Genomic DNA, 53,918 nt, shown 5'->3' with positions numbered 1-53,918 from the left:
AACCGGTTGTAGCGATCTACTCGACCTTCTTGCAACGCGCCTACGACCAACTGATCCACGACGTGGCCGTGCAGCATCTCGACGTATTGTTTGCCATCGACCGCGCGGGCTTGGTCGGTGAAGACGGCCCGACCCACGCAGGCAGCTTCGATATCACCTACTTGCGCTGCATCCCCGGCATGCTGGTGATGACCCCGAGTGATGAAAACGAATTACGCCGCATGCTCACCACCGGCCACCTGTTTAATGGTCCAGCCGCAGTGCGCTATCCACGCGGCACTGGCCCCGGCGCGCAGATTGAAGCGGGCCTCGAGCCGCTTGAAATCGGTAAAGGTGTTGTTCGCCGCGAAGGCACCGGCACTGCCGTGCTGGTGTTCGGCGTACAGTTGAGCGAAGCGCTGAAAGCTGCAGAAGAGTTGGATGCGACCGTGGTCGACATGCGCTTCGTAAAACCGATTGATGAGGCGTTGATCCGCCAGCTGGCCGCCAGCCATGAGTTACTGGTGACAGTCGAAGAAAACAGTATCATGGGTGGTGCTGGCAGTGCTGTCAGCGAGTTCCTGGCGCACGAGAATATACTCAAGCCGGTACTTCACCTGGGTCTGCCTGACGTATACGTCGAGCACGCCAAACCATCACAAATGCTTGCCGAGTGCGGTCTTGATGCCAGCGGCATCGAACATGCAATTCGTCAGCGCTTGGCTGTTATTAATAAATAAGTAATCCGCTACCGCAAACTCGGTAGCGGCTTTAACGTGATTGACCGAGGTCGCTGCCAGCCGCAAGGCTCAGCGTGAAAAGGGAAGCAGGTGCGTCTATGACAATGCCTGCGCTGCCCCCGCAACGGTAACCGACAGTGCTGCGCTCAGGCGCAACACAGTGTTTTTCGACAACCACTGGGCTTGCCCGGGAAGGTGAAAAACGCAGTCGGCAGCCCGGAGACCTGCCTCGTTGCAATTTTTGACAGGTGTTGCGGAGGGCATCACCGTCAAGTGCAGGCCTCTGTTTGCCAGTACTTGCTCCTGCCCTCCTCAAAAGCATTGCTCTTTTGAGGTTTTTAAATGAAGTTTTCCCGCGTTTCTCTGGCGCTCGCCCTGGCTCCATGTCTGGCCTCTGCCGCCGAATCGGCCGCGCCTTATCAAGCAAATCCACTGGTCATCACCTCTGGCCGCCAGGCCGAGCCGATCAGCAAGGCCACAGCTGCAATTACTGTATTTGAACGCCAAGACATCGAACGCCTGCAAGCCGGTGACGTTCTGGATTTACTCGCCCGAACCCCGGGCGTCAGCGTCCAGCGCAGCGGTGGCAGCGGCTCACTGAGCGGGATATTTATTCGCGGCACCTCGACTGCGCAAAGCCTGGTCCTGGTTAACGGCCAGCGCATCGCCGGCAGCTCCAGCGGCACCGCCAGTCTTGAGCAACTCAATCTTGATCAGATCGAGCGTATCGAAGTGGTCCGTGGCAGTCGCTCGGCGCTGTATGGCTCAGATGCAATTGGTGGCGTGATTCAGATATTCACCCGTAGCGGTAAAGAAGGCCTGCACCCTCGCCTTAAAGTCGGTTACGGCACTCACGGGACTTGGCAGCGCAGTCTTGGCTTGTCTGGAGGTGATGAACAAACCCGCTTCGATCTGGGCGCCTCACTGGATGAAACCGACGGATTTGAGCGCACTAACCTGATTGGCAGTGAAGACAGCGCCTTTCGCAATAAAGGCCTTAACCTGAGCCTGTCGCATAACTTCAGCGACAGCCTTGAAGCCGGGATCAACCTGCTGCGCCAAACCGGACAAAGCGAATACGACTACAGCTTGTCGCCCGCCCAAGCCGCTGACACTGATTTTGAAGAATCCACTGGCAGCGCTTACCTGCAATCGCAACTGAGCGAAAACTGGACTTCACGCCTGGAATTGGGCCATACCGAGAACCGGCAAAAATCCCATGACCCATACGGTGGCTCGGTATTTAATACCTACCGCGACCAAGCCAGCTGGCTCAATACGGTCAACTTTGCGGAGCACCAGCAATTGTTGCTCGGGCTGGATTGGTATGAAGATCGCCTGAATAGCTCGACGCCATTCAACGAAAACTCTCGCTGGAACAAAGCCGTATTCATTCAGCACCGCTACGACAACGACCAGTTCGGCACAGAGCTGGGTCTACGCAACGATGACAACGAAGCCTTTGGCAACGAGAACAGCTGGAACGCAGCCTTCACCTGGCACCTGAACAACGATAACGACTTGATCGCCTCTTATAGCGAGTCATTTCGCGCACCAACCTTTAATGACCTGTACTACCCGGACGACTGTTTCCCCGGCTTCGGCTGCACGGTCTACAGCAATCCCGACCTCCAGCCGGAGACCGCTCGTAGCTATGAGCTGCAGTGGCGCTCTCGCTTGTCGCCGACCAGCTCGCTGGAAGTATCGGCATACCGCACCCGCATTGAAGACGCCATTGTCACCAACAATGCGCTGGACGGTAACCAATCAAACAGTATCGATGCCTTCCGCCCGGAGAACATTGACCAAGCGACCATCCACGGCCTTGAAATCGCGCTCAAGCAACAACTGTTCGGCTGGCAGACCAGCCTCGGCTACAGCCTGGTCGATGCACGCAATAGCAGTGGCAGCGGCAATGATGGCAAACGCCTGAGTCGTCGTCCAGAAAACACCTTTACCCTGGATGTGGACCGCAGCTTCGGTCAGTTCAATATCGGCGCAGGCTGGCTGGTTGCAAGCCATAGCTACAACGACCTGGCGAACGACCAAGAGATACCGGGCTATGGTGTGCTGGGCCTGCGTGCAGGCTGGAAAGCGCCCAACGACCTGCGCTTTGACCTGAAGCTGGACAACTTGCTCGACCACGATTACTACCAGGCCAACGGCACTGCATTCGACAGCAATACATTCGCCCAGGTGCCCTTCCACTATGAGGAAGCCGGGCGTACCGCACTGGTTTCGATGACCTGGACACCGCAGCTGTAACGGCGTCTGCTGGACACTAAAAAGACCGCACGATGCGGTCTTTTTAGTGTCGTTCAGCGCCTTTGCTCAATGGCTAATTTCAACGCTTCCGTAAGTCTTGCGAGAGTAGCCATAAAGCACAGCGCCCAAAACGGTCCAAACGCCGACTAGCACCCACTCGACAGGCAGCAACGCCGAAGGTGAGACAGGCGTATAAAGCAGCACCAGTCCAAGCGATAACACCAGCGCCACATAGCCCACCCAAGGGCCACGCCCGGCACGGAATGGACGCTCCATATCAGGCTCATTCTTGCGCAACACAATGAACGAAAGCGCCACCATCGCATAGGCAACAACGATACCCAGACCGCCAGCATCAACCAGCCAGACCAGCGCCTGACGCCCGAACAATGGCGCGATGATCGACAACGCACCAATCAGGAGAATCGCATTGACCGGTGTTTTATAGGTGGGATGCAACTTGGCCAGGAACGCCGGGAGCATCTTGGCTTCGGCCATTGCATAGACTGCCCGCGAGCCGCCGATTAGAAACGCATTCCAACTGGTCAAGATACCGCCCAGGCCAGCAAGGACCAATAGCTTACCCGCCCAGCTACCGCCCATCACTGCTGTCGCCGCATCTGCGGTCGCCAGTTTCGAGCCAGCCAGCGCTTGGGCATCCAATGCACGACCTGTGGCGTACATGATCAAGATGTACCAGGCGACAGCCATCAAGACGGAAACGATCAGAATGATGCCGATCTTGCGAAATGGCAGGTCGATCTCTTCAGCAGCTTGCGGAATAACGTCAAAGCCGACGAACAAAAACGGCGTCATGATGATGACTGAAAACACACCACCCATTCCGCCGACAAACAGCGGCTCGGTGTTGGCGCTTGAGCCGTTAAACAGTGAACCTGTGATAAGCATGATGCCAACCGCGATAATCAGTACCGTGATCACCGCTTGAAACAGCGCGCTGGATTTCACGCCACGAATATTCAGCCATGTCATACCGATTGCACCGGCAATGCCAACCAAAGCCCAAGTGAAGTAAACCTCCCATCCCGCGACCGAATACATCAACCCGACCTTGTATCCGGGAATAAGCTCCTCAAGCACTGTGGGCAAGGCAACCGCCTCAAAGGCCACCACCGAGACATACCCGAGAATGATCGCCCAGGTGCAGAAGAACGAGGCTCCTGCACCTAACGCACGGTGAGCGTAAACGTGTTCACCGCCGTTTTGCGGCATGGCAGCAGCCAATTCGGCATAGGCCAGACCGATCATAATCACTGCAGTACCGCCAATTGCAAAAGCCAGCATAGTGCCGCCTGTGCCGGCGTTACTGATCATGGTCCCGGCGAGAACAACCCAGCCCCAGCCGACCATTGCGCCGAAAGCCAGCGCGATTACATCCGTTGTGCCCAATACACGAGCAAATTTTGAGTCGTTGGACATGGTTCCTCCTTGAGCCTAAAACCTGTAGGCAGCCTCAGGAAAACGACTGTACGGACAACCGCTCCTGCAAACTTATGCCACTAAACCGCATGCCAACCCAGTGCCGAAATACTTGTTTCAAGGGGTGTCACACGTCGCTCACGTTAACGACTTTCGACGCAAAGATGCAAGAAAACCCGCACGACCTAAATGATCAGACTGAGACCTGAACTCGTATGCAAGCCTAAAGCCTGAATAGGACTATTGCGCCTTTGCCAAGACCTGACAGAGTTGCTCGGTGGCGTGGAGCATTTGGAAGCTGGGGCGCTCCAGACCTTTATCCGGCACTTGCCAAAGCTGCTTGAGCTTGACTGCAGTGATGTCTGGCCAGCGCTGCCAGGGTTCAAGTTGTGCGCCGCTGCCCGCTAAAATGACTTCAGGATTGCGCTGCAACACTGCTTCAATACTGACCTGCGGTGCTGGCAGGCTTATGTCAGCAAAGACATTCTCAGCGCCGCAGACACGCAATGCATCGCTGATAATTTGCTGGCCGCCCAAGGTGTATAACGGTTTATCCCAGACCTGATAAAACACCGACAACGGTTGTTCACGGTGGTAACGACTGCGCAACGCAGCTAGGCCCTTGTGGAATTGCTCCTGCAACTGCTGGCCCTGTTTAGCCCGACCAATACGTTTACCTATTTCGGCAAACTGATCGGCAAGCGTATTTAGCGTGTGTGGCTCAGCCACAAGCATTGGAATAGCAAAGTCTTGCAACTGCTGACGCTGAGCTCGGCTGATGCTACCGGGCCACAACAGAATCAGATCCGGCTGCAGGGCTAGCAGGGTTTCCAACTCTAATTGTGAGTAGCGCCCAACCGAAGGCAGATTAGCCACAGCCTCAGGTCGCGGACCGCCATCGAGCACACCAACCAACTGCTGCGCGGCGCCAAGTTCAATGACGATTTCAGTTAACGAAGGCGCGAGGCTGACAATACGCTCTGCCGCTAACACTGGCGCAGATGAGCCAATTGCCAGCAGCAGAATCAGCAGCAGGCGGTGCATCAACCGAGCTGGCGAGGGATGCGGTAGAGATAAAGAATGACCATGCTCGACACCGTCAGCAGGATCAATGGTATCGCTTCAAGGCTGGTGAACACTGCAACCGCAGCGATCCAGGCAGGCAAGCTGGCACCGAGAAAGGCTTTGCGCCGCGTTTTGGCGAGTTCCTGCCAAGCCGCAGGCTCGGCATCGCTATCACGCGCCTTCCCCGTAGCAATCACTGCATGCTTGTATGCGTTGAACAACGGCAAACTAACAAACATCGACAACATACCGACGATGAAAAACGGCATCGCCAATACGCCCGGTTGGCGGCTGGACTCGAACAAAATATTGATAGTGATGACCGGCACCAAAACCAGTATCAGTTGCCACCACCATAGAATCGAAAGATGGCGACGTACCTGAGGTCGATTCACACTTTTTCCTCGACCTCGGCCTGATGCATGCTGCCTAGCATGTGCCCGAGCTTACCGGCCTTGGTTGCCAGGTACTTTTTGTTGTGCGGATTATGGTCAATCTGCAGCGGTACCCGGGTTGCCACATTAATGCCCATGTCGCCCAGTGCTTTTACCTTGCGCGGGTTGTTGGTCATCAACTTAAGCTCTGTAATGCCCAAGTGATCGAGCATCGGCTTGCAGATCGCGTAGTCGCGCTGATCGGCACCAAAGCCCAAGCGCTCATTGGCTTCCACAGTATCGGCGCCACCGTCTTGCAACTCATAGGCACGGATTTTATTCAGCAAGCCAATACCGCGTCCTTCTTGACGCAAGTACAGCAACACGCCACGGCCTTCAGCCGCAATCGCGCGGAGCGCGGCTTCAAGCTGAAAACCACAATCGCAGCGCAAACTGAACAGTGCATCACCGGTCAGGCACTCAGAATGCAAACGACCCAACACTGGCGCACCATTGGCAACATCGCCAAAGGTCAGCGCAACATGCTCTTTACCCGTGCTTTGTTCAAGAAAACCATGCATGGTAAAAACGCCAAACGGCGTAGGTAATTGGGAGGCGGCGACGAACACGATTGGCACCGTGTGCTCCTACAGTAATTCAGGGATATTGGCGTGCATTGTAACAGCAGCGAATCGCCACAGGTCAGCTTGAATTACTGATGATAAGTATCAAAGCAAATAACTCGACTTAGCCAGCAGTCACGTCAGTCACGCTGGCTGAGGATAGAAATCAATGCTTTGACTCCAGCACCAACACATCCTGATCGACCTTCCAGCCCACACGCCCGAGGAAACTCATACCCAGTAACGCCTCGCCACCGGTGCCTACATCCATCACTGTGCCCTCGACACCTCGCACTTCTATGGTGCCGACCTTGACGCTGTTGAGCTTGATCCGCCACCCTCGCGCCACACCATTTGCAGTACTGACCCGAATTTCGCGACCCGTTGCCCGGTAGTCGATACCTAACTGGTCAGCCTGAGCCCCGGTCAAGGCGACTGAAGTGGCGCCGGTATCGACCAGAAACTGTATAGGATGGCCATTCACCGAACCGGCAACCCAATAATGTCCATTCTCACCTTTGGCAATGCTGAAAGAGCGCTTCTGCGGCGCAGTCATGCCTTGGCTGTAATCTCGCGTGAGGCTGTAATTGCGCTCGACTCCATCAACCCGCAGAACTGCTCCACGCGCATCCGCACTTATCACCTGAACTCCACCCGGCCCGGTCTGTCCGACTTTTACCAGCTTGCGCTGGCCATCGACATTCAACACCGCCGCACCCGGAAATAATCCGACCACCTGTATTTGCGCAGCGGCCCAAACCGACCCGGCTAAGGTCAAAAGCACACTTAAACAGAGTAATTTCATGTGTGGCATCCAACAGTCCCTGTTATCAGTCAAATGGGTATGGTTGTTTCCAGCGCTTAAAAATTGGCTTCAACGAACCATTTTTAACCAGCTTCTGCATACGCTGATCAAACAAATTAGCCAGCTCATGCCCCCGCGGATTGTCAGCAAAACCTAGATAAATCGGTAATCGGGTTAGCGATGTCATCCGGTAGTGCGCAGGGTCGGCAGCGGTCATGAGCAACTGCTCAATCTCAGTACGCGCGTCGATATAGAAGTCTGCGCGACCAAAATCCAGCATCTCAAGGATACCCTTACGCCGCTGAACTTCGCGGAAGCGCGTCAAATTTGGCAAATATTGTTGATAGGCATAACCACGCACCCAGACCAATCGATACTGGCTAATGGTCTGTATGGTTGGCACCGGCGTATTGAGTGTACTCAGCGCAGTTATCTGGTCGGCATCGTAATACCAGTGCGGATAAAACACGCCCTGCTGAACCTCATTGAGGTATGAGCCAACCCAGGCATCAGCCTCGCCACGCTGAACCAGGCCGATTGAGCGAGTGTACGGCATGGTCTGGATATTCAGCTTAACCCCGACAGGCTCGTAAACCGCACGCAGGATATCCCACGCCAAGCCGCTGCCATCCGCTTGGGTGTATTCCTCCCAGACATCGCTGACCAGATTAATATTTTTTGCTGCAGGCGGTTGCGCAGCCAACTCAGAGCCAAGCAAACACAGCAGAAATATCGCTAAATACCGCGCGATCATAAGCCCTTCAAATCTCTTCGCGAGCAGCACAATTACGCTTAAGCAACACGTCAATCCACTCAAACCAGCACCACTCAAAAACCTAAGTTGGACGCGAATTCACTGGCCCAACCCCAAACGACCAACTGCATCGCAAGCTAGGCGAATACACCGGCCAGCACATCATCGAGCATGATTCCAACACCGCCATGCACATGCCGATCAATCCAGCGGATCGGCCACGGCTTGAAAATGTCGAACCGTCGAACCGTCGAAACATTAGAAAGCCTAGCAGCAACCAGCCCCAACCTTCAGGAACCAGCCAAAGCGGGATAAACGGCACGGCAACCATCGAGCCCCACGTGCCCGGCGCTTTGGGTAACGCCCCGGAACCGAAACCAAAGGCTATAAAGTGCCACGGATTACTCCACACTGAATGCGGGATTTTTCCGTGTCAGTCACCCTCAAAGTGTTGATAGCCGGCCTTGGTCTGAAGACTCCTTTGCCCGCTCTCATCAACCAGCTCAACCCCCTGCCCGGCTTGCACGCTACCAATTACATGCACCGGCCAACCTTGCGCTTGCAGAGGCGCTAGCTTCGCCGCAGGCAAGGTGAATGCCAGCACATAATCATCGCCGCCACTCAGCGCACAATTGCGCGCCGTTTCAGCATCGGCAAACGTTTGCAAAGCTGTAGATACAGGCACTTTAGCCAGTTCAATCTGTAAACGGACCCGCGATGCTGCAGCAATGTGTCCGCAGTCAGCCAGCAATCCGTCTGAAATATCCAAGGCAGCAGTGGCGTTACCGCGCAATGCCTGCCCCAACGAAAGCTGCGGTTGCGGCGACCAGTAATGCTGCAATAAGGCTTTAGCTGCGTCTGAATCGTCACTGCGCTGACCGAGCACCAACGGCAAAGCACCTGCGGCATCGCCCAAACAGCCGCCAACACAGAGCAAGTCCCCCACTTGGGCACCGCTGCGTGTCAGGGCCAGATTCTTTGGCGTACGCCCAAATACCGTCAATGTCAGGCTCAGCGGGCCGCGGGTGGTATCTCCGCCGATCAAGCTTATTGAACAGGCCCGCGCCATCTGATCGAGACCTTGAGCAAAAGCCTGCAACCAGTCTGCATGTGCAGATTCGAGGGTTAACGCCAGAGTAAAACCAATCGGGGTTGCGCCCATTGCCGCCAAATCACTGACCGTTACCGCCAGCGCACGCTGCGCCAGCAGAGAGGGATCAGGATCATGCGGAAAATGTACGCCAGCGACCAACGTGTCTGTGGAGATGGCCAATTGTTCGTCGGCAGGCACCTCAAGCAAGGCGCAGTCGTCACCAATGCCCAACGCCACGCCTTCGCCACCTTGGGCGCAAGCCGCCGAGGCGAAGTAGTGACCAATTAGTTCGAACTCACCCATGACTTTTGAGACCCGGTCAGATAAGCAAAAGCCGCGCTAAGACAGGCGGCTTTTGGCTATGACAGCATTGATTGGTTAGCGCTTGTGGGCGCGAACTTCATCAGCACGCAGGCGTGGCGCCAGCTTGTCGAGTACACCGTTAACGAACTTATGGCCGTCGGTGGCACCGAAAATTTTCGCCAACTCAATACCTTCGTTGATCACCACGCGATACGGGATATCGATACGGTTGCGCAGCTCATACGTCGACAGACGAAGGATAGCCAACTCAACCGGGTCGATTTCATCCAGTGGACGGTCAAGCAACGGCTCGAACGAACTGTCGATTTCAGTCTTCTGGCGCGGGACACCATGCAGAATCTCGTGAAAGTAGGCGCCATCAACTGCAGTGAAATCGTTATCAACGCGGAACTGCGCTTCGATTTCATTGAGCGCCTGGCCCGCTACGTGCCATGAGTACAGCGCCTGCATAGCCAAGGTACGCGCTTCACGGCGCGCCAAGGTTTTAGGGCTCGGGCCTTTCTTGGCCGCGGGCGCCGACTTTGGCGATTGGCTATTACTATCGTTCTGGCTCACTTGGCCTCCAACTGCGCCAGCAGGCTAACCATTTCCAGGGCGGACAAAGCAGCTTCAGCGCCTTTGTTCCCGGCTTTGGTGCCGGAACGCTCGATTGCTTGTTCGATAGAATCTACAGTCAGCACGCCAAATGCAACCGGCACGCCAAACTCCATGGAGACTTGAGCCAAGCCCTTGGTGCACTCGCCTGCCACGTATTCGAAATGCGGAGTACCGCCACGAATAACCGCGCCAAGGGCGATGATTGCGTCGAAATCGCCACGCTGAGCGACTTTCTGCGCAACCAATGGAATCTCAAAAGCACCCGGCGCGCGGATGATTGTAATGTCGCTTTCGCTCACGCCGTGACGAACCAGGGCGTCAACAGCGCCACTTACCAGGCTTTCAACAACAAAGCTGTTGAAGCGGCCAACCACCAGAGCAAAGCGGCCCTTGGGGGCAATAAAAGTACCTTCGATGGTCTTCAGGGTCATAGCCAATCTCATCTATTAAAGAGCCAGGCCGCCGTTAGCGGCCATGAATGAATTATTCAGAGGGCAGATATTCTACTACCTCTAGATCAAATCCGGATATCGCATTGAACTTCATCGGTGAACTCATCAGGCGCATCTTGCGCACTCCGAGGTCACGAAGTATCTGCGAACCGGCACCTACCGTGCTGTAAGTTGCCGGGCTAGAGGCTTTTCCGTCACCACCGAGTTGACGCTCAAGGTGCGCCAGCAAGTCTGGACCGGTCAGCGGATTGCCCAACAGCAACACCACGCCGCTGCCAGCTTTCGCCACCTCGCTCATGGCCGCACGAAGACTCCAGCGACCTTCCTGCTTAACCATGAACAAGTCGCGTAGCGGGTCCATGTTATGCACACGTACCAATGTCGGCTCCTCTGGACAGATTTTGCCCAGCGTCAGCGCCATGTGTACATCACCTTCAACTGAGTCACGGTAGGTGACCAGATTGAAGCTGCCTAACTCGCTGTCGAGCAGTTGTTCGCTGACACGCTCAACCGTGCGCTCGTGAATCAGGCGGTAGTGAATAAGGTCAGCAATGGTGCCGATCTTGATCCCGTGCTGCGCGGCAAACTCTTCAAGCTCGGGACGACGCGACATGGTGCCGTCATCGTTCATGATTTCGCAGATAACGCCGCTCGGCTCAAAGCCGCCCATACGCGCCAGATCGCATGCAGCTTCAGTGTGACCGGCACGCGCCAAGACACCACCCGGCTGAGCCATCAACGGGAAAATATGGCCCGGGCTGACAATGTCGTCGGCCTTGGCGCTTTTCGATGCAGCCGCTTGCACTGTGCGCGCGCGGTCTGCCGCAGAAATACCAGTGGTCACGCCTTCCGCCGCCTCAATCGAGACCGTGAACTTGGTGCCAAAACCTGAACCATTGCGCGGCGCCATCAATGGCAACTTGAGCAACTCACAACGCTCGCGGGTCATCGGCATGCAGATCAGGCCACGGGCAAAGCGTGCCATGAAATTGATGTGCTCGGCGGTGACGCACTCCGAGGCGATGATCAAGTCACCTTCGTTCTCGCGATCTTCGTCATCCATGAGGATGACCATTTTGCCCTGGCGGATATCTTCAACCAGCTCTTCAATACTATTCAGTGCCATGGTGATTTCCTTAACCCTTCAAATAGCCGTGTTCGGCTAAAAAACCTTCGGTAAGACCCGAGGCCTTCGGCTCGGCAGCTTTATCACCCAGCAGCAAGCGCTCCAGATAACGTGCCAGTAAATCAACCTCAAGGTTGACCTTACGTCCCGGGCGGTAATCGACCATGATGGTCTCGGCCAGGGTGTGCGGAACAATGGTCAGCTCGAATTCTGCGCCGTTGACTGCGTTCACCGTAAGGCTGGTGCCATCAACGGTGATTGAGCCTTTGTGGGCGATGTATTTAGCCAACTCGTTCGGCGCACGCACAGTGAACTGCACGGCGCGGGCGTTTTCTTCACGGCCGACAATCTCACCGACGCCATCGACATGACCGCTGACGAGATGTCCACCGAGGCGACTGGTCGGCGTCAGGGCTTTTTCAAGATTGACCCGGCTGCCCGGCTTGAGGTCGACAAAACCGGTGCGCGCCAGGGTTTCGCGGCTGACATCAGCCCAGAAACCATCGCCAGGCAACTCAACTGCGGTCAGGCACACACCGTTGACGGCGATGCTGTCGCCCAGTTTGACATCAGATAAATCCAGCTTGGCAGTCTCAACATAAACCCGTACATCGCCGCCTTTCGGGGTCAACGCACGAATATTGCCGATCGACTCGATTATGCCTGTGAACATGGCGCCTCCACGTCTGCGAGCACGTCGCTGCACTGACCCATCAAGCGGTCAGTCTGGACTGAGTAAATAGAATGTGGCATTTGCGAACTCCTGTTTATAAAAAACAGGGCGTTTCGATCGATAGGGTGCTTGCTAGTACTTAGTCAGCCAAACCGTTCAGCGCACCTGGCATATCAACCTGACCGCAAGAGCGCTGCACTTCGGCAAAGCACATTGCGAGTAAAATCGATAAAGCCTGCGCAACTGGCGACAGCCTGCTGTCTACGCACCATTCAAACAAACCCGCTCTCTCTTTATCCGGACTGTAGAGCTCTGCAAAACACCGCATAAACAGTGTTTGCAAAAGCCTGTAACCGTCGGCCCCGGAATCACACCGGGTCTGCTGACCTTGCCACCCATTGACCTAACAAGGGCACCAAGCGCTCGCGGGCTAGACGCATTGCGCATCATTACCGCCGGTGGGGAATTACACCCCGCCCTGAGAACGTTGCGAGCACCTAGGTTCTCGCGAGTGGCTTTTTACCATATTTGCGCCACAGACGCACCGCAAACCTGTGCAGATATCGGCCTTGGTTCGCGCTGCAGAAACTGCTGGGATAGCCGATTAATGCGCGCTAGACGGCTCCGGCACAGGCACAACTGGCACCGCAATGATTCGCCAATCATCACCAACTGCCCGAATATCAACGATTTTAAGCTGCGGAGCCTCAGCCATCCGGCCAAGCGGCAAGTCGAGTAATGGTCGCGCACTGGAGCCGAGAAACTTGGCGGCGACAAATATCTGATACTCATCAACCAGCCCTTGCCGGGCAAATGCACCCGCCAGGCGCGGCCCCGCCTCGACCAAGACTTCATTCGCGCCACGTGCGGCCAGCTCCACCAGCAGCCTGCGCAAATCGACATGGCCATTGCTTCCAGGCACTGCCAGCAACTCGTGGCCATCGCTCAAATAGCGGTCTCGAGCCGTGGCTGCAGCGCAGGTCGCGACCATTGCCGCACCCGCTTGAAAGAATGTAGCGTCAAGCGGCACCCGCAAACGACCATCAATCAATACGCGCAGTGGTGGACGGGTATCGGCTAACGCGGACAGTTCCGCACTCAAACCAAGCTCATCGTTACGTACGGTCAATCGAGCATCATCAGCCAATACCGTATCGGCGCCGCTGAGCACCACACTTGAGCGGGCACGCAACCGTTGAACCGCCGAGCGCGCAGCGGGCCCGGTAATCCACTGGCTTTCACCACTGGCCATGGCCGTGCGTCCATCCAGGCTCATCGCCAGTTTAACCCGCACGAATGGCAAGCCTTGCTCCATGCGCTTGATGAAGCCGGCATTCAGGGCGCGCGCCTCAGCTTCAAGCACGCCGCTCTGTACCGCAATACCAGCCTGCATCAATCGCAGTAAACCGCTGCCTGAAACTTGCGGATTGGGATCTTGCATAGCCGCCACAACTCTCGCCACGCCTGCATCAATCAATGCTTCGGCGCACGGCGGTGTGCGCCCGTGGTGGCTGCATGGTTCCAGCGTCACATACGCGGTAGCCCCTTTAGCCAGGGTGCCTGCTTGGCGTAATGCATGAACTTCTGCGTGCGGTTCACCCGCGCGGGCATGCCAGCCTTCACCGACAATCTTGCCATCAAGCACAAGCACGCAACCAACACGTGGATTAGGGTGCGTTGAGTACAATCCTTTACGGGCCAACTCCAAAGCACGGGCCATAAAGGCGTTATCAACTGTCATGCTTAATCCTTTGAAGGTTCGCGAGATAAACGGTCAATTTCCTCACGGAACTCATTGAGGTCTTGAAAACGCCGGTACACCGAAGCAAAGCGGATGTAGGCAACTTCATCAAGCTTCTGCAATTCGGTCATGACCAATTCACCGAGCACCAATGATTTCACTTCACGCTCACCGGTGGCGCGCAAGCGATGCTTGATATGAGCGATTGCCGCCTCCACCCGTTCGATGCTCACCGGGCGCTTTTCCAGCGCGCGGAGCATGCCAGCGCGGAGCTTTTCTTCATCGAAAGGCTGGCGGCTACCGTCTTGTTTGATCAACCGCGGCATTACCAGTTCCGCAGTTTCAAAGGTAGTAAAACGCTCACCGCAGGCTAAACACTCGCGACGACGACGAACTTGCTCACCTTCGGCCACCAATCGTGAATCAATCACTTTGGTGTCATTAGCGGCGCAGAATGGACAGTGCATATAATGGCCTGCCTTGGACGGAAAGGCGCCATGGTAGCGTATCTCAGCAGCAAGACAAGCCGCCAACTTTGCGCTATACAGGCGGGCAATCATCCATTGAACGGATACACGACAAAAGGAGCATGCATGTATTTGCGCCACTTGACCTTACTCGGCCTCTTGGGCCTGCTCAGCGCTTGCGCTAGCGAACCTGCTACGCCAGTGGCTGCCCAACCCATCGCCAAAAGCGCTGACGTAGCTGCCACACCGGCGCATATGCGCGAAATCAATGGCAACCTGATCGGTGTGCCCGATGGTGCCACCGCCGAAATCGCACTATTGGTAATCGGCAGTAATGGTCTGCCAGTCCAATTACTGGGCAACATCCAATTGCGCGGCAATGGCTCGACCCTGCCGTTTCGCCTGATATTCAACCCAGAGACATTTGAGCGCGGCATTCGTGTTGAGCTGCGCGGCCGAGCCAACCTTCAAGGGCGCTTGATTCAACAGATGCCTACACAGCTGATCCGCACCGCGCAAAACCAGACGCTCGGTGACATCCGCATGCAACCCGCACCATGAGTTCAACTCGTACGGCGGCCAATCCGCCTGCGCAACTGCTCGATGCACTAAGCCAACTACTTGGCGATGGGCAATTGAGCGTGCAAAGCCTGCCTGATACCGAGATAAAACTGTGGTTGATTGATGCAGATAATATGGACCGCCAGTTCAGCCCGGAGGAAACTCAGCGCATTCTTGACGAGCCGCCTTACTGGTGCTTCTGCTGGGCGAGCGGCTTGGTCCTGGCGCGCTGGCTGGCACAAAACCCCGAATGGGTTCGTAATAAACGTGTGCTCGATTTCGGCACGGGCTCTGGAGTTGCAGCCATTGCTGCCGCCAAAGCAGGCGCCGCCGAAGTCGTGGCCTGCGACCTCGACCCGCTGGCTTTGGCGGCTACAAAAGCCAACGCCGAATTGAATAATGTAAGGCTGGATTACTCAGCGGATTTCTTTGCCGAGGCGGATCGTTTTGATCTGATCATTGTGGCCGACGTCCTTTACGATCGCGCCAATCTGCCGCTGCTGGACCAATTCCTCAGTCGTGGCCAGCAGGCGCTGGTCGCCGACTCACGAGTGCGCGACTTTCAGCACCCGCTCTACCAGCGGCTCGGTATCATGCAGGCCTGCACCTGGCCGGATTTGGCAGAGCCAATGGAGTTTCGCCAAGTCAGCCTGTATCACGCACAGCGCAGTTGACACCGCATTCCAAACCGCCACTTGTTAAACTAGCCAGCAGCCCTTATTAACCTATTCATCAGCCTTTTGATTGTGCGAGACAGACCATGAGCGACACCCCCTATATTTTTGATGTTTCCGGCGCCGCACAGTTTGATCAACTGGTCGTTGAAAACTCGTTTCATAAGCCCGTGCTGGTCGACTTCTGGGCCGAATGGTGTGCGCCGTGTAAAGCGCTGATGCCACTGCTCGCGCAGATTACCGAGGGCTATCAAGGTGAGTTGCTGCTGGCCAAGGTCAACTGCGACATCGAGCAAGACATCGTCGCCCGCTTTGGCATTCGCAGCCTGCCGACCGTGGTGCTATTCAAAGATGGCCAGCCGGTTGATGGCTTTGCCGGTGCCAAGCTTGAGTCGGAAATCCGCGCCATGCTGCAACCTCATGTTGCGGAACCTGCACCAGCACAAGAGAATTTATTCGACAGCGCCAGCGCGCTGTTCGCCGAGGGTCAAGTCGACGCTGCCGAGGCGCAACTCAAGCAATTGCTCAGCGAAGACAACAGCAATGCTCCGGCCTTGATTCTGTATGCTCGCTGCCTGGCTGAGCGCGGCGAACTGACTGAGGCTGAATCGGTGCTTAATGCCGTCACCGGCGACGAACACAAACAGGCGCTGAGCGGTGCTAAAGCACAGCTTACGTTCTTACGCCAAGCCGCAGAGCTGCCCGATGTCGCAGACCTGAAAAGCCGTCTTGGGCAAAATCCTGAAGATGATGAAGCCGCTTATCAGCTTGCAATTCAGCAGCTTGCAAACCAGCAATACGAGCCCGCGCTGGATGCCCTGCTTAAGCTGTTCGTGCGCAACCGTAACTATGCCGACGGTGTGGCGCACAAAACCCTTCTGCAAGTGTTTGAGTTGCTCGGTAACGACCACGCGCTGGTCACTCAATACCGTAGAAAACTCTATCAAGCGATTTATTAATCTTGATCCGAGGTACGCTTTTCGCCCAGCCGTTGTGGCGGAGCACACTCCCGTCATGGGTAGGTTTTCAACCTTGGCCCCACGTTATACCTTGCCAAACAAGCAATATTTTTCTCAAGCCCCACTGTAATTTTCCATAACATTGAAACTCAATCACTCTGTACAGCTGTAAGCTGGCTCGCTTAGATCCAGTCTTACAGCGCCTCTCACCTTTGCAGGGACCTTGGGTAGTTATGACTAATAATCTTTCAAGATTTGGATTTTATGTAGCGCTGTACGGCACAGTGTTCGTTGTGGTGTGGAATGGCTTTTTTAAATTCGAGGCCGAAGAAGCCATGTCCGTCAGCGAACTACTTAAGCATTCGCCTTTTTTTGCCTGGATGTATAACTTTGGCAATGTTCAAGGCGTATCAAATGTAATCGGCGTTGGCGAGCTGTTTACCGCTTTGCTTCTGGCGCTCTATCCATTCAGCAAAAAAGCCTCTCTACTTGGCGGCCTACTTGGCATAGGTTTGTTTTTGACAACCCTGACCTTTTTGTTCTCAACACCTGGGATTCTGAACGAAGACAGCATCTTCCCTTCGCTATTCGGCGCCTTTTTGATCAAGGATTGGGTATTGCTCGGCGTTTCGATTTCGGTAGTCGGTGACTCTTTGACAGCGATCAAGCAGTGACAAACCAACCTGCCAGCCAGCCCCATACCAAGTGTGCTGGCAGGCCTTTGGAATAAAGTACAACGCTCTAGCGGTGACTTAACCTAACCAGTGATAGACCGGCGCATCGGCACCGCTTTCAACCCGCACCTGTGCGCAATGTCGCAACCGCACCAGCAACTGTTTTGCAGCCAACTCCCCGCCAGCCAGCCCCGTAAGCTGCTCCATCAGCAACGGCCCCTCAATACTTCCGGCCTTAGCCAATAAAGACAGCGTGGTTTGCCACAACGCGTCTGTTTTTGGCGCTTCTTGCGGCATCGGTGACGCACTTACCGGCGCCATATTTACTGGCAGGTTAGCGGCCAAATGCGCCCAGTCCTGAGCATCGAGCTCAACTGTCAGATCTACCGGCCAATCGCCGATCTTGCCGCGTATGCGTACCATTTTGCCTCCAGTGCACTGAGCGAGATGCTCCCACGTCGAGGTACACGGTGACAACTCGCTCTAGCAATTCATGGTTTAATTCGTTATAACATTACAACTTATTTCGCCATCCACCCGGAGCTCAACAATGCGTCGCGTACTGCTAGCACTGCCTTTCGCCCTTCTTCCATTTGCAGCAATGGCTGAAGAGGCACACGACCATGACCACGCTGAACATGCCAGTCTTGGCGCCCACGAACACGGTGTTGCCCAACTCAATGTCGCGCTTGATGGCAATACCCTTGAGCTCGAGCTGGAAAGCCCAGCCATGAACTTGGTTGGCTTCGAACACGCGCCAAGCTCTGATGCAGACAAAGCCGCCATCAGCCAAGCCCGCAGCCAACTAGAAAAGCCTCTGGCACTATTTAGCCTCAATACTGGCGAGTGCAGTGTCAGCAGCAGCGAACTGGAAAGCCCGCTGTTTTCAGGTGGCCATGCCGAGCATGATCATAAGCACGAAGCCGACGAGCACGAGCACGAGCACGAGCACAGTGAAATTCACGCGCATTACAGTTTTAACTGCAAGCAGCCACAAGCTCTGCAACAACTTGATCTGGCGCAACTGTTCAAGCAGTTCCCTGCTACGCATAAAATCCAGCTACAACTGATCGGCCCAAATGGTCAGCAAGGTGCGGAACTCACTCCTGAGCAGAGCTCGGCCAAGTTTTAAAGCCAGCTGCTGAACTCTGCGCAGAGGTCCCGACAAGTGTAGGCCGTGGATAACAATTGCTTCGTTTACAGGTCGAAAACCAGTAGGCTCACGGCCAATCGCGGCGTTCAACAGGGACTCCAAATTTGTTCATTCCAATATAGACCGGCCCGGGCAACCGGGCCGTTGCATTCATGACTTCAGCACTGATTAGCCTCACCGACCTCGGCTATGCATGGCCCGGCCAACCTGAGCTGCTTGATATTCCCAGCTTTACCCTGCAACGCGGCGAGACCTTGTTTCTCAAAGGCCCGAGCGGCAGTGGCAAAACCACCTTGCTGGGCTTGCTTGGCGGCGTGCAAAAACCTGACCGAGGCCAGATTAAACTGCTCGACCAAGACCTGAGTGCATTGTCATCTGGGGCGCGAGATCGCTTTCGGGTCAATCATACCGGCTACATTTTTCAGCAATTCAATCTTCTGCCGTTTTTATCGGTGCGTGAAAACGTCGAGCTGCCTTGTCATTTCTCAGACATCCGCAACAATCGCGCCCGTCATCGACATGGCAGCGTTGCCAAAGCCGCTTCAAGCTTGCTTGCCCATCTGGGCTTGACCGACCCCAAACTACTCGATCGCCGTGCGGACTCGCTGTCGATTGGCCAGCAACAAAGAGTTGCAGCCGCTCGCGCCCTGATCGGCCAGCCGGAACTGGTCATCGCCGATGAACCTACTTCGGCGCTCGATGCCGATGCGCGTGAAGCCTTCTTGCAACTGCTATTTGCCGAATGCCGCGAAGCCGGTGCCAGCCTGCTGTTTGTCAGTCACGACCAGAGCCTGGCACCGCTGTTTGATCGTAACCTGTCGCTTGCCGAACTTAACCGCGCCACCCAGCCGCAGGAGATTTGAGGTGTATTTATTTCGTCTGGCACTGGCCAGCCTAAGCAACCGCCGTTTCACTGCCCTGCTCACTGTTTTCGCCATCGCCTTGTCGGTCTGCCTGTTACTCGCCGTTGAACGTGTGCGCACCGAAGCACGCGCCAGCTTTGCCAATACCATCAGCGGTACCGACTTGATCGTCGGCGCCCGCTCCGGCTCAATCAACTTATTGTTGTACTCGGTGTTCCGCATCGGCAATGCGACGAACAACATTCGCTGGGACAGCTTTGAGCAACTGGCGCAGAACCCGCGGGTTAAGTGGGCGATCCCGATTTCGTTGGGTGACTCGCACCGTGGCTACCGGGTGATGGGCACTAACACTGATTACTTCGAGCATTACCGCTACGCTCGCCAACAACCCTTGGAGCTGAGCCAGGGCCGCGAATTTGCTGATGACCCATTTGAGGTCGTACTCGGCGCTGAGGTCGCCGACGCCCTGCATTACAAACTTGGCGATGAGCTGGTTCTGGCCCACGGCGTTGCCACCATCAGTCTGGTCAAGCACGACGACAAACCCTTTCACGTGGTCGGTATTCTCAAACGCACCGGCACCCCGGTCGACCGCACGCTGCATATCTCACTGGCTGGGATGGAAGCACTGCATGTTGACTGGAAAAACGGCATGCCAGCACGAGGCGCAGATAAAATCAGCGCAGATCAAGTGCGCAACATGCATCTACAGCCAACGGCGATAACCGCTGTACTGCTCGGCCTGAAAAGCAAAATCGCCACCTTCAGCTTGCAGCGCGATATCAATGAGTTTCGCGGTGAACCCTTGCTGGCAATTCTGCCCGGGGTTGCCTTGCAAGAGCTTTGGGGCTTAATGGGCACCGCTGAGAAAGCCTTGTTTGTGGTTTCGCTGTTTGTGGTGATCACCGGTTTGATCGGCATGCTCACTGCGATTCTGACCAGCCTCAATGAACGTCGCCGCGAAATGGCTATTCTGCGTTCGGTCGGTGCGCGCCCTTGGCACATAGCCAGCCTGTTGATATTCGAAGCCTTTAGCCTGGCCTTGGCTGGCGTGTTGCTTGGCTTGTTGCTGTTGTATGTGAGCATCGCCGCGGTGCAAAGCTATGTACAAGGTAACTACGGCCTCTATTTGCCACTCAATGCGCCCAGTGGCTATGAGTGGATGCTGCTCGGCGGTATCCTTGGCGCTGCATTGCTGATGGGTTGTGTACCTGCATGGCGTGCATACCGACAGTCTCTGGCTGACGGTCTTTCAATTCGCTTATGAGGTTAACCATGCAGCGCACCGCCCTTGGCGCCCTAATTCTGGCCATTTCCACCTCGCTGTGGGCAGCAGAGCCTCGCGAGCTGACCTGGTCAGAGCTGATCCCGCCGAACGCGCCACCCGTTGTTCAGCAAATGGCGCCCATGCATGACCTGTCGCAGCTGGGTGACACCTTGTCGGAGACTGGCCCGAGCATGAAGCAGCTATCGCCAGCGGCGCCCGTGGTCAAAAGTCTGAATGGTGTCGCGGTGAAGTTGCCGGGCTATATAGTGCCGCTGGATGCGACGGATGAAGGTCGGGTGACCGAGTTCTTGTTGGTGCCGTACTTTGGCGCATGCATCCATGTGCCGCCACCACCGTCCAACCAGATTGTGCATATCACCACTGAGCTTGGGGTCAAGCTTGATACCTTATACCAACCCTTCTGGGTCGAAGGGCCGCTCAAGGTTGAACAAAGCACCAGCGAACTGGCAGACGCTGGCTACCAGATGAGTGCGCAGAAGATCTATCCATACGAATTGCCGGAAGGCGAGTAACCGCACACTCAATCACTTCCGCAAGGCGGACAACGCGAGGCTTGTCCGCCGTGATCCAGTGCCGAAATGCTCAAACATGAGCAAATGGCGTGAATCTATGCAGCCGAAATGGTGGGTAAAAAGCGTCTCCCACCTTAGTGAGTGCTGGCGAGACGGTCATTGGCGCCAGCATTCAACTCATTTTCCGCCCAGTTTCGCCACTCGCGCACCTGACGCCGGTCGGCGCCAGCGCTTTCAGCTTTCTTCAGTGCGGTCAGCCCAGCCTTCCAGCGTGACTGCTCCAACTCCAACTGCGCCACATTCATCCAATGTTTGCCGCTGCCTGAAGCGCTAGCCAACTGGCGATAAACCTCGACCGCATGGGCTCGATCACGTGCTTGCCAGTAGAACAAGCCAAGACGCTCCTGGCGTGTACTGTTGTTCGCCAGCAACCCTTGATCAAGCATGCCTTTGAGTAATTTGGCGCCCTGCCACGGCTGGTCAGCGGCGCTGGCCAACAAGGTCAGATTATCCAGTTCTTTGGCACTGAAGTTCAGGCCTTTGGTACGCGCCGTACGCAAGGTCGCCAAGGCATTTTCATAGCTTCCGGAGAGTTGTTGCAACGCCGCCAACTGGCGCCAGTGTTGTACATCATTCGGGCTACGGGCGAGCAACTGCTGCTGCCACTTTTCAGCTTGTGAATAGCGCTTGAGGTCAGCGTTAACCCCAACCAAAAACTGCAACCAGCGATCTTCAGCACGAGGGTGAGCCTGCACATAGCGCTCAGCCAAAGGTAGTGCTTTAGCAGGTTGACCGGATGCTTGATAAGACTGCACCAGCATCTGCAAAACTTCTTCACTGGCCTTAGCCGGAACGGGGGTAAGCAAGCGGATAACTTCTTTATAGCGCTGCTGCGTCAGGTTCAGCTTCGCCAAGTTGAGCTTTTCATTGGCTTGTGAGGCGTCGTCGAGCTTGCCACTTTTGACGACCTTGTTGAGAAACTCAATCGCCTTGCCGTTGCGTCCTTGTGCCCAAGCAAGGTAGCCATGACTGCGCCACAACAAAGTTTCTTCGAGACTACCCGCCTCACCCTTTACACCATCAAGAGCACGTTCAGCCGCCGCATAGTCACCCTTTTGCTGCGCGACCTGAGCAGTGTTCAACGCCCGCATCACGCTGGGCTCCACCATCTGCCCGGCGGCGAACACTTCACTGACCAGGCTGACATTGACCAGAAAACTCAAAATCAGTGCTAAACGGATCATTTTAGCTATCTCCCTGTAAACGGAAGTACAAAGTTTTTACTGCCTCACGCGCCACAGCTAAACCACCTTCGGTGCGCGGAGCAAAACGCCAACGCACAGCTGCGCGACGGGCTTCACGCTCAAATACATTCTTGGGACTGGCCTCAAGCACACGCACGTTCTCAACCGCGCCCGCACGATTGATTGTGAAAGCCAGTTTTACGTGGCCTTCAATACCCCGCTGTAACGCATAACGCGGATACTGCGGACTCACATCATTGAGCGGCATGACCTCACTTTCTGGCCCGCCGGACTGCGCACCCGCGTCTGCTGCCGGAGCCGGAGCTGGCGCACTCGGCGCAGCAGCGCCAGCCACAAGGCCGGTCAGGTTCGGGGTTGGTGCACTGTTTACCGCCACGCCACTGTTCATGGTTGGCAGGTCGATATCCAGCTTCGGCATGCTCGCATTCGGTGTCGCCGCAACCGGTGTTGGCGGCGTCGGTGGCTGCGGTGTCTGCGGTTGTGGCGGCTGCGGCGCTTGCTGACGCGTGCGCGTCGCCGTGTCGCTGGAACTGGTATCCATACGCACAAAGTTTGCCACCGTCACCGGCTCATCAGACGGCTGACTAGTTGGCGGCGCAACCATGTACAGCATCAACGCAAACAGCAGTACTGCGATCAAGCAGGCACTTACAAACGACCATGCCACACGCATCAAAGCGCTCCCGAGGTGGCAGCCAGCGCGACATCCTGAACTCCTGCCAGACGCGCCTGATCCATCACCTGCACCACCAAGCCGGTGCGAGCATCCTGATCAGCCTGGACCACTACCGCACCTTCGGGCTGGTCGACACGCATGCGTTCAACATTAGCGCGAACACTGCGCACATCAACCACTTTTTTATCCATCCATACCTGCCCATCAGCGGTAATCGCGATGAGGATATTGCCTTTGTCCTGTGGACTGGCGGTTTGCGCTTGCGGGCGCTGAACCTCGACACCAGACTCTTTGATAAATGAGCTGGTGACGATAAAGAAAATCAGCATGATAAAGACCACATCGAGCATCGGCGTCAGGTCGATGCCGGTGTCTTCGTCTTGCTGATGGTGACGGCGCATTCTCATGATTAGCTATCTCAGTCGTGTCGCAGCTGGTCAGCCAGCCGCTCAATTGCCTGACGGGCGTTACGTTCAAGACGCGCCAGGCTGAACAATCCAGTAATCGCCAGCACCATGCCGGCCATGGTTGGCAATGTCGCCTGCCAGACACCTGCGGCCATTCCGCGCGGATTGCCGGTGCCGCTCAATGCCAATACATCAAACACTGCAACCATGCCGCTCACGGTGCCGAGCAAACCCAGCAGCGGATACATCGCCACCAGGGTTTTGCTCAAGCGCAACGGCCCCATCAAATGTTGCCGCGCCTGGGCCAACCAAGCGCTGCGCACGGCACGCTGCCAACTGCCAGAGTCGTCTTGCAGCATTTGCTGCCAAGCGTGGCGATGCTCATCAACCCACACCGGGAAGACCTTGCGCATAAACCAGAAGCGCTCAAGCACCAGCGTCCAGAACACCACACAGAGCCCCGCCAACGCCCACATCACCACACCGCCCGCGCTCATGAAATCAAGCAACGCATAGGCGCTGTCGGTTACACGCAGCCATAAGGCGAATAGATCAGTCACGGCGCGGCGCCCCAGACAGGTGCAGCGCGATCAAGCCGGCGCTTTGCTGCTCAAGTAACTGAATCAGGGCTTTACTGCGACTTGCCAGCAAGCTGTGCAAGAACAGCAGCGGAATCGCCACCACCAAACCAAGTACGGTAGTCACCAATGCTTGCGAGATACCGTCGGCCATCAGTCGCGAGTCGCCACCACCGCCTTGGGTAATCGCCTGGAAGGTGACGATCATGCCGGTTACCGTACCCAGCAGGCCGAGCAACGGCGCAACTGCACTGAGCAACTTGAGCAGACCTTGGCCTTTCTCCAGCGGCGGGGTTTCCTGAAGGATTGCTTCGTCGAGCTTGAGCTCCAAGGTTTCTAGGTCAGACAGTTGCGGATTCGGGCCCAGTACGCCGATTACACGGCCCAACGGGTTGCCATCATCCGGCACGCTGATGTTGTGCAGCTGTGCTTTCACACCGCGATTAACCTTGGCCAGATAAACCATACGCCACAGGGCAAGCAGCAGGCCCAAGGCGCCAAGGGCGACAATCACCCAGCCGACCAGGCCGCCTTGTTGCAGGCGATCCCAGATGCTTGGCTTGCGCTGCAACTGGGCCAGAATCGTACCGCGACTTGGGTCAATCGGCAGTACAGCCAAAGGTTCTTTAGTTGCCAGATAATCACTCACCAGACCTGAACCCGCCGGCTGTCGCGCAGGCACCAGCAACTCATGTGAATCGGCGTCGTAACGCAAGAACTGACCGTCGCCGAAGGCAGAGAAGGCACCTACACGCAATACTGGTTGCTGCTTGCGTGTGCCATCGGCGGCAACCACCGGCAGCTCAACTTGCTCAACTCGGCCACTGGCCGTGAGGTCTTCGAGCAATACCATCCAATAATCTTCAAGGTCTTGAGCCGATGGCAATGCACGATTTTCTGACAAGGCCTGCAAGCGCTTGATGCGCTCCGGGTACTGCGCATTAAGCAGACTGTCTTGCCATTGCCCGGCAACATCACCGGCACTCTGACGCACCACAGCAAACAGCTCACCTAAACTTCCGGAACGCTGCTTGAGCAGGGCTTCTTGCTCAGCCAACTCGGCTTCCTGACGATCGAAATCGGCTTTCAAGCGTTCCGCTTCGGACTTTTGCTCGGCCAAAGCTGCCTGAGCCTTGGCCAGAAGCTGTGCGCGCTCACTGCGCTGCGCGACGAATGCTTGCTCACGCTGCTGCATGGCGCTGACTTCGGCGGCACGCTCACTGCGAATACGTTCTAGCAGTTGGTCTGGGCTCAGCGGTTCAGCCGCGCTGACGACCACTGGCAGCGCACTTAAAACCAGCGCCGCGATCAACCCACGCTTTATCACAAAACTCATTACTGGGCCCCTTGGTTCAAAGTCTTAACCGGCAGTTCGAGCAATGCTGGCGCCTGCTCTTGACGAGCAATGGCGATGGCTTGATGCAGCGGACGACGCGCGCTGTTATCAAGCACCTGCCAGGCCTGCGCCTGCGAATTCCACCAACCGCTCTCATGGCCATCAAGGGTCTGGTAATACATCATTGCGCGGCCTAAACGCAGAAACTCAACACTGCGCACACCCTGCTCGCCATCCAGCTCACCACGCCAGGCTTCAAGCGTGCGACCGTAGTCGCTTTCAACTTGGTAGGCCTCAAGAATACGGCGATATTTTTCAGCCAGACTGACATCCGCACGCGGCAACAAGTCTTGCAGTTGCGCTAGGCGATCTGCGCGTTCTTCCGGCAGAAATGGCACATCGGCACTGATGAACTCACCAAGCACCTCAACCATTTTGCGCATCTGCGGGGTGGCTGCCTGCTGGGTACGCTCAATACCGTCAAGCTGCGCCTGATAACCCGCCAACTCCTTTTGCTGAGCGGCGACCAATTCGCGCAACTGCACGTTATAACCCTTCAATGCCTCAGCTTGCTCCAGCGCACTGCGGTATTCGATGAGCATTTCACGGCTGGCGTCATCGAGTTTTTCAATGCGCGCTTGTGAGGCCTTGGCGTCAGCAGCCAAACCTTGGCTTTCATCCAATGCCGCGCCTAGTGGAGCAGCGCTCACGGTGGCGCTCGAAAACATCAACGCTGCCGCCAATAAGCGGATGGGATACGGGCTCATGCGGTGAAAATCCTCTGCGTCAGACTCGTTAAAGAGAACCATTATCATCTTTATTCGTAAGCAAAGGCAATGAGTGAATGCTCTAAAAAGGCAATCCACCGACTAAATTGAGCTGGATCAATATCAGTTTTCGATAGTTAGCTATGATTTATCCATCAGACAACCCCAATGACTCAACAGGAGTTATCCATGAATAAATACACACTCATAGCTCCACTGCTTGCCCTTGCGATCGCCCCTGGTTTTGCTCACGCATATGAAGCTGGAGACATCATTGTCCGCGCAGGCGCTATTACCGTTGATCCGAATGAAGACAGCTCTGGCGTGAAGAGCCCGCTGGGTGACTTGGGCGGTAGCGCAACGGTTGAAAGCGACACCCAGCTGGGCCTCAACTTTGCCTACATGATGACCGACCACTTGGGGATCGAACTGCTGGCAGCCACCCCATTCACGCATGACGTGGGTGTACATGGCCTGCAAGGCGGCTTAGCGGGCCTGAATGGCGGTCTCGGTGACGTTAAACAGCTGCCTCCGACCCTGAGCCTTATCTACTACCCGCTGGATAAAAACTACGCGTTCCAACCGTACGCAGGCATTGGCATCAACTACACCGCTTTCTATGGCGCCGACACATCAAGCAGCGCCGAAGCCAAAGGCTTCAGTAATCTTGACTTGAGTGACTCGTGGGGCGCGTCCGCACAAATTGGCGCCGACTACATGATCGACGACCACTGGATGGTCAACGGCCAAGTGCGCTATATCGATATCGATACCAACGCTCATGCCGATCTGGCTGGTGTTGGTAAACTCAAGCTCGATGTGGATGTCGATCCATGGGTGTACATGGTCGGTCTGGGCTACAAGTTCTAAAGCTTAATCCCGCCTTGGCAGCAATAAAAAAGCCGGCACTCAATGCCGGCTTTTTGGTATTTGCTGGCAGCGAGGCGCTGCCAGGTAATCCAAGCACATTACTTGGTTATGCCCAGCAACTGACGCAATCCTTCTTTAAGCGGTGTTTCCTGCGGCATGCGATAAGCCTGTTGCAAGCGATCGTTATTGGCCCGCGAATGACGAATATCACCTGCCCGCGGCTCCAGATAAGTAACCGCTGGCAGACCGCCAAACAGCTCGCCAATGGTTTCAAGCAATTGTTTGAGGCTCGTCGCCTGATTCCAACCGACATTGACCGCATCGCTCACCACTTGCTCAGCGAACAAGCCCTGCTGTAACAACTCAATCAAGTCCGCAACAAAAAAGAAATCGCGTGTCTGCTCGCCATCACCGAAAACACTGATCGGCAAGCCCTGCTGTGCGCGCTGGGTGAAAATACTGATCACTCCAGAATACGGCGAGGACGGATCCTGGCGCGGGCCAAAAATATTGAAGAAACGAAAAACAGCAGGCTCAAGACCATGCTGGCGGCGATAGAAATCCAAGTAGTACTCGCTCGACAGCTTATCCGAGGCATAAGGCGTCAGGGGAGACTTGGCGGTATTTTCATCAATCGGCTGACCGGCGCCGTTATTACCGTAAACCGCAGCGCTGGAAGCAAACACCACTCGTTTGACACTGTGCTCGCGCATGGCTTCGCAGATATTCAAGGTGCCTACAAAATTGCTTTGGTGGGTGCTGACTGGGTCATCCACCGATGCCTGCACCGAAGCAACCGCAGCTAAATGAACCACCGCATCACAGCCTTTGACAGCAGCCGAGACACAAGAGGCGTCGGCAACATCTCCTTCAATAAACTGCAACTGCGGATTATCTAGCGGCAAATTGCTGCGATTGCCCATCGATAAGTTATCCAGCACCCGCACGGCATGGCCTTTAGCCAGCAATGCGTCAACCATGTGCGACCCAATAAATCCGGCTCCGCCGGTGACCAGAAATAACTTAGACATGACGATAGTATTGATCCAAGAGGCTCGGCAGCCCCGCACGCCAGGCACGCGGCTTGATACCGTAAGTGTGGAGAATCTTTTTACACGCCAGCACCGCATGCTGCGGCTCTTCCGCCACATCAGGACGCGCGGCATGGGCTTGCGCAGCTATATCATCAACCAGATTACTGCGGAAGTTACGCGCCTCACTCAGCAAGGCCTGTCCCAGCGCCAGCGATGTGGTCGCTTCATGTCCGCCATAATGATAGGTGCCCCACAATGGAGACTCGCAATCGAGTTGCTTGAGTACCGCAAGAATGACCCGGGCTGCATCGTCTACAGGCGTTGGGTTACCGCGGCGGTCGTCCGCCAGATAAAGGGTTTCATCACGCTCAGCACGCGCCAAAAAGCGCCCCATCAAACCTTCCGGCGAGCTGTCGAGCAGCCAGCCAAAGCGCAGCAAAACATGCCGCGAGCACACAGCACGCACACTTTGCTCCAGACGCCACAATGCTTGGCCATGCAGCCCCAGCGGCACGGGCTCTTCTTTTTCGCTATAGGCAGTCGCCCTCGCGCCATCAAATACGCGATAGCTGGACGGCTGGATCAAGCGGATTTCGTGGTGCTTGCACAGCTCGGCAAGGCGCTCAACCGCACGTTCCTGACTGGTAAAGCGCGCCTCACTCACAGTTTCGGCCTGAAACCAGTCGAAGTAATACGCAAGATTAATCAAGGCATCGGGACGGGTGTCATCGAGCAACTGAGTCAGGTTGGCGGCATCCCAGCCAGAATCAGGTGGTCGCGGCGCAAGGAAGTTAATATCTTCCTCAGCTCCGAGACGAATCAGCGCTTGCCCCAAAGCGCTGCCGCCACCTAGCAGCATCAAACGCATTCGCATAATCGATAGCTATCTCAGCAATCAGAAGGGTTATAAACAAGAGAAAGCTATAAAGCTTTTTAAAGTTACTTGCCTTGCATACTACGGCTCCGACGATAAAAAACAAAATAGCGCGCAGCAAAAACAGCAAACCCACTTAAAAAAGCTAAATCATCCAAGCTCTGACTTCCAGCAAGTGCCTTGTTTTGGCGCCGCAAACAGCTGCGGCGCGGCATCTTTCAGACGCGATGCTAGCCCCCTTTGGTAGAAGGCAACAATACTGTGATGATTCCAATCAATGGCAGGAAAGAACACAGCTTGTACACATACTCAATGCCATGAATATCCGCCAAATGCCCCAGCAATGCGGCGCCAATACCACCAAAGCCGAACATTAGGCCGAAGAACACACCGGCGATCATACCGACGTTCCCCGGTACAAGTTCTTGGGCAAAAACCACAATTGCCGAGAACGCCGAGGCCAGGATAAACCCGATCACCATGCTCAACACACCGGTCCAGAACAGGTCGGCGTATGGCAGCACCAAGGTAAAAGGCGTGACACCTAAAATGGACACCCAAATCACCATTTTTCGCCCGATTTTGTCGCCAATCGGACCGCCAAAAAAAGTTCCTGCGGCGACGGCGCCAAGAAACATAAACAAATGTAGTTGCGAACTGGCTATCGACAGATCGAACTTCTTAATCAGATAAAAGGTGAAGTAGCTGGTGAAGCTGGCCATATAGAAGTATTTGGAAAAAACCAGCACCGCCAGCACGACCAAAGCCAGTCTCACTCGCTGTGATGACAAACCGTGGGTCGCTTTACCGCCCTGCTTGAGCTTGAACAAATTCAGGTGATTGCGATACCAACGACTCAGCCCCCAAAGCACGGCGATAGCAAATACCGCAAACAGGCCAAACCAAGCGACGTGGCCTTGCCCATAGGGAATTACAATTGCGGCCGCCAGCAGTGGGCCAAAAGCGCTCCCCGCATTACCGCCGACCTGGAATGTCGACTGAGCCAACCCGAAGCGACCACCAGACGCCAGCCGCGCAACGCGTGAAGCCTCCGGGTGAAAGGTCGACGACCCAATGCCGACCAACGCAGACGCCATCAGAATTGCCGCAAAGCTTCCTACAAAAGCCAGCATCAGAATACCAACCAGGGTGCAGAGCGCTCCGCACGGCAGCAACCAGGGTTTGGGATGGCGGTCGGTGTAATAACCAACCCAGGGCTGCAGCAAGGAAGCGGTGAGCTGAAAGGTCAAGGTGATCAAGCCAACCTGAGTAAAACTCAGCCCGTAATTCAGCTTGAGCATTGGGTAAATCGCTGGCAATACCGCCTGAATCAGATCATTAATCAAGTGCGCCAAGGCGCAGGCACCGATCACCCGCATCACTAAAGGACTGGCTTGACTAACGCCTGAATCGGACAGCTTTACAGCTAAGGATGGGGAATTGCTCGAGGTAGTGCTGGACATAATCGGGTTTCCAGACAGCGAATGCTCACGGCAGTGCGTTGATAGGCATGCAAAAAAACCTTGCCAGTTTAACCCTCAAGCACCGGAAAAGAGCTAGATGCACAAATCGCCAAGTTTTTTTGCCGCAACCAAACAACAAAAAGCCCCCGCAATGCGGAGGCTTCAAGCTAAAACCATACTCATTTGCCTAAGGCATTGCCTCAGAACGGAATATCGTCGTCAAAGCTGTCGTAGTCTGGCGCTGGCTGAGCCTGTGGCTGCGGCGCTGGACGTGGAGCGGCTTGCGGCTGAGGCGCACGTTGCTGGGGCGCTGGACGCTGCTGACGTGGGGCTGAATCACCACCTTCGTTGTTTGGACGACCGCCCAACAACTGCATGGTGCCTTGCATGTCGACCACGATCTCAGTGGTGTAACGCTTGATGCCGTCTTTTTCCCACTCGCGAGTTTGCAGTTTACCTTCGATGTAAACCTGCGAACCTTTGCGCAGGTATTCACCGGCAATTTCCGCAACCTTGCCGAACATCGAAACACGGTGCCATTCAGTCTTCTCGACCTTTTGACCGGTTTGTTTGTCGGTCCACTGCTCGCTAGTTGCCAAGCTCAGATTAGTAACGGCGTTGCCATTGGGCAGGTAGCGCGTTTCTGGATCCTGTCCGCAGGTACCGACCAGAATAACTTTGTTAACCCCACGGGCCATAACGATCTCCTAAGCTGTCAGTACGGCTCTCAGGCTTGTTCAATCAAGCTCTCAAGCGCCGTACGATCCAATTTTTGGGTGTCCACTTTGATATAGATAGCAGCCTCTTCGGCCACCACAACCGCATCTGTCACACCGGGCAATGCAAGCAAGCGCTCAGCCAGCCCAGTATCTTGCACTGCTGAAGCTGAAAGCGGCATGCGCAAACCGGTTACATAGGGTGGTTCACGCATATTAACAGCAAAGGCCAACCAAAGAAGCGCCATCGCAGCACATCCGAGGAACACCCCCGACAAGCTGTAATGCTGGTACAGCCATCCTCCAACAATACCGCCCAGCGCCGCCCCTAGAAACTGGCTGGTTGAATAGACGCCCATCGCCGTTCCCTTACCGCCCGCCGGTGCGACTTTGCTGACGAGCGATGGCAAAGAGGCTTCAAGCAGGTTGAATGCAGTAAAGAACACGATAATGCCCAGCACCAGCGCCTGTAAACTGTGGCCAAACGCCCAGAAATACACCTCGCAAGCCAATAACACCGAAACAGCGCCGACCAGCACCCGCTTCATCTGGCGTTTTTTCTCAGCGTAGATGATGAACGGTACCATGCCGAAGAAGCCGACCAGCAAAGCAGTCAGGTACACCCACCAATGCTGTTCTTTAGGCAGATTGCCTTCCTGTACAAGCGCCAACGGCAGGGCCACGAAGCTAGCCATGAGAATTGAATGCAGAGCCAAGATACCGACATCCAAGCGCAGCAAGTCACTATTGCGCAGCGTTGGCATCAGCGCCTGCTTCGCCACGCCAGACTCGCGATGCTGCAACTGCCCCGGTCTATTGGGCACAACCACCGCAATAATCAGCATGCCGACCAAGGCCATTACCGCCGTCACCCAAAACAAGCCAGACAAGCCAAAAGCACGGGTCAACAACGGCCCGACCACCATAGCCACGGCAAACGACAAGCCAATGCTCATACCGATCATGGCCATGGCTTTGGTGCGGTGCTGCTCACGAGTCAGATCAGAAAGCAACGCCATTACCGCAGCAGAGATAGCGCCTGCGCCTTGCAATACTCGCCCGCCAATCACGCCCCAGATTGAATCAGCATTGGCCGCCAATACGCTGCCTGCGGCAAATATCAGCAAACCCACGTAGATAACCGGGCGGCGACCGATGCGGTCTGAAATCATCCCGAACGGAATTTGCAGGAACGCCTGAGTCAGGCCATAGGCACCAATCGCCAAGCCGATCAGCGCTGGCGTGCTGCCTTTGAGATCCATGCCGTAGGTCGCTAATACCGGCAAGACCATGAACATGCCGAGCATCCGAAAAGCAAAAACCATCGACAGACCAGCTGCCGCCCGATTTTCGCTGCCACTCATGCGGTCATTGTGCAGATCGTGCATTACCAGGACTCTAAGTCAGACAAGGCGGCGATTCTAACAGCCATATTGACTGCGGCACAGGAGCACACTTTGCCGCAGGGTGGCTGTGGGCCGTATACTCGTGGGTTTCCGCCCGCCAAGCGAGGCCGCTGTTTGTGGACAAGATTCTGATCCGTGGGGCACGTACCCACAACCTTAAGAACATCGACCTGACCTTACCGCGCGACAAGCTGATCGTGATTACCGGCCTGTCTGGCTCGGGCAAGTCATCGCTGGCTTTCGACACCCTGTATGCCGAAGGTCAACGCCGCTACGTTGAATCACTGTCGGCCTACGCCCGGCAATTTTTGTCGATGATGGAAAAGCCTGACGTCGACACCATTGAGGGGTTGTCGCCAGCGATTTCCATCGAACAGAAATCGACATCGCACAACCCACGCTCCACCGTTGGCACCATCACTGAAATCTACGATTACCTGCGTCTGCTCTATGCGCGCGTCGGTATTCCACGCTGCCCAGATCACGATGTGCCGCTCGAGGCGCAAACCGTCAGCCAAATGGTCGACCAGGTTCTGGCCCTGCCTGAAGGCAGTAAGCTGATGCTGTTGGCGCCCGTGATCCGCGAGCGTAAAGGTGAGCACCTCTCGGTATTTGAAGAGCTGCGTGCGCAGGGCTTCGTTCGCGCCCGGGTTGACGGCAAGCTGCATGAGCTGGATGAGTTGCCCAAGCTCGACAAGCAAAAGAAGCATTCCATTGATGTTGTGGTCGACCGCTTCAAGGTGCGCGAAGACCTGCAGCAGCGCCTTGCCGAGTCCTTTGAAACGGCTTTGAATCTGGCCGACGGCTTGGCCCTTATCGCCCCGCTCGACAAAGATGACAACAGCAGCGGGATCAAAGACGAGATGATTTTCTCGGCGCGCTTTGCCTGCCCGCACTGCGGCCACTCGATCAGTGAGCTGGAACCCAAGCTATTCTCGTTCAACAACCCGGCTGGCGCCTGCCCAACCTGCGACGGCCTCGGGGTCAAGCAGTTCTTCGATACCAAACGCCTGATTCATGGCGAGATGACCTTGGCCGAAGGCGCGATTCGCGGCTGGGACCGACGCAACGTTTACTATTTCCAGATGCTTGGTTCACTGTCGGCACATTACGGTTTCAGTCTGGAGATCCCATTCGACGACCTCAGCGCCGAGCACCAAAAAGTCATCCTATTCGGCAGCGGCAGCCAGAGTGTCGACTTCCGCTATCTGAATGACCGTGGCGACATCGTCAAGCGTGCCCACCCGTTTGAAGGCATCGTTCCGAACCTTGACCGCCGCTATCGAGAAACTGAATCGACCAGCGTGCGTGAAGAGCTAAGCAAACTGCTCAGCACCCAGCCATGTCCGGATTGTCGTGGCACCCGCTTGCGCCGCGAAGCCCGCCACGTTTGGGTGGGTGAGCGCACATTGCCTGCGGTTACTGGTTTGCCGATTGGCGATGCTGCCGAGTATTTCTCTGGCCTGTCACTGACCGGTCGCAGAGGCGAGATTGCCGACAAGATTCTCAAGGAAATCCGCGAGCGCCTGCAGTTTCTGGTTAATGTCGGCCTCGATTACTTGTCGCTGGATCGCAGCGCCGACACCCTCTCAGGCGGTGAAGCGCAACGCATTCGACTGGCCAGCCAAATTGGCGCCGGTCTGGTCGGGGTGCTGTACATCCTCGATGAGCCGTCGATTGGCTTGCATCAACGCGACAACGAACGCCTGCTCGGCACGCTGCGCCACCTGCGCGACATTGGCAATACGGTGATAGTGGTTGAACACGATGAAGATGCCATTCGCATGGCCGACTATGTTGTCGATATCGGCCCTGGTGCTGGCGTGCACGGCGGCCGTGTGGTGGCTGAAGGCACCGCTGCCGAAGTCATGGCGCACCCTGATTCACTGACCGGCAAATATTTGTCCGGACGAGTCAAGATCGAGGTGCCAGCCAAGCGTCATCCGGTAAATAAAAAGCAGCTGCTGAAAATCAAAGGCGCGCGCGGCAACAACTTGCGCAATGTCGACTTGGAAATTCCTATCGGCCTGCTGACCTGCGTGACCGGCGTATCGGGTTCAGGTAAATCGACACTGATCAACAACACCCTTTACCCACTCAGCGCCACCGCGCTCAATGGCGCCACGACCCTGGAAGCCGCCGCCCATGACAGCTGCGACGGTTTGCAGCATCTGGACAAAGTGGTGGATATCGACCAAAGCCCGATTGGCCGCACGCCGCGCTCCAACCCTGCAACCTACACTGGTTTGTTCACCCCGATCCGTGAGCTATTTGCTGGCGTACCGGAGTCACGTTCACGGGGTTATGGCCCTGGCCGCTTCTCGTTCAACGTCAAAGGTGGCCGCTGTGAGGCTTGCCAGGGTGACGGTTTGATCAAGGTTGAGATGCACTTTCTGCCGGATATCTACGTGCCTTGCGATGTGTGCAAGAGCAAGCGCTATAACCGTGAAACCCTTGAGGTTAAGTACAAGGGCAAGAACATCACCGAAGTCCTCGATATGACCATCGAGGAAGCCCGGGTGTTCTTCGATGCAGTTCCAGCACTGGCGCGCAAGCTGCAAACCCTGATGGATGTGGGCCTGTCCTATATCAAGCTGGGGCAAAGCGCGACGACGCTGTCGGGTGGTGAAGCGCAGCGGGTCAAGCTGTCTCGCGAACTGTCCAAGCGCGACACCGGCAAGACCCTGTATATCCTCGACGAGCCGACCACTGGCCTGCACTTCGCGGATATCCAGCAGTTACTCGATGTACTTCATCGCCTGCGTGACCACGGCAATACCGTAGTGGTGATTGAACACAACCTCGACGTGATCAAAACCGCTGACTGGCTGGTGGACTTAGGCCCCGAAGGCGGCTCGAAAGGCGGCCAGATCATTGCTGTGGGTACACCGGAAGCGGTGTCCGAGATGCCTCAGTCGCACACGGGATACTTCCTTAAACCCTTATTGGAACGTGACCGCGCCGCGAGCTAGAGAGGGATTATGCAGGGTGGATAATGCTTTTTTATCCACCTTTTTACGGTCACGAACAAGGCAGCATGTTTGCGGATTTCGGTATTGCATGGCGGTGGACAAGCTTCGCGTTGTCACCGCCTACGCAATCAATTTGGGTTGTGCCTGGTTTAAATTACATCTGCGCTTGCAGGTAGTTTTCCAAGCCCATCTTGTCGATCAACTGCAGCTGAATCTCCAACCAATAGGCATGGTCTTCTTCTGTGTCTTTAAGCTGGGCCAGCAAAATATCACGACTTGGGTAGTCCTGCAGGCGCTCACAAAGCTCAATGCCTTTGCACAGGGCTGCTCGCACGTGATATTCCAGCGCCAAGTCAAGCTTGAGCATCTCTGGCACGCTTTGACCAAAGACAAAAGTATCCGGCGTCATGTCCGGCGTACCCTCAAGGAACAAGATCCGCTTGAGTAATGCATCAGCGTGTTGGGTCTCTTCTTCCATCTCGTGATTGATGCGCTCAAACAGCTTGGTAAAACCCCAGTCTTCGTAATAGCGTGAGTGCACAAAATACTGATCACGGGCAGCCAACTCGCCCTTGAGCAGTACTTTGAAATAATCGATTACTTCCTGATGGCCTTTCATCTACCGCTCCTGACACAAACGCTCTGAATATTTGCATATGCTCAACCCCAAGCGGGTATAGGTCAAGCAAAAAAAGGGGCCACCATCGCTGGAGGCCCCGTGGTTGCTGGTGCTAATGTTAACGATTGGCTTTTAGCGCTTGTCGAACACCATTGCCGTAGTCCGCATGCACTTGGTCAAAATGAGCCAATTGGCGCTCAACAATGAAGTCCGGCACGCCTGCCATTGCGGCTGCAATATTACTGAACAGGCGCTGTTTTTGCCCTTCATCAAACAAATTGAACAGTGCCCGAGGCTGACTGTAATCATCGTTACCTTGGCGGTGGTCAAAACGATCAGCATCACCGTCCAGCGGTAATGGCGGCTCAGCGTACTGAGGCGCTTGCGCTGGACCATTGAACGAGTTGGGCTCGTAATACGCATCAGGGTTCGAGTTGCCGCTAAAGAACCGCATCGCACCATCCTTGTGATAATGATGCACAGGGCTCTTCGGAGCGTTCACCGGCAGCGCTTCGTAGTGCGTGCCCAAGCGGTAGCGATGGGCATCCGCATAGGAAAAGACCCGAGCCTGCAGCATTTTATCCGGCGAAAAGCCGATACCTGGCACTACATTCGATGGCGAAAACGCAGCTTGCTCAATCTCAGCAAAGTAATTTTCAGGGTTGGCATTCAGTTCAAGCTCGCCCACCTCAATCAAGGGGAAGTCACCATGCGGCCAGACCTTGGTCAGGTCGAACGGATTAAAGCTAGTGCGCTTGGCCTGCTCTTCTGTCATGACCTGAATGAAGAAGCCCCACTTGGGGAAGTCGCCCTTTTCAATACTGCCAAACAGGTCTTCCTGAGTGGTTTCGCGGCTTTTGCCGACAACCGCTTCCGCCTCAGCATTAGTCCAATGCTTATGGCCCTGCTTGGTCTTGAAGTGAAACTTGACCCAAACACGCTCGTTGTTTGCATTCAACATGCTAAAGGTATGCGAGCCGTAGCCATTGATATGACGAACATCAGTCGGCAGGCCGCGATCGGACATCAGAATAGTCACTTGATGCAGCGATTCCGGAGACAACGACCAGAAATCCCACATTGCAGTGCCTGAACGCAGATTGGTTTTCGGGTGGCGCTTTTGGGTGTGGATAAAGTCCGGAAACTTGTACGGGTCACGCACGAAGAATACTGGCGTGTTATTACCCACCAAGTCCCAGTTGCCTTCATCGGTATAAAACTTCAGAGAAAATCCGCGCACATCACGCTCGGCGTCAGCGGCACCCTGCTCGCCTGCAACGGTCGAGAAGCGTGCAAGCATTTGGGTCTTGTTACCCTTCTGCAGCACCTTGGCTTTCGAATATTGGCTAATGTCGTGAGTGATGGTCAGTGTGCCGTATGCACCCCAGCCCTTGGCATGCACTGCACGCTCAGGAATACGCTCGCGGTTTTGGTGCGCGAGCTTTTCGATCAATTGGTAGTCTTGCAACAAAAGCGGGCCACGTGGGCCTGCGCTCAGGGAATTCTGGTTATCGGCAATCGGGCTACCAGCACTGGTAGTCAACATAGGCTTGCTGCTCATGAGCTCTCTCCTTATTTAGATCCAATCAGCCGGGCTGTTAGGCCAGCGATAGATCAAGGTTAATCTCGGCGAGAAAAGAGAGCCAATGTATTGAGCAAACCGTCCTGATAGTTAAAAACTCTTAGGCAATCAGGATAAAGCCAGCAAAGGTCAGACCTGCTGCGATTAACGCATAAGGCAACTGCGTAATTGCATGGCTGATCAAGTTGCAACCTGACCCCTGCGCCGCCAGAACGGTTGAGTCACTGTAGAAGCACGCCTGGCTGCCAAAGGCCGAAGCCGACATCAGCGCACCAATGACCAGGGGGATATTGGCGTCGAGCGCATAGGCCAAAGGCATCACGATTGGGATAGTCACGGCGAAAATCCCCCAGGATGAGCCTGTAGCAAACGCCAGCACAGCCATGCTCAGGAACACCATAGCTGGCAATAACTGCGCAGTCATAAAGGGCTTGAGCGACTCCACGACAAATAACGATAACTGCAACTGATCACAGACTTCTTTAAATATGAACGCCGCGATGACGGTGCCGATCGCTGGCAGCATGGTTTTGAAGCCATCCATCATCTGCTCAAGCATTTCTGCCAGAGGCATTAAGCCCTGCACCAAATAGAAAGGTACGACCAGCGTCATGGTCGCGAGCATGCCCATCCATACATCAATGTCGAAGTAGAGGGTAAAGCCGACCAACAATAGCAACGGAACCAGAAAGTTATATAGCTTGCCATCTACTTCCTCGGCGCTTTTGTGCTCAGCTTCAGCCGCCTTCATTGCATAATTGTGCTCAGGACTGAACTCACTGACGTGCATGGCTCCAGCCGAGCCGTGCTGGGCGAGCATTTCAGCCTTACGCATAGGACCGATTGCAGGAACAATCCCAGCGGCAACCAGCAGCACAAGGACAACCGACAACCAGGCATAGAACATGTAGGGAATGGCGCTCATATAGACACTGATGCCTTGCCCACTCTCAGCAATCCCATTGTTCTCAAGCAAGCCGCCGAAAAATACCGCCCATGTCGACAATGGCACAAGCACGCAGACAGGCGCAGCAGTGGAGTCGACGATGTAGGCGAGCATCTCGCGGGAGACCTTGAAGCGATCCGTCACGCGCTTCATGGTTTCACCCACGGTCAGCGCATTGAGATAGTCATCAATGAATATGACCAATCCCAGTACACAAGTCATCAGCAACGATGAGCGCCGACCCTTAGCCAGCTTGATCGAGGCACGACCAAAGGCTTGTGCGCCCCCCGTACGAACCAGCAGAGCAATAAGCGCACCAAAGCTGCCACAGACCAGAATCAACCAGCCAATGGTTTCATCCTGCATGACCTTGAGCGATATCTCGGAAAAACTGTGAAGCGCACTGGTTGGTGAAATCATCATCAAACCGGAAATAGCGCCAAGCACTAAAGCAAGAATGGGACGACGCAGCCAAACGGCGAGTACGAGAACAACAACAGGAGGGATTAAGCTCAGAGCAGTAGGTTCAGACATATGCTTGTTCTTATAAGGAATCAGAGTTCCAAGAACATTACCTGAGGCGAAGCCTGCACACAATATCAAACACGACGTTCGGAATACTGGCCACTTGATGCACAAAAAAACCGGGCCAGGCCCGGTTTTTTCTACAACCTACAACTTACTCTGCAGCTTCTACTGTGCCGCCGACCGGACGGTCAACCAGCTCAACATAAGCCATAGGAGCGTTGTCACCAGCGCGGAAACCGCACTTGAGGATACGCAGATAACCGCCCTGACGGGTGGCATAGCGCTTGCCCAGGTCGTTGAACAACTTACCAACGATAGCTTTCGAACGAGTACGGTCGAATGCCAAACGGCGGTTAGCAACGCTATCTTCTTTAGCCAAAGTGATCAGCGGCTCGGCAACGCGACGCAGCTCTTTTGCTTTCGGAAGAGTAGTTTTGATCAGCTCGTGCTCGAACAGCGATACCGCCATGTTTTGAAACATGGCCTTGCGGTGAGCGCTTGTGCGGCTGAGGTGACGGCCACTTTTACGATGACGCATGGTTCAATTCCTTACCAAACTCTCGTTCGGTGATGATGACGATTAGGCAGTAGCCTTATCGTCTTTCTTCAGACTTGCCGGCGGCCAGTTGTCGAGGCGCATACCGAGGGACAGACCGCGAGAAGCCAGAACATCCTTGATTTCAGTCAGGGATTTCTTGCCCAAGTTCGGCGTTTTCAACAGTTCTACTTCGGTACGCTGAATCAGGTCGCCGATGTAGTAAATGTTTTCTGCTTTGAGGCAGTTTGCCGAACGAACGGTCAGTTCCAGATCATCAACCGGGCGAAGCAGGATCGGATCGATCTCGTCTTCTTGCTCGATCACAACAGGTTCGCTGTCACCTTTGAGGTCGACGAACGCTGCCAACTGCTGTTGCAGGATGGTAGCGGCACGACGAATTGCCTCTTCAGGATCCAGAGTACCGTTGGTCTCCAGGTCGATAACCAGTTTGTCCAAGTTGGTGCGCTGCTCAACACGAGCATTTTCCACCACGTAAGAGACACGACGCACCGGGCTGAACGATGAATCCAGCTGCAAGCGACCAATGCTGCGGCTTTCATCTTCATCGCTCTGACGGGAGTCAGCTGGCTCATAGCCGCGACCACGAGCTACAGTGAGCTTCATGTTCAGCGCGCCAGTAGAAGCCATGTTGGCAATTACGTGGTCGCCATTGACGATTTCAACATCATGATCCAGCTGAATATCGGCAGCGGTAACTACGCCCGAGCCCTTCTTCGCCAGAGTCAGTGTCACTTCGTCACGACCGTGCAGTTTGACAGCCAGACCTTTAAGGTTGAGCAGGATTTCAATAACGTCTTCCTGAACACCTTCGATTGCGCTGTACTCATGGAGTACACCGTCAATCTCGGCCTCGACTACTGCACAGCCAGGCATGGAGGACAACAAGATGCGACGCAGCGCGTTGCCCAGGGTATGGCCGAAACCACGCTCGAGAGGCTCGAGTGTGATCTTGGCGCGGGTCGGACTAACCACCTGCACATCAATATGGCGGGGGGTCAGGAACTCATTTACCGAAATCTGCATGGATGCACCCTTTTTTCTAGCCCTTACTTGGAGTAGAGCTCGACAATCAGGCTTTCGTTGATGTCGGCGGAGAGGTCACTGCGAACTGGGACGGTTTTGAAAACGCCCGATTTCTTTTCAGTGTCAACTTCAACCCATTCAACGCGGCCGCGCTGGGCACACAACTCAAGAGCCTGAGCAATGCGCAGCTGATTCTTCGATTTCTCGCGTACTGCAACTACGTCACCAGCTTTAACCTGGTAAGACGGGACGTTTACAGTTTTACCGTTGATGGAGATCGCTTTGTGCGAAACCAACTGACGGGATTCAGCGCGAGTTGCGCCGTAGCCCATACGGTAAACTACGTTGTCCAGACGGCACTCGAGAAGTTGCAGAAGGTTCTCACCAGTAGCGCCTTTCTTGCCGGCTGCTTCTTTGTAATAACCGCTGAACTGACGCTCGAGTACGCCATAGATGCGACGAACTTTTTGCTTCTCACGGAGCTGTGTGCCGTAGTCAGACTGACGGCTACGGCGCTGGCCGTGGATACCTGGGGCTGCTTCGATGTTGCACTTCGATTCCAGGGCGCGTACGCCACTTTTCAGGAAAAGATCTGTGCCTTCACGACGAGACAGTTTGCACTTGGGACCAATGTAACGAGCCATATCTCACTGTCTCCTGATTACACGCGACGCTTCTTCGAAGGACGGCATCCGTTATGCGGGATGGGCGTCACATCGGTGATGCTGGCGATCTTGTAACCGCAGCCGTTTAATGCACGGACAGCGGACTCACGGCCGGGACCTGGGCCTTTGACGTTAACGTCAAGGTTCTTCAGGCCGTATTCCAGCGCAGCTTGACCAGCACGTTCTGCAGCCACCTGGGCAGCAAACGGGGTGCTCTTACGTGAGCCGCGGAAACCTGAACCACCGGAGGTAGCCCAAGACAGAGCATTGCCCTGACGGTCAGTAATGGTCACGATAGTGTTGTTGAAAGAAGCGTGGATATGGGCGATGCCATCCACAACTGTCTTTTTGACTTTCTTACGAGTACGAGCAGCAGGCTTAGCCATGACTTATTTCCTGTCGATTCGCGGGCGCAATTACTTGCGGATCGGCTTACGCGGGCCCTTACGGGTACGCGCGTTGGTCTTGGTACGCTGACCGCGGACCGGAAGGCCGCGACGATGGCGCAGACCGCGGTAGCAGCCCAGGTCCATCAAGCGTTTGATTTTCATGTTAACTTCGCGGCGCAGATCACCCTCGGTGTTAACCTTGGCGACTTCACCACGCAGCTGCTCGATCTGCTCGTCAGAGAGATCTTTGATTTTAGCTGCTGGGTTCACACCAGTAGCAGCACAGATTTTCTGTGCAGTTGTGCGACCGACACCAAAGATGTAGGTCAGCGAGATAACAGTGTGTTTGTTATCCGGAATGTTAACGCCTGCAATACGGGCCATTCAGTGTAACTCCAATTGACAGCAACCCACGCCCCGGAAGCCAAGAAATGGGGCGCAAGATCTTAACGCTGTAAAAACAAATAATCAACCCGACAGCGCACTAGCTGTCGGGCTTATATCGCTACTATCACTCTCAGCCTTGGCGCTGTTTGTGACGCGGTTCCGCGCTGCAGATCACTCGCACGACACCTTCGCGACGAATAATTTTGCAGTTACGGCACAGCTTTTTCACTGATGCACGAACTTTCATCACCAACTCCTCGAACCTTATGGACACTTCAGCGCATCATGCCGCTGCCGTAGCCCTTCAGGTTGGCTTTCTTCATCAGGGATTCGTACTGGTTCGAAACGAGGTGCGATTGTACTTGGGACATGAAGTCCATTACAACCACAACCACAATCAGCAACGAGGTCCCGCCGAGATAGAACGGTACGTTGGCTGCAACCACCAGAAACTGGGGCAACAAACAGACGGCCGTCATGTACATGGCTCCGAACAGAGTCAAACGAGTCAATACGCTATCGATATAACGTGCCGACTGCTCGCCTGGACGGATGCCTGGAATAAAGGCACCAGACTTCTTCAGGTTTTCCGCTACGTCTTTCGGATTGAACATCAGCGCTGTATAGAAGAAGCAGAAGAAAATGATCCCTGCACTAAACAGCAAAATGTTCAACGGCTGACCAGGAGCGATAGCCTGTGAGATATCTTGAAGCCAGCCCAAACCTTCAGACTGACCGAACCAAGACCCCAGCGATGCCGGGAACAACAGAAGGCTGCTAGCGAAGATAGCCGGGATAACCCCCGCCATGTTCACCTTCAGTGGCAAGTGGCTAGTCTGCGCAGCAAAAACCTTACGGCCCTGCTGACGCTTGGCGTAATGCACCGCAATGCGACGCTGCCCACGCTCAATGAACACCACAAAACCAATGATCGCTACTGCCAGCAAACCGATGGCGACAAGGGCAAAGATATTGATATCACCCTGACGAGCAGACTCAAAAGACTGCCCAATCGCCCGCGGCAGACCGGCTACGATGCCTGCAAAGATCAGCATCGAAATACCGTTGCCAACACCACGCTCAGTGATTTGCTCGCCGAGCCACATCATGAACATTGCACCTGCAACGAACGTAGTGACTGCGACAAAGTAGAAGCTGAAATCAACTGCGAACGCGACGCCCTGGCTCGCCAAGCCAACGGACATGCCGATAGCTTGAACGAATGCCAGGACGAGAGTGCCGTAGCGGGTGTACTGGCTTATCTTGCGACGGCCAGATTCACCTTCCTTCTTCAACTGCTCCAGCTGTGGGCTGACAGCGGACATGAGCTGCATGATGATCGACGCCGAAATGTACGGCATGATCCCCAATGCAAAAATACTCATGCGCTCCAGCGCACCACCGGAAAACATGTTGAACAAGCTAAGAATGGTCCCCTCATTCTGTCGAAACAGATCCGCCAGTCTATCAGGGTTGATTCCAGGCACAGGGATGTGTGCGCCAATCCGGTAGACGATAATCGCCATGAACAGAAAGCGCAGACGAGCCCAGAGCTCGGATAACCCGCCATTGCCTAGCGCTGAGAGAGCACCTTGCTTAGCCATTTATTCCTCGAACTTACCGCCAGCTGCTTCGATAGCCGCGCGCGCACCTTTGGTGGCGGCGATACCTTTAAGGGTAACTGCACGAGTAATCTCGCCGGACAGCATGACTTTCACACGCTGTACGTTTTGATTAATCAGGTCAGCATCCTTCAGCGCCTGCAGAGTAACTACATCACCTTCGATCTTGTTCAGCTCGGAAGTACGCACTTCTGCGCGATCCATAGCCTTCAGAGAGACGAAGCCGAATTTAGGGAGACGACGGTGCAGAGGCTGCTGGCCGCCTTCAAAACCTGGAGCAATGGAACCACCGGAGCGGGAGGTTTGACCTTTGTGACCACGGCCACCAGTCTTACCCAAACCACTACCGATACCACGACCCGGACGGTGCTTCTCGCGACGGGAACCCGGCGCAGGACTCAAATCATTCAGGAACATGCGTTAACCCTCCACGCGGAGAAGGTAATAAGCTTTGTTCATCATGCCGCGATTTTCTGGAGTATCCAGAACTTCAACGGTGTGATTGATACGACGCAGGCCGAGACCTTTGACGCAAGCTTTGTGATTAGCCAGACGGCCGTTCACGCTTTTGATCAGCGTGACTTTTACGGTATTAGCCATGATTAGAGAATCTCCTCGACGCTCTTGCCACGCTTAGCCGCAACGGAATCCGGAGACTGCATAGCTTTCAAACCTTTGAAGGTGGCATGAACCACGTTCACAGGGTTGGTAGAGCCGTAGCATTTAGCCAGTACGTTGTGAACACCAGCTACTTCAAGAACAGCACGCATCGCGCCACCAGCAATAATACCGGTACCTTCGGAAGCTGGCTGCATGTACACCTTAGAGGCGCCATGAGCAGACTTCATTGCGTATTGCAAAGTAGTGCCGTTCAGATCAACAGTGATCATGTTACGACGTGCAGCTTCCATCGCTTTTTGGATAGCAGCTGGCACTTCGCGGGATTTGCCGCGGCCAAAACCAACGCGACCCTTACCATCACCTACCACGGTCAACGCGGTGAAAGTGAAGATACGGCCACCTTTTACGGTTTTAGCAACACGGTTAACCTGCACCAATTTCTCGATGTAGCCTTCGTCGCGCTTTTGGTCGTTATTTGACATAACTTAGAACTCCAGCCCGCCTTCACGAGCAGCATCAGCCAGCGCTTTAACGCGGCCGTGGTACTTGAAGCCAGAACGGTCGAATGCAACCTGAGTCACACCAGCGGCTTTCGCACGCTCGGCAACCAGCTCGCCAACTTTCTTGGCTGCGTCGATGTTGCCAGTGGCGCCATCACGCAGTGCTTTGTCCAAGGTCGACGCGGTGGCCAATACCTTGCTGCCGTCGGCCGAGATGACCTGGGCATAGATGTGCTGCGCGGAACGATACACGCAGAGACGCACGACTTCGAGTTCGTGCATTTTCAGACGTGCTTTGCGAGCGCGACGCAGTCGAGTAACTTTTTTGTCGGTCATTTGCTAGCCCTACTTCTTCTTGGCTTCTTTACGGCGGACGACTTCGTCAGCGTAACGAACACCTTTGCCCTTGTAAGGTTCAGGACGACGGAAGTCACGAATCTCCGCAGCTACCTGACCAACCAGTTGTTTGTCGACGCCCTTGATCAGGATGTCGGTCTGGCTAGGGGTTTCGGCGGTAACGCCTTGCGGCAATTCGTAGTCGATTGGGTGGGAGAAGCCCAACGCCAAGGACAGAACCTGACCTTTAGCTTGTGCTTTATAACCAACACCGACCAACTGGAGCTTGCGCTCGAAGCCTTCGCTGACGCCGATTACCATGTTGTTAACCAACGCACGAGTGGTACCGGCCATTGCGCGAGTCTGCTGATCACCATTGCGAGCAGCGAAACGCAGCTCACCGGAATCCTGGACCACTTCAACGGACGAGTGAACATTCAGTTCTAAAGTGCCCTTGGCACCTTTCACCGAAAGCTGCTGACCGGCGAGTTTGATCTCTACACCAGATGGCAGCTTGACGGGGTTTTTAGCAACGCGAGACATGCTTATCTCCCCCTAGAACACAGTACAAAGCACTTCACCACCGACACCGGCAGCGCGCGCAGCACGATCCGTCATCACACCTTTGTTGGTGGAGACGATAGACACGCCAAGACCGCCACGAACTTTCGGCAGATCTTCGACAGCTTTGTATTGGCGGAGGCCTGGACGGCTAACGCGTTTTACTTCTTCGATGACCGGACGGCCTTCGAAATATTTCAGCTCGATGGACAGCTGCGGTTTTGCTTCACCGCTGATCTGATAATCCGCAACATAACCTTCGTCCTTAAGAACTTTGGCTACGGCTACCTTCAAAGTAGAAGATGGCATGCTTACGACGGACTTTTCAGCCATCTGGGCATTACGGATACGAGTTAGCATGTCCGCTAACGGGTCCTGCATACTCATGGGCTAGACGCTCCTGATACAAAAAGAATTAGCCTTACGGCTAGAGTCACCAGACACCTTTGGGCGAACCCAGGCTCAGGCGAGCCGAACATTCTAGTGACTGATCAAAAATGAATCAAGCCCCAAAAGGGGCTTGATTCAAATTGCTTGCGATATTCACCTGTTTCACCCAGTAAACCGGGAGAAACAGATGACTCGCTAACAGCGACTTACCAGCTGGCTTTAACCAGACCTGGAACGTCACCGCGCATAGCAGCTTCACGCAGCTTGATACGCGACAGACCGAACTTGCGATAAACGCCGTGCGGACGACCGGTAATGCGGCAGCGGTTACGCATGCGCGAAGCGCTTGCGTCACGTGGCTGCTTCTGCAGTGCTACTGTAGCTTCCCAACGCGCTTCAGGAGTTGCTTCCTGGTCGACGATGATGGCTTTCAGCTCAGCACGCTTCTTGGCGTACTTGGCAACCGTTTGCTGACGCTTCAGCTCGCGGTTTTTCATGCTCATTTTGGCCATGATCCAGCTCCTATCAGTTGCGGAACGGGAATTTGAAAGCACGCAGCAATGCGCGACCTTCATCATCCGTCCGAGCAGTAGTGGTCAGGGTAATATCCAGACCGCGGAGGGCATCGATTTTGTCGTAGTCGATTTCCGGGAAAATGATCTGCTCTTTAACGCCCATGCTGTAGTTGCCACGGCCGTCAAACGACTTGGCATTCAGGCCGCGGAAGTCACGCACGCGCGGCAGGGAGATAGACAGCAGACGATCCAGGAACTCATACATACGCTCACGGCGCAGAGTAACTTTAACGCCAATCGGCCAGCCCTCACGAACCTTGAAGCCTGCAATCGACTTACGGGCATGAGTCACAACGACTTTCTGACCGGTGATCTTTTCCAGGTCGGCAACTGCGTGCTCGATGATTTTCTTATCACCGATCGCTTCGCCCAGGCCCATGTTAAGGGTGATTTTGGTAATGCGCGGAACTTCCATCACGTTAGCAAGCTTCAGTTCTTCCTGGAGCTTGGGCGCAATTTCCTTCCGGTAAATCTCTTTTAGTCGTGCCATGGTCTCTACCTAGCAGTGTTCAAGCATCAACCGCTTTTTGGGTCGACTTGAAGACACGAATTTTTTTACCGTCTTCAACTTTAAAACCAACGCGATCTGCTTTGCTGGTTTCGCCATTGAAGATGGCCACGTTAGAAGCGTGCAATGGCGCTTCTTTCTCAACGATACCGCCTTGAACGCCCGACATCGGGTTAGGCTTGGTATGACGCTTCACCAGGTTGATCCCACCAACGACCAAACGGTCGTCAGCGAGAACCTTGAGCACCTTACCGCGCTTACCTTTGTCTTTGCCGGCGATCACGATGATCTCGTCGTCACGACGAATCTTTTGCATGTCGGATCTCCTTACAGCACTTCTGGGGCGAGCGAGACGATCTTCATGAACTTCTCAGTACGAAGTTCGCGAGTCACGGGCCCAAAGATACGGGTACCGATAGGCTCTTGCTTGTTGTTCAACAGAACAGCAGCATTGCCATCGAAGCGAATGATCGAGCCATCAGGGCGACGAACGCCGTGACGGGTACGGACTACAACTGCAGTCATTACCTGGCCCTTCTTCACTTTACCGCGAGGAATTGCTTCCTTAACGGTTACCTTGATGATGTCACCGATGCCAGCATAACGACGGTGTGAGCCGCCCAGCACCTTGATACACATAACGCGACGTGCGCCACTGTTGTCAGCAACGTCGAGCATGGATTGAGTCTGAATCATATAATTTCTCCGACCCCTAGTCCTTAGACTTCCACTGCGCGTTCGATGACTTCAACCAATGCCCAAGTTTTGGTCTTGGCAACGGGACGAGTTTCACGAATCGAAACTTTGTCACCGATGTGGCACTGATTGGTTTCGTCATGCGCGTGCAGCTTGGTCGAACGCTTAACGTATTTACCGTAGATCGGGTGCTTAACGCGACGCTCGATCAATACGGTGATGGTCTTGTCCATCTTGTCGCTGACAACACGGCCGGTCAGCGTACGGACTGTTTTTTCGGCTTCAGCCATGATCACTTACCTGCCTGCTGGTTGAGCACAGTCTTCACACGAGCGATATCGCGCTTAACTTGCGAGAGCAGATGAGACTGCCCCAACTGGCCAGTCGCTTTCTGCATGCGCAGATTGAACTGGTCGCGCAGCAGGCCGAGCAGTTGCTCGTTCAGCTGCTGTGCTGATTTTTCACGAAGTTCATTCGCCTTCATCACATCACCGTCCGCTTAACAAAAGTGGTGGCGAGAGGCAGCTTTGCAGCCGCCAGGGCGAAAGCCTCACGCGCCAACTCTTCGGAAACGCCTTCGATTTCATACAGGACTTTGCCTGGCTGAATCTGGGCTACCCAATACTCAACGCCACCCTTACCTTTACCCATCCGCACTTCTAGAGGCTTCTTGGTAACCGGCTTATCCGGGAAAACGCGAATCCAGATTTTCCCGCCACGCTTAACGTGACGAGTCAGAGCACGACGAGCGGACTCAATCTGACGGGCGGTGAGACGACCGCGGGCAACAGACTTCAAGGCGAATTCGCCGAAGCTGACTTTGCTACCGCGTTGTGCCAAGCCACGGTTGTGGCCTGTCATCTGCTTGCGGAACTTCGTACGCTTTGGTTGCAACATTTGGCGTACCCCTTACTTAGCAGCTTTTTTACGAGGCGCAGGTGCTTGTGGTTTTAGTTCTTCGTGGCGACCACCAATTACTTCGCCTTTGAAGATCCAAACCTTGACACCGATCACACCGTAAGTGGTGTGCGCTTCGTACGTGGCATAGTCGATATCGGCACGCAGGGTGTGCAACGGCACACGACCTTCGCGATACCATTCGGTACGTGCAATTTCAGCACCACCAAGACGACCGCTCACTTGGATTTTGATGCCCTTGGCACCAATACGCATGGCGTTTTGTACAGCGCGCTTCATAGCGCGACGGAACATCACGCGACGCTCCAGCTGCTGAGCTACGCTCTGCGCAACCAGCATACCGTCGAGCTCCGGCTTACGGATCTCTTCGATATTGATGTGCACAGGCACACCCATTTGCTTGGTCAGGTCCTGACGCAGCTTCTCAACATCTTCACCTTTCTTCCCGATAACGATACCTGGACGAGCAGTGTGGATGGTGATGCGTGCAGTTTGAGCCGGACGAGCAATGTCGATACGGCTTACGGACGCGCTTTTTAATTTGTCTTGGAGATACTCACGCACTTTCAGATCAGCGAACAAATAGTCCGCATAAGTCCGACCGTCTGCGTACCAGACGGAGGTGTGCTCCTTGACGATTCCCAGGCGAATGCCAATGGGATGTACTTTCTGACCCATCTGATCGACTCCGTTACTTGTCCGCAACCTTGACAGTGATATGGCAAGACCGCTTGACGATGCGATCAGCGCGGCCTTTGGCACGCGGCATGATACGCTTCAGCGAACGCCCTTCGTTGACGAAAACGGTGCTGACCTTCAAGTCATCAACGTCTGCGCCTTCGTTATGCTCGGCGTTGGCTACAGCCGACTCCAGCACTTTTTTCATGATCTCGGCGGCTTTTTTACTGCTAAAAGCCAACAAGTTGAGCGCTTCGCCCACCTTTTTCCCGCGGATCTGGTCGGCGACCAAGCGGGCTTTTTGGGCGGAGATTCGAGCGCCCGACAACTTAGCGGCTACTTCCATTTCCTAACCCCTTAACGCTTGGCTTTCTTGTCTGCTACGTGCCCACGATAAGTGCGGGTACCAGCAAACTCGCCGAGTTTGTGACCGACCATGTCTTCGTTCACAAGAACTGGGACATGTTGACGGCCGTTATGCACAGCAATGGTCAGACCGACCATTTGCGGCAGAATCATAGAACGGCGCGACCAGGTTTTAACTGGCTTGCGATCATTCTTTTCAACTGCCACTTCAATCTTCTTCAGTAGGTGAAGATCGATGAAAGGACCTTTTTTCAGAGAACGTGGCACTGTCGTATCCCTCTAATTACTTGCGACGACGGACGATCATATTATCGGTGCGCTTGTTACCACGAGTCTTAGCACCCTTGGTAGGGAAGCCCCATGGAGACACCGGATGACGACCACCAGAGGTACGACCTTCACCACCACCATGTGGGTGGTCGACCGGGTTCATGGCAACACCACGAACGGTCGGGCGAACGCCACGCCAGCGCTTAGCACCAGCTTTACCTAGCGAACGCAGGCTGTGCTCGGAGTTCGAAACTTCGCCCAAAGTCGCACGGCACTCGGCCAGAACTTTACGCATTTCACCGGAACGCAGACGCAATGTCACATAGACGCCTTCACGTGCGATCAACTGAGCCGAAGCACCAGCGGAACGAGCGATCTGTGCACCTTTACCTGGCTTCAGCTCAATACCGTGAACAGTGCTACCAACTGGAATGTTACGCAGTTGTAGGCTGTTGCCCGGCTTGATTGGAGCCATGATCCCAGCAATCAGCTGATCGCCAGCACTCACACCTTTAGGTGCGATGATGTAGCGACGCTCGCCGTCTGCATACATCAACAAAGCGATGTGTGCGGTACGGTTCGGATCGTATTCAATACGCTCGACAGTGGCTGGAATGCCATCTTTGTCGTTGCGACGGAAATCGACCAGACGATAATGCTGCTTGTGACCACCACCGATATGACGGGTAGTGATGCGACCATTGTTGTTACGACCGCCAGTCTTCGACTTCTTTTCAAGCAGCGGAGCGTAAGGAGCGCCTTTATGCAGCTCCTGATTGACCACCTTGACCACAAAACGGCGGCCAGCGGAAGTCGGTTTGCATTTAACGATTGCCATGATGCACCCCTTCCTTACTCAGCACTGCTGGCGAAATCGAGATCTTGGCCTGGCTGAAGCGAAATGATCGCTTTCTTCCAGTCGTTACGCTTGCCCAGACCGCGAGCGGTGCGCTTGCTCTTACCCAGAACGTTCTGAGTAGTAACACGCTCAACTTTCACGCTGAACAGGCTTTCGACGGCCTTCTTGATTTCCAGCTTGGTTGCGTCAGTCGCAACTTTAAATACGAACTGGCTTTTCTTATCGGCCAGTAGTGTGGCTTTCTCAGAGATGTGCGGCCCCAGCAGCACTTTAAATACGCGTTCCTGGTTCATCCCAGCATCTCCTCGAATTTCTTCACGGCAGAAACGGTAACCAGTACCTTTTCATACGCGATCAGACTGACCGGATCGGAACCCTGAACGTCACGAACATCGACGTGCGGCAGGTTACGAGCAGCCAGGTACAAATTTTGATCAATTGCATCAGACACGATCAGGACGTTAGTCAGACCCATGCCATTCAGCTTGCCCAGCAGATCTTTAGTTTTCGGAGCTTCAACAGCGAAGTCTTCAACTACTACCAGACGATCAGTACGAACCAGCTCAGCAAGAATCGAACGGATCGCTGCGCGATACATCTTCTTGTTCAGCTTTTGGTCGTGATTCTGCGGACGAGCCGCGAAAGTCACACCACCACCGCGCCAGATTGGACCACGAGTGGTACCGGCACGAGCACGACCAGTACCCTTCTGACGCCACGGACGCTTGCCGCCGCCAGATACATCGGAACGAGTCTTCTGCTGCTTGCTGCCTTGACGGCCGCCGGCCATGTAGGCCACAACTGCTTGGTGAACCAGGGTCTCGTTGTAATCGCCACCGAAAGTAGCTTCGGAAACTTCGATCGCTTGAGCGCCATTTACATTTAATTGCATGTCAGCTTCCCCTTAACCGCGAGTCTTAGCTGCTGGACGCACAACCAAGTTACCGCCAGTCGCGCCAGGAACAGCGCCTTTGACCAACAGCAGGTTGCGTTCAGCGTCGACGCGCACAACTTCCAGGGACTGTACCGTCACACGCTCAGCACCCATGTGACCGGACATTTTCTTGCCCTTGAATACGCGACCTGGGGTTTGGCACTGGCCAATAGAACCCGGCACACGGTGGGACACGGAGTTACCGTGAGTGTTGTCTTGGCCGCGGAAGTTCCAACGCTTGATGGTACCGGCAAAGCCTTTACCCTTGGACTGACCGGTCACATCGACCATCTGTCCAGCCTGGAAGATTTCAGCGTTGATCAAGTCGCCATTTGAGTACTCGCCTTCTTCAAGACGGAATTCCCAAACACCACGACCTGCCGCGACGTTCGCCTTAGCGAAGTGACCGGCTTGAGCCTTGCTGACACGCGAAGCACGACGCTCACCTACAGTGACTTGCACTGCACGATAGCCATCGGACTCCTCAGTTTTGAACTGGGTGACGCGATTCGGCTCGATCTCAATGACCGTAACCGGAATGGAGACACCTTCTTCGGTGAAAATACGGGTCATACCGCATTTACGACCGACTACACCAATAGTCATGTTGTAAACCTCATGAGTGTACGGGGCTTTCACCCGCTATGGCCGCCCATTTCAGAGCGTTACACGACTAAGACCCAAGTCTTAGCCGAGGCTGATCTGCACTTCCACGCCAGCCGCAAGGTCGAGCTTCATCAGCGCGTCAACGGTTTTATCCGTTGGCTGGACAATGTCCAGAACACGCTTGTGGGTTCGAATTTCAAACTGATCACGCGCGTCTTTGTTGACGTGCGGAGAAGTAAGAACTGTGAACCGCTCTTTGCGAGTAGGCAATGGAATCGGACCACGCACCTGAGCACCAGTACGTTTCGCGGTTTCCACGATTTCCTGGGTTGATTGATCGATCAGGCGATGGTCAAAAGCCTTCAACCGAATACGGATTTGTTGGTTTTGCATTTTGACCTCAGATTCCAAGCTGCGATTCCCAACGGGCGCAGTACGCCCGTTAAAAGGAGGCGCAATTCTATAGACGCTCCCTACTAGTGTCAACCCAATAAAAAAAGCCCCCGCAAGCGGAGGCTTTTTCTAGATCAATCGATTACTCGATGATCTTGGCAACTACACCAGCACCAACGGTACGGCCGCCTTCGCGAATCGCGAAACGCAGACCATCTTCCATGGCGATTGGAGCAATCAGGGTAACAACCATTTTGATGTTGTCGCCCGGCATTACCATTTCAACGCCTTCCGGCAGTTCGCAGTTACCAGTTACGTCCGTAGTACGGAAGTAGAACTGCGGACGGTAGCCCTTGAAGAAAGGAGTGTGACGACCACCCTCTTCTTTCGACAGAACGTACACTTCACCTTCGAACTTAGTGTGTGGCTTGATGGTGCCTGGCTTAGCCAGTACCTGACCACGCTCTACGTCATCACGCTTGGTGCCACGCAGCAGTACGCCAACGTTCTCACCAGCACGACCTTCGTCTAGCAGCTTACGGAACATTTCAACACCAGTACAGATGGTCTTGGTGGTATCACGGATACCAACAATCTCAATTTCTTCCTGTACTTTAACGATGCCACGCTCAACACGACCAGTCACAACAGTACCGCGACCAGAGATCGAGAATACGTCTTCGATTGGCATCAGGAACGGCTTGTCGATTGCACGCTCAGGCTCAGGGATATAAGTATCCAGAGTCTCAACCAGCTTACGAACGGCAGTGGTGCCCATTTCGTTATCGTCTTGACCGTTCAGAGCCATCAGCGCCGAACCG

The 53,918-nt window shown here is 54.9% G+C and carries 69 protein-coding genes, 1 pseudogene and 2 riboswitches (1 of these 72 running past the window's edge); of the genes and pseudogenes, 12 read left to right on the top strand and 58 right to left on the bottom strand.

Going from position 1 to position 53,918, the window contains the following annotated elements:
• A protein-coding gene (dxs, locus tag ACN0UH_RS10330) for a 1-deoxy-D-xylulose-5-phosphate synthase (RefSeq protein WP_417661958.1) crosses the window boundary here: on the top strand, positions 1-719 show its final stretch. The gene continues 1,186 nt to the left of window position 1, outside the view; only the last 719 of its 1,905 coding nucleotides appear in the window; its start codon lies beyond the left edge, outside the window; it ends in the stop codon at positions 717-719.
• A gap of 30 nt (positions 720-749) precedes the next feature.
• A riboswitch (cobalamin riboswitch) is annotated at positions 750-966 on the top strand.
• Positions 967-1,061: 95 nt separating this feature from the next.
• Positions 1,062-2,984, top strand: coding sequence for a TonB-dependent receptor domain-containing protein (locus ACN0UH_RS10325; RefSeq protein WP_417661957.1), 1,923 nt, complete (start codon positions 1,062-1,064; stop codon positions 2,982-2,984).
• Between the two features lie 66 nt (positions 2,985-3,050).
• Here ACN0UH_RS10325 and ACN0UH_RS10320 read toward each other — a convergent pair whose 3' ends face one another.
• The 14 genes and pseudogenes from ACN0UH_RS10320 to nrdR form a co-directional block, all read right to left on the bottom strand.
• A complete protein-coding gene (locus tag ACN0UH_RS10320) occupies positions 3,051-4,424 on the bottom strand; it encodes an APC family permease (RefSeq protein ID WP_417661956.1) in 1,374 nt (457 codons plus the stop codon).
• Between the two features lie 240 nt (positions 4,425-4,664).
• A complete protein-coding gene (locus tag ACN0UH_RS10315) occupies positions 4,665-5,468 on the bottom strand; it encodes a cobalamin-binding protein (protein ID WP_417661955.1) in 804 nt (267 codons plus the stop codon).
• Positions 5,468-5,884, bottom strand: coding sequence for an MFS transporter (locus tag ACN0UH_RS10310; protein WP_417661954.1), 417 nt, complete (start codon positions 5,882-5,884; stop codon positions 5,468-5,470). Before ACN0UH_RS10310 ends, ACN0UH_RS10315 begins: the two co-directional genes overlap by 1 nt.
• Complete coding sequence (gene ribA, locus ACN0UH_RS10305; RefSeq protein ID WP_417661953.1) at positions 5,881-6,501, bottom strand: GTP cyclohydrolase II; 621 nt, start codon at positions 6,499-6,501, stop codon at positions 5,881-5,883. The genes ACN0UH_RS10310 and ribA overlap by 4 nt, the downstream gene beginning before the upstream one ends.
• Before the next feature lie 151 nt (positions 6,502-6,652).
• Positions 6,653-7,291 (bottom strand): retropepsin-like aspartic protease family protein, encoded by a 639-nt coding sequence (locus ACN0UH_RS10300; RefSeq protein WP_417661952.1) that lies wholly within the window; start codon positions 7,289-7,291, stop codon positions 6,653-6,655.
• Between the two features lie 25 nt (positions 7,292-7,316).
• Positions 7,317-8,045, bottom strand: a complete 729-nt coding sequence (locus ACN0UH_RS10295) for a substrate-binding periplasmic protein (protein ID WP_417661951.1) — start codon at positions 8,043-8,045, stop codon at positions 7,317-7,319.
• 137 nt (positions 8,046-8,182) lie between these two features.
• Positions 8,183-8,469 (bottom strand): annotated as a pseudogene (locus ACN0UH_RS10290) (phosphatidylglycerophosphatase A).
• Between the two features lie 9 nt (positions 8,470-8,478).
• The gene (gene thiL, locus ACN0UH_RS10285) at positions 8,479-9,441 is read right to left on the bottom strand and encodes a thiamine-phosphate kinase (RefSeq protein WP_417661950.1); all 963 of its coding nucleotides are present in this window, start codon (positions 9,439-9,441) and stop codon (positions 8,479-8,481) included.
• Positions 9,442-9,516: 75 nt separating this feature from the next.
• Positions 9,517-10,017: a transcription antitermination factor NusB gene (gene nusB, locus ACN0UH_RS10280; protein ID WP_417661949.1), complete on the bottom strand. Its 501-nt coding sequence runs from the start codon at positions 10,015-10,017 to the stop codon at positions 9,517-9,519.
• The gene (gene ribE, locus ACN0UH_RS10275) at positions 10,014-10,490 is read right to left on the bottom strand and encodes a 6,7-dimethyl-8-ribityllumazine synthase (RefSeq protein WP_087515564.1); all 477 of its coding nucleotides are present in this window, start codon (positions 10,488-10,490) and stop codon (positions 10,014-10,016) included. Before ribE ends, nusB begins: the two co-directional genes overlap by 4 nt.
• A gap of 52 nt (positions 10,491-10,542) precedes the next feature.
• Positions 10,543-11,637: a bifunctional 3,4-dihydroxy-2-butanone-4-phosphate synthase/GTP cyclohydrolase II gene (gene ribBA / locus ACN0UH_RS10270; protein ID WP_417661948.1), complete on the bottom strand. Its 1,095-nt coding sequence runs from the start codon at positions 11,635-11,637 to the stop codon at positions 10,543-10,545.
• 10 nt (positions 11,638-11,647) lie between these two features.
• The gene (locus ACN0UH_RS10265) at positions 11,648-12,310 is read right to left on the bottom strand and encodes a riboflavin synthase (RefSeq protein WP_087515562.1); all 663 of its coding nucleotides are present in this window, start codon (positions 12,308-12,310) and stop codon (positions 11,648-11,650) included.
• A gap of 280 nt (positions 12,311-12,590) precedes the next feature.
• Positions 12,591-12,800, bottom strand: a riboswitch (FMN riboswitch).
• Between the two features lie 114 nt (positions 12,801-12,914).
• Positions 12,915-14,051 (bottom strand): bifunctional diaminohydroxyphosphoribosylaminopyrimidine deaminase/5-amino-6-(5-phosphoribosylamino)uracil reductase RibD, encoded by a 1,137-nt coding sequence (ribD, locus tag ACN0UH_RS10260; protein WP_417661947.1) that lies wholly within the window; start codon positions 14,049-14,051, stop codon positions 12,915-12,917.
• Positions 14,052-14,053: 2 nt separating this feature from the next.
• Positions 14,054-14,518 (bottom strand): transcriptional regulator NrdR, encoded by a 465-nt coding sequence (gene nrdR / locus ACN0UH_RS10255; protein ID WP_010487069.1) that lies wholly within the window; start codon positions 14,516-14,518, stop codon positions 14,054-14,056.
• A 126-nt stretch (positions 14,519-14,644) separates the two neighbouring features.
• Between nrdR and ACN0UH_RS10250 the strand changes: the two genes are divergently transcribed.
• The 4 genes from ACN0UH_RS10250 to ACN0UH_RS10235 all read left to right on the top strand — a co-directional run bounded on the left by ACN0UH_RS10250 (position 14,645) and on the right by ACN0UH_RS10235 (position 17,386).
• Positions 14,645-15,079 (top strand): hypothetical protein, encoded by a 435-nt coding sequence (locus ACN0UH_RS10250; protein WP_417661946.1) that lies wholly within the window; start codon positions 14,645-14,647, stop codon positions 15,077-15,079.
• Positions 15,076-15,753, top strand: coding sequence for a class I SAM-dependent methyltransferase (locus ACN0UH_RS10245; RefSeq protein WP_417661945.1), 678 nt, complete (start codon positions 15,076-15,078; stop codon positions 15,751-15,753). Before ACN0UH_RS10250 ends, ACN0UH_RS10245 begins: the two co-directional genes overlap by 4 nt.
• An 86-nt stretch (positions 15,754-15,839) precedes the next feature.
• Positions 15,840-16,712 (top strand): thioredoxin, encoded by an 873-nt coding sequence (gene trxA / locus ACN0UH_RS10240; RefSeq protein WP_417661944.1) that lies wholly within the window; start codon positions 15,840-15,842, stop codon positions 16,710-16,712.
• A gap of 233 nt (positions 16,713-16,945) precedes the next feature.
• Positions 16,946-17,386, top strand: a complete 441-nt coding sequence (locus ACN0UH_RS10235; protein ID WP_417661943.1) for a DUF417 family protein — start codon at positions 16,946-16,948, stop codon at positions 17,384-17,386.
• Positions 17,387-17,464: 78 nt separating this feature from the next.
• Here the strand turns inward: ACN0UH_RS10235 and ACN0UH_RS10230 are convergent, their stop codons facing one another.
• Positions 17,465-17,809: a hypothetical protein gene (locus ACN0UH_RS10230; RefSeq protein ID WP_417661942.1), complete on the bottom strand. Its 345-nt coding sequence runs from the start codon at positions 17,807-17,809 to the stop codon at positions 17,465-17,467.
• 127 nt (positions 17,810-17,936) lie between these two features.
• On the opposite strand from ACN0UH_RS10230, the gene ACN0UH_RS10225 reads away from it, so the two are divergent.
• The 4 genes from ACN0UH_RS10225 to ACN0UH_RS10210 all read left to right on the top strand — a co-directional run bounded on the left by ACN0UH_RS10225 (position 17,937) and on the right by ACN0UH_RS10210 (position 21,202).
• Complete coding sequence (locus ACN0UH_RS10225) at positions 17,937-18,518, top strand: DUF2796 domain-containing protein (protein WP_417661941.1); 582 nt, start codon at positions 17,937-17,939, stop codon at positions 18,516-18,518.
• A gap of 173 nt (positions 18,519-18,691) precedes the next feature.
• Entirely contained in the window at positions 18,692-19,402 is a 711-nt protein-coding gene (locus tag ACN0UH_RS10220; RefSeq protein WP_417661940.1) for an ABC transporter ATP-binding protein, read from the top strand.
• A 1-nt stretch (position 19,403) separates the two neighbouring features.
• Positions 19,404-20,669 (top strand): ABC transporter permease, encoded by a 1,266-nt coding sequence (locus ACN0UH_RS10215; RefSeq protein ID WP_417661939.1) that lies wholly within the window; start codon positions 19,404-19,406, stop codon positions 20,667-20,669.
• A complete protein-coding gene (locus ACN0UH_RS10210) occupies positions 20,666-21,202 on the top strand; it encodes a DUF3299 domain-containing protein (protein WP_417661938.1) in 537 nt (178 codons plus the stop codon). The genes ACN0UH_RS10215 and ACN0UH_RS10210 overlap by 4 nt, the downstream gene beginning before the upstream one ends.
• 134 nt (positions 21,203-21,336) lie before the next feature.
• Here the strand turns inward: ACN0UH_RS10210 and ACN0UH_RS10205 are convergent, their stop codons facing one another.
• From ACN0UH_RS10205 to ACN0UH_RS10180, 6 genes are read right to left on the bottom strand one after another with little or no spacing between them, the layout of a single operon-like run.
• Positions 21,337-22,446, bottom strand: coding sequence for a tetratricopeptide repeat protein (locus ACN0UH_RS10205; protein WP_417661937.1), 1,110 nt, complete (start codon positions 22,444-22,446; stop codon positions 21,337-21,339).
• Between the two features lies 1 nt (position 22,447).
• Positions 22,448-23,140, bottom strand: coding sequence for an energy transducer TonB (locus ACN0UH_RS10200; protein ID WP_417661936.1), 693 nt, complete (start codon positions 23,138-23,140; stop codon positions 22,448-22,450).
• A complete protein-coding gene (locus tag ACN0UH_RS10195; protein ID WP_029529509.1) occupies positions 23,140-23,550 on the bottom strand; it encodes an ExbD/TolR family protein in 411 nt (136 codons plus the stop codon). Before ACN0UH_RS10195 ends, ACN0UH_RS10200 begins: the two co-directional genes overlap by 1 nt.
• An 11-nt stretch (positions 23,551-23,561) precedes the next feature.
• The gene (locus tag ACN0UH_RS10190) at positions 23,562-24,110 is read right to left on the bottom strand and encodes a MotA/TolQ/ExbB proton channel family protein (protein WP_087515548.1); all 549 of its coding nucleotides are present in this window, start codon (positions 24,108-24,110) and stop codon (positions 23,562-23,564) included.
• Complete coding sequence (locus tag ACN0UH_RS10185; RefSeq protein ID WP_417661935.1) at positions 24,103-25,464, bottom strand: MotA/TolQ/ExbB proton channel family protein; 1,362 nt, start codon at positions 25,462-25,464, stop codon at positions 24,103-24,105. The genes ACN0UH_RS10190 and ACN0UH_RS10185 overlap by 8 nt, the downstream gene beginning before the upstream one ends.
• Entirely contained in the window at positions 25,464-26,231 is a 768-nt protein-coding gene (locus ACN0UH_RS10180) for a DUF3450 domain-containing protein (RefSeq protein WP_087518965.1), read from the bottom strand. The genes ACN0UH_RS10185 and ACN0UH_RS10180 overlap by 1 nt, the downstream gene beginning before the upstream one ends.
• A 189-nt stretch (positions 26,232-26,420) precedes the next feature.
• Here ACN0UH_RS10180 and ACN0UH_RS10175 point away from each other — a divergent pair, with 189 nt between their 5' ends.
• Positions 26,421-27,101 carry an OmpW/AlkL family protein gene (locus ACN0UH_RS10175; RefSeq protein ID WP_417661934.1) on the top strand — a complete coding sequence of 227 codons (681 nt, stop codon included), beginning with the start codon at positions 26,421-26,423 and terminating at the stop codon, positions 27,099-27,101.
• A gap of 98 nt (positions 27,102-27,199) precedes the next feature.
• On the opposite strand, the gene ACN0UH_RS10170 is transcribed toward ACN0UH_RS10175, so the two are convergent.
• The 5 genes from ACN0UH_RS10170 to ACN0UH_RS10150 form a co-directional block, all read right to left on the bottom strand.
• Positions 27,200-28,132 (bottom strand): NAD-dependent epimerase/dehydratase family protein, encoded by a 933-nt coding sequence (locus ACN0UH_RS10170; RefSeq protein WP_417661933.1) that lies wholly within the window; start codon positions 28,130-28,132, stop codon positions 27,200-27,202.
• On the bottom strand, positions 28,125-29,009 hold the full coding sequence (locus ACN0UH_RS10165; RefSeq protein WP_417661932.1) for a sugar nucleotide-binding protein: 885 nt from the start codon (positions 29,007-29,009) through the stop codon (positions 28,125-28,127). The genes ACN0UH_RS10170 and ACN0UH_RS10165 overlap by 8 nt, the downstream gene beginning before the upstream one ends.
• Positions 29,010-29,239: 230 nt before the next feature.
• Positions 29,240-30,472 carry an MFS transporter gene (locus ACN0UH_RS10160; RefSeq protein ID WP_417661931.1) on the bottom strand — a complete coding sequence of 411 codons (1,233 nt, stop codon included), beginning with the start codon at positions 30,470-30,472 and terminating at the stop codon, positions 29,240-29,242.
• A 200-nt stretch (positions 30,473-30,672) separates the two neighbouring features.
• Positions 30,673-31,170, bottom strand: coding sequence for a single-stranded DNA-binding protein (locus ACN0UH_RS10155; protein WP_339490026.1), 498 nt, complete (start codon positions 31,168-31,170; stop codon positions 30,673-30,675).
• A gap of 29 nt (positions 31,171-31,199) precedes the next feature.
• Positions 31,200-32,576, bottom strand: a complete 1,377-nt coding sequence (locus ACN0UH_RS10150; protein ID WP_417661930.1) for an MFS transporter — start codon at positions 32,574-32,576, stop codon at positions 31,200-31,202.
• 134 nt (positions 32,577-32,710) lie between these two features.
• Between ACN0UH_RS10150 and uvrA the strand changes: the two genes are divergently transcribed.
• Positions 32,711-35,566, top strand: a complete 2,856-nt coding sequence (gene uvrA, locus ACN0UH_RS10145; RefSeq protein ID WP_417661929.1) for an excinuclease ABC subunit UvrA — start codon at positions 32,711-32,713, stop codon at positions 35,564-35,566.
• Positions 35,567-35,720: 154 nt separating this feature from the next.
• On the opposite strand, the gene bfr is transcribed toward uvrA, so the two are convergent.
• From bfr to ACN0UH_RS09985, 32 genes are all read right to left on the bottom strand, one after another.
• Complete coding sequence (bfr, locus tag ACN0UH_RS10140) at positions 35,721-36,185, bottom strand: bacterioferritin (RefSeq protein ID WP_339516620.1); 465 nt, start codon at positions 36,183-36,185, stop codon at positions 35,721-35,723.
• A 118-nt stretch (positions 36,186-36,303) separates the two neighbouring features.
• On the bottom strand, positions 36,304-37,746 hold the full coding sequence (locus tag ACN0UH_RS10135) for a catalase (RefSeq protein ID WP_417661928.1): 1,443 nt from the start codon (positions 37,744-37,746) through the stop codon (positions 36,304-36,306).
• A gap of 121 nt (positions 37,747-37,867) precedes the next feature.
• Positions 37,868-39,247, bottom strand: coding sequence for a Na+/H+ antiporter NhaC family protein (locus tag ACN0UH_RS10130; RefSeq protein WP_417661927.1), 1,380 nt, complete (start codon positions 39,245-39,247; stop codon positions 37,868-37,870).
• A gap of 145 nt (positions 39,248-39,392) precedes the next feature.
• Positions 39,393-39,779, bottom strand: coding sequence for a 50S ribosomal protein L17 (rplQ, locus tag ACN0UH_RS10125; RefSeq protein ID WP_010487018.1), 387 nt, complete (start codon positions 39,777-39,779; stop codon positions 39,393-39,395).
• 42 nt (positions 39,780-39,821) lie between these two features.
• Positions 39,822-40,823, bottom strand: coding sequence for a DNA-directed RNA polymerase subunit alpha (locus tag ACN0UH_RS10120; RefSeq protein WP_087515492.1), 1,002 nt, complete (start codon positions 40,821-40,823; stop codon positions 39,822-39,824).
• 23 nt (positions 40,824-40,846) lie between these two features.
• Positions 40,847-41,467 (bottom strand): 30S ribosomal protein S4, encoded by a 621-nt coding sequence (gene rpsD / locus ACN0UH_RS10115; RefSeq protein WP_339490016.1) that lies wholly within the window; start codon positions 41,465-41,467, stop codon positions 40,847-40,849.
• Positions 41,468-41,484: 17 nt separating this feature from the next.
• Positions 41,485-41,874, bottom strand: coding sequence for a 30S ribosomal protein S11 (gene rpsK / locus ACN0UH_RS10110; RefSeq protein ID WP_013789773.1), 390 nt, complete (start codon positions 41,872-41,874; stop codon positions 41,485-41,487).
• Between the two features lie 30 nt (positions 41,875-41,904).
• Positions 41,905-42,261: a 30S ribosomal protein S13 gene (gene rpsM, locus ACN0UH_RS10105; protein WP_010487012.1), complete on the bottom strand. Its 357-nt coding sequence runs from the start codon at positions 42,259-42,261 to the stop codon at positions 41,905-41,907.
• 133 nt (positions 42,262-42,394) lie between these two features.
• Entirely contained in the window at positions 42,395-42,511 is a 117-nt protein-coding gene (gene rpmJ, locus ACN0UH_RS10100) for a 50S ribosomal protein L36 (protein WP_002555468.1), read from the bottom strand.
• A 28-nt stretch (positions 42,512-42,539) separates the two neighbouring features.
• Positions 42,540-43,868: a preprotein translocase subunit SecY gene (secY, locus tag ACN0UH_RS10095; protein ID WP_087515490.1), complete on the bottom strand. Its 1,329-nt coding sequence runs from the start codon at positions 43,866-43,868 to the stop codon at positions 42,540-42,542.
• On the bottom strand, positions 43,869-44,303 hold the full coding sequence (gene rplO, locus ACN0UH_RS10090) for a 50S ribosomal protein L15 (RefSeq protein WP_010487008.1): 435 nt from the start codon (positions 44,301-44,303) through the stop codon (positions 43,869-43,871).
• Positions 44,304-44,306: 3 nt separating this feature from the next.
• The gene (rpmD, locus tag ACN0UH_RS10085; RefSeq protein WP_010487007.1) at positions 44,307-44,486 is read right to left on the bottom strand and encodes a 50S ribosomal protein L30; all 180 of its coding nucleotides are present in this window, start codon (positions 44,484-44,486) and stop codon (positions 44,307-44,309) included.
• 2 nt (positions 44,487-44,488) lie between these two features.
• On the bottom strand, positions 44,489-44,989 hold the full coding sequence (gene rpsE, locus ACN0UH_RS10080) for a 30S ribosomal protein S5 (RefSeq protein ID WP_010487004.1): 501 nt from the start codon (positions 44,987-44,989) through the stop codon (positions 44,489-44,491).
• Positions 44,990-44,992: 3 nt separating this feature from the next.
• A complete protein-coding gene (gene rplR / locus ACN0UH_RS10075) occupies positions 44,993-45,343 on the bottom strand; it encodes a 50S ribosomal protein L18 (RefSeq protein ID WP_087515489.1) in 351 nt (116 codons plus the stop codon).
• A 9-nt stretch (positions 45,344-45,352) separates the two neighbouring features.
• The gene (gene rplF, locus ACN0UH_RS10070) at positions 45,353-45,886 is read right to left on the bottom strand and encodes a 50S ribosomal protein L6 (protein ID WP_010487001.1); all 534 of its coding nucleotides are present in this window, start codon (positions 45,884-45,886) and stop codon (positions 45,353-45,355) included.
• Positions 45,887-45,898: 12 nt separating this feature from the next.
• Positions 45,899-46,291: a 30S ribosomal protein S8 gene (gene rpsH / locus ACN0UH_RS10065; RefSeq protein ID WP_010486999.1), complete on the bottom strand. Its 393-nt coding sequence runs from the start codon at positions 46,289-46,291 to the stop codon at positions 45,899-45,901.
• 209 nt (positions 46,292-46,500) lie between these two features.
• A complete protein-coding gene (gene rpsN / locus ACN0UH_RS10060) occupies positions 46,501-46,806 on the bottom strand; it encodes a 30S ribosomal protein S14 (protein ID WP_087515488.1) in 306 nt (101 codons plus the stop codon).
• Between the two features lie 13 nt (positions 46,807-46,819).
• Entirely contained in the window at positions 46,820-47,359 is a 540-nt protein-coding gene (gene rplE, locus ACN0UH_RS10055; protein WP_087515487.1) for a 50S ribosomal protein L5, read from the bottom strand.
• A 19-nt stretch (positions 47,360-47,378) separates the two neighbouring features.
• On the bottom strand, positions 47,379-47,693 hold the full coding sequence (gene rplX, locus ACN0UH_RS10050; RefSeq protein ID WP_119952550.1) for a 50S ribosomal protein L24: 315 nt from the start codon (positions 47,691-47,693) through the stop codon (positions 47,379-47,381).
• Between the two features lie 11 nt (positions 47,694-47,704).
• Positions 47,705-48,073, bottom strand: coding sequence for a 50S ribosomal protein L14 (rplN, locus tag ACN0UH_RS10045; RefSeq protein ID WP_003281831.1), 369 nt, complete (start codon positions 48,071-48,073; stop codon positions 47,705-47,707).
• 23 nt (positions 48,074-48,096) lie between these two features.
• Positions 48,097-48,363 (bottom strand): 30S ribosomal protein S17, encoded by a 267-nt coding sequence (gene rpsQ, locus ACN0UH_RS10040; RefSeq protein ID WP_087518958.1) that lies wholly within the window; start codon positions 48,361-48,363, stop codon positions 48,097-48,099.
• Between the two features lie 2 nt (positions 48,364-48,365).
• Positions 48,366-48,557: a 50S ribosomal protein L29 gene (rpmC, locus tag ACN0UH_RS10035; protein ID WP_002555481.1), complete on the bottom strand. Its 192-nt coding sequence runs from the start codon at positions 48,555-48,557 to the stop codon at positions 48,366-48,368.
• Positions 48,557-48,970 carry a 50S ribosomal protein L16 gene (rplP, locus tag ACN0UH_RS10030; RefSeq protein ID WP_003243901.1) on the bottom strand — a complete coding sequence of 138 codons (414 nt, stop codon included), beginning with the start codon at positions 48,968-48,970 and terminating at the stop codon, positions 48,557-48,559. The genes rpmC and rplP overlap by 1 nt, the downstream gene beginning before the upstream one ends.
• Before the next feature lie 12 nt (positions 48,971-48,982).
• Positions 48,983-49,669 carry a 30S ribosomal protein S3 gene (gene rpsC, locus ACN0UH_RS10025; RefSeq protein ID WP_010486985.1) on the bottom strand — a complete coding sequence of 229 codons (687 nt, stop codon included), beginning with the start codon at positions 49,667-49,669 and terminating at the stop codon, positions 48,983-48,985.
• Positions 49,670-49,682: 13 nt separating this feature from the next.
• The gene (gene rplV / locus ACN0UH_RS10020; protein WP_003103908.1) at positions 49,683-50,015 is read right to left on the bottom strand and encodes a 50S ribosomal protein L22; all 333 of its coding nucleotides are present in this window, start codon (positions 50,013-50,015) and stop codon (positions 49,683-49,685) included.
• Positions 50,016-50,026: 11 nt separating this feature from the next.
• Positions 50,027-50,302, bottom strand: coding sequence for a 30S ribosomal protein S19 (rpsS, locus tag ACN0UH_RS10015; protein ID WP_010486981.1), 276 nt, complete (start codon positions 50,300-50,302; stop codon positions 50,027-50,029).
• Positions 50,303-50,318: 16 nt separating this feature from the next.
• The gene (rplB, locus tag ACN0UH_RS10010; RefSeq protein WP_010486979.1) at positions 50,319-51,143 is read right to left on the bottom strand and encodes a 50S ribosomal protein L2; all 825 of its coding nucleotides are present in this window, start codon (positions 51,141-51,143) and stop codon (positions 50,319-50,321) included.
• Positions 51,144-51,157: 14 nt separating this feature from the next.
• A complete protein-coding gene (gene rplW / locus ACN0UH_RS10005; RefSeq protein ID WP_069901955.1) occupies positions 51,158-51,457 on the bottom strand; it encodes a 50S ribosomal protein L23 in 300 nt (99 codons plus the stop codon).
• A complete protein-coding gene (gene rplD / locus ACN0UH_RS10000; protein ID WP_087515485.1) occupies positions 51,454-52,056 on the bottom strand; it encodes a 50S ribosomal protein L4 in 603 nt (200 codons plus the stop codon). Before rplD ends, rplW begins: the two co-directional genes overlap by 4 nt.
• Positions 52,057-52,068: 12 nt before the next feature.
• Entirely contained in the window at positions 52,069-52,704 is a 636-nt protein-coding gene (rplC, locus tag ACN0UH_RS09995) for a 50S ribosomal protein L3 (protein WP_087515484.1), read from the bottom strand.
• An 81-nt stretch (positions 52,705-52,785) separates the two neighbouring features.
• Positions 52,786-53,097, bottom strand: a complete 312-nt coding sequence (rpsJ, locus tag ACN0UH_RS09990; protein ID WP_010486970.1) for a 30S ribosomal protein S10 — start codon at positions 53,095-53,097, stop codon at positions 52,786-52,788.
• A 142-nt stretch (positions 53,098-53,239) separates the two neighbouring features.
• The coding region (locus ACN0UH_RS09985; protein WP_417661926.1) for an EF-Tu/IF-2/RF-3 family GTPase at positions 53,240-53,918 on the bottom strand (679 nt) is incomplete at its 5' end.

Source organism: Pseudomonas sp., from assembly GCF_048265905.1.
Lineage (GTDB): Bacteria > Pseudomonadota > Gammaproteobacteria > Pseudomonadales > Pseudomonadaceae > Aquipseudomonas.
The sequence above is the reverse complement of the archived record's forward strand: the minus strand, read 5'-3'. Positions and strand labels throughout refer to the sequence as shown.

Excerpts from the sequence above, each read along its gene's own strand:
- ACN0UH_RS10325 (WP_417661957.1), top strand. The coding sequence starts at position 1,062 with ATGAAGTTTTCCCGCGTTTCTCTGGCGCTCGCCCTGGCTCCATGTCTG.
- ACN0UH_RS10320 (WP_417661956.1), bottom strand. The coding sequence starts at position 4,424 with ATGTCCAACGACTCAAAATTTGCTCGTGTATTGGGCACAACGGATGTA.
- ACN0UH_RS10315 (WP_417661955.1), bottom strand. The coding sequence starts at position 5,468 with ATGCACCGCCTGCTGCTGATTCTGCTGCTGGCAATTGGCTCATCTGCG.
- ACN0UH_RS10300 (WP_417661952.1), bottom strand. The coding sequence starts at position 7,291 with ATGAAATTACTCTGTTTAAGTGTGCTTTTGACCTTAGCCGGGTCGGTT.
- ACN0UH_RS10295 (WP_417661951.1), bottom strand. The coding sequence starts at position 8,045 with ATGATCGCGCGGTATTTAGCGATATTTCTGCTGTGTTTGCTTGGCTCT.
- thiL (WP_417661950.1), bottom strand. The coding sequence starts at position 9,441 with ATGGGTGAGTTCGAACTAATTGGTCACTACTTCGCCTCGGCGGCTTGC.
- ribE (WP_087515564.1), bottom strand. The coding sequence starts at position 10,490 with ATGACCCTGAAGACCATCGAAGGTACTTTTATTGCCCCCAAGGGCCGC.
- ribBA (WP_417661948.1), bottom strand. The coding sequence starts at position 11,637 with ATGGCACTGAATAGTATTGAAGAGCTGGTTGAAGATATCCGCCAGGGC.
- ACN0UH_RS10265 (WP_087515562.1), bottom strand. The coding sequence starts at position 12,310 with ATGTTCACAGGCATAATCGAGTCGATCGGCAATATTCGTGCGTTGACC.
- ribD (WP_417661947.1), bottom strand. The coding sequence starts at position 14,051 with ATGACAGTTGATAACGCCTTTATGGCCCGTGCTTTGGAGTTGGCCCGT.
- nrdR (WP_010487069.1), bottom strand. The coding sequence starts at position 14,518 with ATGCACTGTCCATTCTGCGCCGCTAATGACACCAAAGTGATTGATTCA.
- ACN0UH_RS10250 (WP_417661946.1), top strand. The coding sequence starts at position 14,645 with ATGTATTTGCGCCACTTGACCTTACTCGGCCTCTTGGGCCTGCTCAGC.
- ACN0UH_RS10245 (WP_417661945.1), top strand. The coding sequence starts at position 15,076 with ATGAGTTCAACTCGTACGGCGGCCAATCCGCCTGCGCAACTGCTCGAT.
- trxA (WP_417661944.1), top strand. The coding sequence starts at position 15,840 with ATGAGCGACACCCCCTATATTTTTGATGTTTCCGGCGCCGCACAGTTT.
- ACN0UH_RS10235 (WP_417661943.1), top strand. The coding sequence starts at position 16,946 with ATGACTAATAATCTTTCAAGATTTGGATTTTATGTAGCGCTGTACGGC.
- ACN0UH_RS10230 (WP_417661942.1), bottom strand. The coding sequence starts at position 17,809 with ATGGTACGCATACGCGGCAAGATCGGCGATTGGCCGGTAGATCTGACA.
- ACN0UH_RS10225 (WP_417661941.1), top strand. The coding sequence starts at position 17,937 with ATGCGTCGCGTACTGCTAGCACTGCCTTTCGCCCTTCTTCCATTTGCA.
- ACN0UH_RS10220 (WP_417661940.1), top strand. The coding sequence starts at position 18,692 with ATGACTTCAGCACTGATTAGCCTCACCGACCTCGGCTATGCATGGCCC.
- ACN0UH_RS10210 (WP_417661938.1), top strand. The coding sequence starts at position 20,666 with ATGAGGTTAACCATGCAGCGCACCGCCCTTGGCGCCCTAATTCTGGCC.
- ACN0UH_RS10205 (WP_417661937.1), bottom strand. The coding sequence starts at position 22,446 with ATGATCCGTTTAGCACTGATTTTGAGTTTTCTGGTCAATGTCAGCCTG.
- ACN0UH_RS10200 (WP_417661936.1), bottom strand. The coding sequence starts at position 23,140 with ATGCGTGTGGCATGGTCGTTTGTAAGTGCCTGCTTGATCGCAGTACTG.
- ACN0UH_RS10195 (WP_029529509.1), bottom strand. The coding sequence starts at position 23,550 with ATGAGAATGCGCCGTCACCATCAGCAAGACGAAGACACCGGCATCGAC.
- ACN0UH_RS10185 (WP_417661935.1), bottom strand. The coding sequence starts at position 25,464 with ATGAGTTTTGTGATAAAGCGTGGGTTGATCGCGGCGCTGGTTTTAAGT.
- ACN0UH_RS10180 (WP_087518965.1), bottom strand. The coding sequence starts at position 26,231 with ATGAGCCCGTATCCCATCCGCTTATTGGCGGCAGCGTTGATGTTTTCG.
- ACN0UH_RS10175 (WP_417661934.1), top strand. The coding sequence starts at position 26,421 with ATGAATAAATACACACTCATAGCTCCACTGCTTGCCCTTGCGATCGCC.
- ACN0UH_RS10170 (WP_417661933.1), bottom strand. The coding sequence starts at position 28,132 with ATGTCTAAGTTATTTCTGGTCACCGGCGGAGCCGGATTTATTGGGTCG.
- ACN0UH_RS10165 (WP_417661932.1), bottom strand. The coding sequence starts at position 29,009 with ATGCGAATGCGTTTGATGCTGCTAGGTGGCGGCAGCGCTTTGGGGCAA.
- ACN0UH_RS10160 (WP_417661931.1), bottom strand. The coding sequence starts at position 30,472 with ATGTCCAGCACTACCTCGAGCAATTCCCCATCCTTAGCTGTAAAGCTG.
- ACN0UH_RS10155 (WP_339490026.1), bottom strand. The coding sequence starts at position 31,170 with ATGGCCCGTGGGGTTAACAAAGTTATTCTGGTCGGTACCTGCGGACAG.
- ACN0UH_RS10150 (WP_417661930.1), bottom strand. The coding sequence starts at position 32,576 with ATGCACGATCTGCACAATGACCGCATGAGTGGCAGCGAAAATCGGGCG.
- bfr (WP_339516620.1), bottom strand. The coding sequence starts at position 36,185 with ATGAAAGGCCATCAGGAAGTAATCGATTATTTCAAAGTACTGCTCAAG.
- ACN0UH_RS10135 (WP_417661928.1), bottom strand. The coding sequence starts at position 37,746 with ATGAGCAGCAAGCCTATGTTGACTACCAGTGCTGGTAGCCCGATTGCC.
- ACN0UH_RS10130 (WP_417661927.1), bottom strand. The coding sequence starts at position 39,247 with ATGTCTGAACCTACTGCTCTGAGCTTAATCCCTCCTGTTGTTGTTCTC.
- rplQ (WP_010487018.1), bottom strand. The coding sequence starts at position 39,779 with ATGCGTCATCGTAAAAGTGGCCGTCACCTCAGCCGCACAAGCGCTCAC.
- ACN0UH_RS10120 (WP_087515492.1), bottom strand. The coding sequence starts at position 40,823 with ATGCAGATTTCGGTAAATGAGTTCCTGACCCCCCGCCATATTGATGTG.
- rpsD (WP_339490016.1), bottom strand. The coding sequence starts at position 41,467 with ATGGCTCGTTACATTGGTCCCAAGTGCAAACTGTCTCGTCGTGAAGGC.
- rpsK (WP_013789773.1), bottom strand. The coding sequence starts at position 41,874 with ATGGCTAAGCCTGCTGCTCGTACTCGTAAGAAAGTCAAAAAGACAGTT.
- rpsM (WP_010487012.1), bottom strand. The coding sequence starts at position 42,261 with ATGGCCCGTATTGCAGGCGTTAACATTCCGGATAACAAACACACTGTT.
- rpmJ (WP_002555468.1), bottom strand. The coding sequence starts at position 42,511 with ATGAAAGTTCGTGCATCAGTGAAAAAGCTGTGCCGTAACTGCAAAATT.
- secY (WP_087515490.1), bottom strand. The coding sequence starts at position 43,868 with ATGGCTAAGCAAGGTGCTCTCTCAGCGCTAGGCAATGGCGGGTTATCC.
- rplO (WP_010487008.1), bottom strand. The coding sequence starts at position 44,303 with ATGTTCCTGAATGATTTGAGTCCTGCGCCGGGTTCCCGTCGCGAGAAG.
- rpmD (WP_010487007.1), bottom strand. The coding sequence starts at position 44,486 with ATGGCTAATACCGTAAAAGTCACGCTGATCAAAAGCGTGAACGGCCGT.
- rpsE (WP_010487004.1), bottom strand. The coding sequence starts at position 44,989 with ATGTCAAATAACGACCAAAAGCGCGACGAAGGCTACATCGAGAAATTG.
- rplR (WP_087515489.1), bottom strand. The coding sequence starts at position 45,343 with ATGACCGACAAAAAAGTTACTCGACTGCGTCGCGCTCGCAAAGCACGT.
- rplF (WP_010487001.1), bottom strand. The coding sequence starts at position 45,886 with ATGTCTCGCGTTGCTAAAAACCCCGTCAAGCTGCCATCTGGTGTAGAG.
- rpsH (WP_010486999.1), bottom strand. The coding sequence starts at position 46,291 with ATGAGTATGCAGGACCCGTTAGCGGACATGCTAACTCGTATCCGTAAT.
- rpsN (WP_087515488.1), bottom strand. The coding sequence starts at position 46,806 with ATGGCCAAAATGAGCATGAAAAACCGCGAGCTGAAGCGTCAGCAAACG.
- rplE (WP_087515487.1), bottom strand. The coding sequence starts at position 47,359 with ATGGCACGACTAAAAGAGATTTACCGGAAGGAAATTGCGCCCAAGCTC.
- rplX (WP_119952550.1), bottom strand. The coding sequence starts at position 47,693 with ATGCAAAAGATTCGTCGTGACGACGAGATCATCGTGATCGCCGGCAAA.
- rplN (WP_003281831.1), bottom strand. The coding sequence starts at position 48,073 with ATGATTCAGACTCAATCCATGCTCGACGTTGCTGACAACAGTGGCGCA.
- rpsQ (WP_087518958.1), bottom strand. The coding sequence starts at position 48,363 with ATGGCTGAAGCCGAAAAAACAGTCCGTACGCTGACCGGCCGTGTTGTC.
- rpmC (WP_002555481.1), bottom strand. The coding sequence starts at position 48,557 with ATGAAGGCGAATGAACTTCGTGAAAAATCAGCACAGCAGCTGAACGAG.
- rplP (WP_003243901.1), bottom strand. The coding sequence starts at position 48,970 with ATGTTGCAACCAAAGCGTACGAAGTTCCGCAAGCAGATGACAGGCCAC.
- rpsC (WP_010486985.1), bottom strand. The coding sequence starts at position 49,669 with ATGGGTCAGAAAGTACATCCCATTGGCATTCGCCTGGGAATCGTCAAG.
- rplV (WP_003103908.1), bottom strand. The coding sequence starts at position 50,015 with ATGGAAGTAGCCGCTAAGTTGTCGGGCGCTCGAATCTCCGCCCAAAAA.
- rplB (WP_010486979.1), bottom strand. The coding sequence starts at position 51,143 with ATGGCAATCGTTAAATGCAAACCGACTTCCGCTGGCCGCCGTTTTGTG.
- rplW (WP_069901955.1), bottom strand. The coding sequence starts at position 51,457 with ATGAACCAGGAACGCGTATTTAAAGTGCTGCTGGGGCCGCACATCTCT.
- rplD (WP_087515485.1), bottom strand. The coding sequence starts at position 52,056 with ATGCAATTAAATGTAAATGGCGCTCAAGCGATCGAAGTTTCCGAAGCT.
- rplC (WP_087515484.1), bottom strand. The coding sequence starts at position 52,704 with ATGACTATTGGTGTAGTCGGTCGTAAATGCGGTATGACCCGTATTTTC.
- rpsJ (WP_010486970.1), bottom strand. The coding sequence starts at position 53,097 with ATGCAAAACCAACAAATCCGTATTCGGTTGAAGGCTTTTGACCATCGC.